Annotated in this window: 54 protein-coding genes and 1 pseudogene (2 of these 55 running past the window's edge); 23 read left to right on the top strand and 32 right to left on the bottom strand. The window is 68.1% G+C overall.

The window, feature by feature from the left end:
* Positions 1-790, bottom strand: partial view of a DUF368 domain-containing protein gene (locus tag P1L41_RS00590; RefSeq protein WP_276296944.1) — the 5' portion only. The gene continues 218 nt to the left of window position 1, outside the view; the window shows 790 of its 1,008 coding nt (coding positions 1-790); the start codon lies at positions 788-790; its stop codon lies off the left edge, out of view.
* A gap of 66 nt (positions 791-856) precedes the next feature.
* Positions 857-2,170, bottom strand: coding sequence for a phosphoribosylamine--glycine ligase (locus tag P1L41_RS00585; protein ID WP_276296943.1), 1,314 nt, complete (start codon positions 2,168-2,170; stop codon positions 857-859).
* A gap of 261 nt (positions 2,171-2,431) precedes the next feature.
* Between P1L41_RS00585 and P1L41_RS00580 the strand changes: the two genes are divergently transcribed.
* Entirely contained in the window at positions 2,432-2,704 is a 273-nt protein-coding gene (locus P1L41_RS00580) for a DUF7553 family protein (RefSeq protein ID WP_276296942.1), read from the top strand.
* Between the two features lie 125 nt (positions 2,705-2,829).
* Positions 2,830-4,389: a 2,3-bisphosphoglycerate-independent phosphoglycerate mutase gene (gene gpmI, locus P1L41_RS00575; protein WP_276296941.1), complete on the top strand. Its 1,560-nt coding sequence runs from the start codon at positions 2,830-2,832 to the stop codon at positions 4,387-4,389.
* 12 nt (positions 4,390-4,401) lie between these two features.
* On the opposite strand, the gene P1L41_RS00570 is transcribed toward gpmI, so the two are convergent.
* The gene (locus P1L41_RS00570) at positions 4,402-5,052 is read right to left on the bottom strand and encodes an RNA 2'-phosphotransferase (RefSeq protein ID WP_276296940.1); all 651 of its coding nucleotides are present in this window, start codon (positions 5,050-5,052) and stop codon (positions 4,402-4,404) included.
* 162 nt (positions 5,053-5,214) lie between these two features.
* Between P1L41_RS00570 and P1L41_RS00565 the strand changes: the two genes are divergently transcribed.
* The 3 genes from P1L41_RS00565 (at position 5,215) to P1L41_RS00555 (ending at position 8,215) form a co-directional block, all read left to right on the top strand.
* Positions 5,215-6,897 (top strand): alkaline phosphatase D family protein, encoded by a 1,683-nt coding sequence (locus P1L41_RS00565; protein ID WP_276296939.1) that lies wholly within the window; start codon positions 5,215-5,217, stop codon positions 6,895-6,897.
* Positions 6,898-7,017: 120 nt separating this feature from the next.
* Positions 7,018-7,431, top strand: coding sequence for a hypothetical protein (locus tag P1L41_RS00560; protein WP_276296938.1), 414 nt, complete (start codon positions 7,018-7,020; stop codon positions 7,429-7,431).
* Positions 7,432-7,540: 109 nt separating this feature from the next.
* Entirely contained in the window at positions 7,541-8,215 is a 675-nt protein-coding gene (locus P1L41_RS00555) for an MBL fold metallo-hydrolase (RefSeq protein WP_276296937.1), read from the top strand.
* Positions 8,216-8,225: 10 nt separating this feature from the next.
* Here the strand turns inward: P1L41_RS00555 and P1L41_RS00550 are convergent.
* The 5 genes and pseudogenes from P1L41_RS00550 to P1L41_RS00530 all read right to left on the bottom strand — a co-directional run.
* A pseudogene (locus P1L41_RS00550) lies at positions 8,226-8,534 on the bottom strand (DUF7126 family protein); the annotation flags it as partial.
* Positions 8,531-9,448: a glutamine-hydrolyzing GMP synthase gene (gene guaA / locus P1L41_RS00545; RefSeq protein WP_276296936.1), complete on the bottom strand. Its 918-nt coding sequence runs from the start codon at positions 9,446-9,448 to the stop codon at positions 8,531-8,533. The pseudogene P1L41_RS00550 and the gene guaA, both read right to left, overlap by 4 nt.
* Positions 9,448-11,112 (bottom strand): glutamine hydrolyzing CTP synthase, encoded by a 1,665-nt coding sequence (gene pyrG / locus P1L41_RS00540; protein WP_276296935.1) that lies wholly within the window; start codon positions 11,110-11,112, stop codon positions 9,448-9,450. The genes guaA and pyrG overlap by 1 nt, the downstream gene beginning before the upstream one ends.
* 123 nt (positions 11,113-11,235) lie before the next feature.
* Positions 11,236-11,433, bottom strand: a complete 198-nt coding sequence (locus tag P1L41_RS00535; protein ID WP_276296934.1) for a hypothetical protein — start codon at positions 11,431-11,433, stop codon at positions 11,236-11,238.
* 109 nt (positions 11,434-11,542) lie between these two features.
* Entirely contained in the window at positions 11,543-12,145 is a 603-nt protein-coding gene (locus P1L41_RS00530) for an alpha/beta hydrolase (protein ID WP_276296933.1), read from the bottom strand.
* Between the two features lie 60 nt (positions 12,146-12,205).
* Here P1L41_RS00530 and P1L41_RS00525 point away from each other — a divergent pair, with 60 nt between their 5' ends.
* A complete protein-coding gene (locus tag P1L41_RS00525) occupies positions 12,206-13,051 on the top strand; it encodes a PspA/IM30 family protein (RefSeq protein WP_276296932.1) in 846 nt (281 codons plus the stop codon).
* A 13-nt stretch (positions 13,052-13,064) separates the two neighbouring features.
* Here the strand turns inward: P1L41_RS00525 and P1L41_RS00520 are convergent, their stop codons facing one another.
* From P1L41_RS00520 to thrS, 6 genes are all read right to left on the bottom strand, one after another.
* On the bottom strand, positions 13,065-14,930 hold the full coding sequence (locus P1L41_RS00520; protein ID WP_276296931.1) for a COG1361 S-layer family protein: 1,866 nt from the start codon (positions 14,928-14,930) through the stop codon (positions 13,065-13,067).
* Between the two features lie 57 nt (positions 14,931-14,987).
* Positions 14,988-15,776, bottom strand: a complete 789-nt coding sequence (locus P1L41_RS00515; RefSeq protein WP_276296930.1) for an ABC transporter permease — start codon at positions 15,774-15,776, stop codon at positions 14,988-14,990.
* Positions 15,769-16,746 (bottom strand): ABC transporter ATP-binding protein, encoded by a 978-nt coding sequence (locus P1L41_RS00510; protein ID WP_276296929.1) that lies wholly within the window; start codon positions 16,744-16,746, stop codon positions 15,769-15,771. Before P1L41_RS00510 ends, P1L41_RS00515 begins: the two co-directional genes overlap by 8 nt.
* 44 nt (positions 16,747-16,790) lie before the next feature.
* Positions 16,791-18,716: an SLC13 family permease gene (locus P1L41_RS00505; RefSeq protein ID WP_276296928.1), complete on the bottom strand. Its 1,926-nt coding sequence runs from the start codon at positions 18,714-18,716 to the stop codon at positions 16,791-16,793.
* Positions 18,717-18,794: 78 nt separating this feature from the next.
* A complete protein-coding gene (locus P1L41_RS00500) occupies positions 18,795-19,838 on the bottom strand; it encodes a DUF7972 family membrane protein (RefSeq protein WP_276296927.1) in 1,044 nt (347 codons plus the stop codon).
* 56 nt (positions 19,839-19,894) lie between these two features.
* A complete protein-coding gene (thrS, locus tag P1L41_RS00495; protein WP_276296926.1) occupies positions 19,895-21,823 on the bottom strand; it encodes a threonine--tRNA ligase in 1,929 nt (642 codons plus the stop codon).
* Positions 21,824-22,192: 369 nt separating this feature from the next.
* Between thrS and P1L41_RS00490 the strand changes: the two genes are divergently transcribed.
* The 6 genes from P1L41_RS00490 to P1L41_RS00465 all read left to right on the top strand — a co-directional run bounded on the left by P1L41_RS00490 (position 22,193) and on the right by P1L41_RS00465 (position 27,871).
* Positions 22,193-22,624 (top strand): universal stress protein, encoded by a 432-nt coding sequence (locus P1L41_RS00490; RefSeq protein ID WP_276296925.1) that lies wholly within the window; start codon positions 22,193-22,195, stop codon positions 22,622-22,624.
* A gap of 65 nt (positions 22,625-22,689) precedes the next feature.
* A complete protein-coding gene (locus P1L41_RS00485) occupies positions 22,690-24,231 on the top strand; it encodes an ATPase domain-containing protein (protein ID WP_276296924.1) in 1,542 nt (513 codons plus the stop codon).
* On the top strand, positions 24,231-24,791 hold the full coding sequence (locus tag P1L41_RS00480) for a DUF7504 family protein (protein ID WP_276296923.1): 561 nt from the start codon (positions 24,231-24,233) through the stop codon (positions 24,789-24,791). Before P1L41_RS00485 ends, P1L41_RS00480 begins: the two co-directional genes overlap by 1 nt.
* A 41-nt stretch (positions 24,792-24,832) precedes the next feature.
* The gene (locus tag P1L41_RS00475; RefSeq protein ID WP_276296922.1) at positions 24,833-25,345 is read left to right on the top strand and encodes a gamma carbonic anhydrase family protein; all 513 of its coding nucleotides are present in this window, start codon (positions 24,833-24,835) and stop codon (positions 25,343-25,345) included.
* Between the two features lie 79 nt (positions 25,346-25,424).
* Positions 25,425-27,338 carry a glutamate-cysteine ligase family protein gene (locus P1L41_RS00470; protein WP_276296921.1) on the top strand — a complete coding sequence of 638 codons (1,914 nt, stop codon included), beginning with the start codon at positions 25,425-25,427 and terminating at the stop codon, positions 27,336-27,338.
* 59 nt (positions 27,339-27,397) lie between these two features.
* Positions 27,398-27,871: a redoxin domain-containing protein gene (locus P1L41_RS00465; protein WP_276296920.1), complete on the top strand. Its 474-nt coding sequence runs from the start codon at positions 27,398-27,400 to the stop codon at positions 27,869-27,871.
* Positions 27,872-27,954: 83 nt separating this feature from the next.
* Here P1L41_RS00465 and P1L41_RS00460 read toward each other — a convergent pair whose 3' ends face one another.
* The 4 genes from P1L41_RS00460 to P1L41_RS00445 all read right to left on the bottom strand — a co-directional run bounded on the left by P1L41_RS00460 (position 27,955) and on the right by P1L41_RS00445 (position 31,381).
* On the bottom strand, positions 27,955-28,995 hold the full coding sequence (locus P1L41_RS00460; protein ID WP_276296919.1) for a dipeptide epimerase: 1,041 nt from the start codon (positions 28,993-28,995) through the stop codon (positions 27,955-27,957).
* A complete protein-coding gene (locus P1L41_RS00455; RefSeq protein ID WP_276296918.1) occupies positions 28,992-30,002 on the bottom strand; it encodes an N-acetyltransferase DgcN family protein in 1,011 nt (336 codons plus the stop codon). The genes P1L41_RS00460 and P1L41_RS00455 overlap by 4 nt, the downstream gene beginning before the upstream one ends.
* 74 nt (positions 30,003-30,076) lie before the next feature.
* Positions 30,077-30,970, bottom strand: coding sequence for a Vms1/Ankzf1 family peptidyl-tRNA hydrolase (locus P1L41_RS00450; RefSeq protein WP_276296917.1), 894 nt, complete (start codon positions 30,968-30,970; stop codon positions 30,077-30,079).
* A gap of 45 nt (positions 30,971-31,015) precedes the next feature.
* The gene (locus tag P1L41_RS00445; protein WP_276296916.1) at positions 31,016-31,381 is read right to left on the bottom strand and encodes a DUF5802 family protein; all 366 of its coding nucleotides are present in this window, start codon (positions 31,379-31,381) and stop codon (positions 31,016-31,018) included.
* A gap of 141 nt (positions 31,382-31,522) precedes the next feature.
* On the opposite strand from P1L41_RS00445, the gene P1L41_RS00440 reads away from it, so the two are divergent.
* The 3 genes from P1L41_RS00440 (at position 31,523) to P1L41_RS00430 (ending at position 33,734) form a co-directional block, all read left to right on the top strand.
* Positions 31,523-32,161 carry a DUF1405 domain-containing protein gene (locus P1L41_RS00440; RefSeq protein WP_276296915.1) on the top strand — a complete coding sequence of 213 codons (639 nt, stop codon included), beginning with the start codon at positions 31,523-31,525 and terminating at the stop codon, positions 32,159-32,161.
* A 95-nt stretch (positions 32,162-32,256) separates the two neighbouring features.
* Positions 32,257-33,036 (top strand): hypothetical protein, encoded by a 780-nt coding sequence (locus tag P1L41_RS00435; RefSeq protein ID WP_276296914.1) that lies wholly within the window; start codon positions 32,257-32,259, stop codon positions 33,034-33,036.
* A gap of 50 nt (positions 33,037-33,086) precedes the next feature.
* Complete coding sequence (locus P1L41_RS00430; RefSeq protein WP_276296913.1) at positions 33,087-33,734, top strand: ArsR/SmtB family transcription factor; 648 nt, start codon at positions 33,087-33,089, stop codon at positions 33,732-33,734.
* Here the strand turns inward: P1L41_RS00430 and P1L41_RS00425 are convergent.
* Positions 33,729-34,238, bottom strand: a complete 510-nt coding sequence (locus P1L41_RS00425) for a YybS family protein (protein ID WP_276296912.1) — start codon at positions 34,236-34,238, stop codon at positions 33,729-33,731. The two genes, P1L41_RS00430 and P1L41_RS00425, sit on opposite strands and share 6 nt — an antisense overlap.
* A 119-nt stretch (positions 34,239-34,357) precedes the next feature.
* On the opposite strand from P1L41_RS00425, the gene gatD reads away from it, so the two are divergent.
* The 3 genes from gatD to P1L41_RS00410 all read left to right on the top strand — a co-directional run bounded on the left by gatD (position 34,358) and on the right by P1L41_RS00410 (position 37,257).
* The gene (gatD, locus tag P1L41_RS00420) at positions 34,358-35,605 is read left to right on the top strand and encodes a Glu-tRNA(Gln) amidotransferase subunit GatD (protein WP_276296911.1); all 1,248 of its coding nucleotides are present in this window, start codon (positions 34,358-34,360) and stop codon (positions 35,603-35,605) included.
* Between the two features lie 328 nt (positions 35,606-35,933).
* Positions 35,934-36,185, top strand: a complete 252-nt coding sequence (locus tag P1L41_RS00415; protein WP_276296910.1) for a hypothetical protein — start codon at positions 35,934-35,936, stop codon at positions 36,183-36,185.
* A gap of 172 nt (positions 36,186-36,357) precedes the next feature.
* Positions 36,358-37,257, top strand: a complete 900-nt coding sequence (locus P1L41_RS00410; RefSeq protein ID WP_276296909.1) for a GNAT family N-acetyltransferase — start codon at positions 36,358-36,360, stop codon at positions 37,255-37,257.
* A gap of 4 nt (positions 37,258-37,261) precedes the next feature.
* Here P1L41_RS00410 and P1L41_RS00405 read toward each other — a convergent pair whose 3' ends face one another.
* From P1L41_RS00405 to P1L41_RS00395, 3 genes are read right to left on the bottom strand one after another with little or no spacing between them, the layout of a single operon-like run.
* A complete protein-coding gene (locus P1L41_RS00405; RefSeq protein WP_276296908.1) occupies positions 37,262-37,540 on the bottom strand; it encodes a ubiquitin-like small modifier protein 1 in 279 nt (92 codons plus the stop codon).
* 42 nt (positions 37,541-37,582) lie between these two features.
* Complete coding sequence (locus P1L41_RS00400; protein ID WP_276296907.1) at positions 37,583-39,361, bottom strand: DUF8167 domain-containing protein; 1,779 nt, start codon at positions 39,359-39,361, stop codon at positions 37,583-37,585.
* The gene (locus P1L41_RS00395) at positions 39,358-40,578 is read right to left on the bottom strand and encodes a potassium channel family protein (protein ID WP_276296906.1); all 1,221 of its coding nucleotides are present in this window, start codon (positions 40,576-40,578) and stop codon (positions 39,358-39,360) included. Before P1L41_RS00395 ends, P1L41_RS00400 begins: the two co-directional genes overlap by 4 nt.
* Before the next feature lie 104 nt (positions 40,579-40,682).
* Here P1L41_RS00395 and P1L41_RS00390 point away from each other — a divergent pair, with 104 nt between their 5' ends.
* Positions 40,683-41,870: an NAD-binding protein gene (locus P1L41_RS00390; protein ID WP_276296905.1), complete on the top strand. Its 1,188-nt coding sequence runs from the start codon at positions 40,683-40,685 to the stop codon at positions 41,868-41,870.
* A gap of 9 nt (positions 41,871-41,879) precedes the next feature.
* Here P1L41_RS00390 and P1L41_RS00385 read toward each other — a convergent pair whose 3' ends face one another.
* The 4 genes from P1L41_RS00385 to P1L41_RS00370 form a co-directional block, all read right to left on the bottom strand.
* The gene (locus tag P1L41_RS00385) at positions 41,880-43,358 is read right to left on the bottom strand and encodes an HPP family protein (RefSeq protein WP_276296904.1); all 1,479 of its coding nucleotides are present in this window, start codon (positions 43,356-43,358) and stop codon (positions 41,880-41,882) included.
* Between the two features lie 67 nt (positions 43,359-43,425).
* Entirely contained in the window at positions 43,426-44,151 is a 726-nt protein-coding gene (locus tag P1L41_RS00380; protein ID WP_276296903.1) for a nucleoside phosphorylase, read from the bottom strand.
* 52 nt (positions 44,152-44,203) lie between these two features.
* Positions 44,204-44,686, bottom strand: a complete 483-nt coding sequence (locus P1L41_RS00375; RefSeq protein WP_276296902.1) for a hypothetical protein — start codon at positions 44,684-44,686, stop codon at positions 44,204-44,206.
* Between the two features lie 45 nt (positions 44,687-44,731).
* On the bottom strand, positions 44,732-45,568 hold the full coding sequence (locus P1L41_RS00370) for a DUF63 family protein (RefSeq protein ID WP_276296901.1): 837 nt from the start codon (positions 45,566-45,568) through the stop codon (positions 44,732-44,734).
* 91 nt (positions 45,569-45,659) lie between these two features.
* Here P1L41_RS00370 and deoC point away from each other — a divergent pair, with 91 nt between their 5' ends.
* Entirely contained in the window at positions 45,660-46,316 is a 657-nt protein-coding gene (gene deoC / locus P1L41_RS00365) for a deoxyribose-phosphate aldolase (protein ID WP_276296900.1), read from the top strand.
* 55 nt (positions 46,317-46,371) lie between these two features.
* On the opposite strand, the gene P1L41_RS00360 is transcribed toward deoC, so the two are convergent.
* On the bottom strand, positions 46,372-46,656 hold the full coding sequence (locus P1L41_RS00360; RefSeq protein ID WP_276296899.1) for a HalOD1 output domain-containing protein: 285 nt from the start codon (positions 46,654-46,656) through the stop codon (positions 46,372-46,374).
* Between the two features lie 183 nt (positions 46,657-46,839).
* Here P1L41_RS00360 and P1L41_RS00355 point away from each other — a divergent pair, with 183 nt between their 5' ends.
* Positions 46,840-48,123 (top strand): tRNA (N(6)-L-threonylcarbamoyladenosine(37)-C(2))-methylthiotransferase, encoded by a 1,284-nt coding sequence (locus P1L41_RS00355; protein ID WP_276296898.1) that lies wholly within the window; start codon positions 46,840-46,842, stop codon positions 48,121-48,123.
* A gap of 5 nt (positions 48,124-48,128) precedes the next feature.
* Here the strand turns inward: P1L41_RS00355 and P1L41_RS00350 are convergent, their stop codons facing one another.
* Positions 48,129-49,043 carry a cation diffusion facilitator family transporter gene (locus P1L41_RS00350; RefSeq protein WP_276296897.1) on the bottom strand — a complete coding sequence of 305 codons (915 nt, stop codon included), beginning with the start codon at positions 49,041-49,043 and terminating at the stop codon, positions 48,129-48,131.
* 24 nt (positions 49,044-49,067) lie between these two features.
* On the bottom strand, positions 49,068-49,625 hold the full coding sequence (locus P1L41_RS00345) for an HIT family protein (protein ID WP_276296896.1): 558 nt from the start codon (positions 49,623-49,625) through the stop codon (positions 49,068-49,070).
* Between the two features lie 238 nt (positions 49,626-49,863).
* Between P1L41_RS00345 and P1L41_RS00340 the strand changes: the two genes are divergently transcribed.
* Positions 49,864-50,067, top strand: a complete 204-nt coding sequence (locus P1L41_RS00340) for a DUF7835 family putative zinc beta-ribbon protein (protein ID WP_276296895.1) — start codon at positions 49,864-49,866, stop codon at positions 50,065-50,067.
* 12 nt (positions 50,068-50,079) lie between these two features.
* Here P1L41_RS00340 and map read toward each other — a convergent pair whose 3' ends face one another.
* Both map and P1L41_RS00330 read right to left on the bottom strand, forming a co-directional pair.
* Positions 50,080-50,976: a type II methionyl aminopeptidase gene (gene map / locus P1L41_RS00335; RefSeq protein ID WP_276296894.1), complete on the bottom strand. Its 897-nt coding sequence runs from the start codon at positions 50,974-50,976 to the stop codon at positions 50,080-50,082.
* 41 nt (positions 50,977-51,017) lie between these two features.
* On the bottom strand, positions 51,018-51,332 hold the full coding sequence (locus tag P1L41_RS00330) for a hypothetical protein (RefSeq protein ID WP_276296893.1): 315 nt from the start codon (positions 51,330-51,332) through the stop codon (positions 51,018-51,020).
* 247 nt (positions 51,333-51,579) lie between these two features.
* Here P1L41_RS00330 and P1L41_RS00325 point away from each other — a divergent pair, with 247 nt between their 5' ends.
* Positions 51,580-54,480: a G8 domain-containing protein gene (locus P1L41_RS00325; protein ID WP_276296892.1), complete on the top strand. Its 2,901-nt coding sequence runs from the start codon at positions 51,580-51,582 to the stop codon at positions 54,478-54,480.
* A 17-nt stretch (positions 54,481-54,497) separates the two neighbouring features.
* On the opposite strand, the gene P1L41_RS00320 is transcribed toward P1L41_RS00325, so the two are convergent.
* On the bottom strand, positions 54,498-54,928 hold the 3' portion of the coding sequence (locus tag P1L41_RS00320) for an isoaspartyl peptidase/L-asparaginase (RefSeq protein ID WP_276296891.1). It continues 418 nt past the right edge of the window; only the last 431 of its 849 coding nucleotides appear in the window; its start codon lies off the right edge, out of view; the stop codon is at positions 54,498-54,500.

Genomic DNA, 54,928 nt, shown 5'->3' with positions numbered 1-54,928 from the left:
CCCGCGATATAGTGAACAGCCCCACGAGACCGCCGAGGACGAACGTCACGACGACGGTTCCCGACTCGACGACCCGCGCGACCGACCCGCCGGTGGCCAGCCCGAGCAGGCTGTCGACGAACGTCGTGAGTGTCGTCGACATCCGGGTGTACTGCCCGAGGATGACCAGCAGGAGCGACCCGGAGATGCCCGGGAGAATCATGGCGCTGACGCCCACCGCACCGGCGAGGAAGACGACGAGGAGGCCACCGCCGTCGAGGAAGGAGATCGGCCCCGAGAGCAGGAAGGCGACGACGACGCCGACGACGCCCGCGAGCGCCTGCAGCCCGGTCCCGACGCTGAGCGCGCGCAGGAGAATAACTGCCGACGCGGCGATGAGGCCGAAGAAGAAGCCAAAGAGGAGCGCCGGCGTCTCCTGGTTCGCGACGTGGATGATGCGCGTGACGACCACGATGGCGCTGACGATGCCGCCAAGCAGCGCGACGATAAACCAGACGTCGAACTCCTCTAAGATGGCGAGCGCGCCGCGACCGGAGATACCGCCGTCCAGCGGCGTCAGCGAACGCAGCAGTTCGACGACGCGTTTGGGGGTCACCGCCGTCACCGCCGCGATGAGTCGTTCGTAGATGCCGGCGATGAGCGCGATGGTCCCGCCCGAGACGCCGGGAACGCCGTCGGCGGCACCCATACAGAGGCCGATGGCGAACGTCTTGGCCCACTCGCGAACCGGGGGTATCGACCCGCGGAGCGTCGGCAGCGACTCCGTCGCCCCGTCGGGAGTGGTAGTCATTGGAAGTCCCTTGTGCCATCGGCCCAATAGCCCTTGTGGAGTCACCAGGTGACTGCCGAGTCACAGTCAGTCTTCGGCCGGCCCGAGATACCCCCACACGAGCAGCCGGTCGCCGTCGCCGTCGGTCCAGCGCTCGCCGATGTCGTCGCGGTAGTAGAGGTTCGGGATGACGATATCGTCGATGCGACCGTAGGCCTGTTCGCGAGCGGCCTGCATCGTCTCACCCTTCCCGGTGACGACCAGCGGCATGCCGGACTCGCCGGCGGCGCGCCACTGCTGGTCGACTTTCTTTGCATCCTCGATGTGGATACCCGCCCGCGACTCGGTCTCGAACACGACGGCGGCGTTGCGCGAGCTCTCGTCGTACGTCTTCGGGTCGTCGAAGGGGAACGGCGGCAGGACGACGCGGACGCCGACCTGGTAGCCCCGGTGGACCTGCAGGTCGGGGTCGCGGCCGTGTGCCAGGTCGTCGAAGAAGTCACCCACTGGTGACTCGAAGGCCTCCGTCTGGAGGGTGATGGTCGGATAGCCAAAGCGCGGTGTGAACTCCAGCGGATAGATGCCCGACCCGTTCACGATACAGTTGAGGTCGATGCTCCCGACGTACCCTTCGTCGGCGAGCCACCCCTCCAGCTTGCCCAAGGTCCGGTCGAACAGCTCGTTCCGGCTCGACCAGAACATCGAGGTCCCCATCTCTCCGGTCGAGGGGCCGATGTTACCCGGGAAGAGCTTCTTGTGCTCGAAGTTGAAGTTGACCGGCTCGACGAACTCGCTCCCGTCGAAGAACCCGCAGATCGCGATCTCGACGCCCTCGACCCGTCGCTGGAGCTGGAACCCCTTCATCCGGTGGCCCCACGCCTTTTCGTAGGCCCGAAGCACGTCGACCACGTCGCTGCCGTCGTCCTCGCGGCCGACGTAGAGCAGTCGCTTGACGTTCTGGACCTCGCCCAGCGGCTTGATGACGTACGGGGCGGGGTTCTGCTCGACGTGCTCGATGCCGGCCTGGAAGTCGGTGAACTCCCGGTGGTCGAGCGTGGCGATACCGTGGTCCTGCAGCACCTCCATCGCGTATCCCCGGTCGGACTCCGTCCGGTCGGTGTTCGGCGTCCCGCCGACGACGGCCACGCCCTCGGCGCGCAGCTCCTGTGCAATCTTGCCGGTTCCCACGTCGTCGCCCACCCAGATGTCGTCGAGGACGACGACGTCGGCCCAGTCGACGTCCGCGCGCCAGTCGTCGGTCTTCGGTACGAACCCGTCGGCGATCTCCCGGTCGGACTTGGCCTCGACGTAGTACCGGACGTCGTGGCCCTCCTCGTGGACCTGTCGGGCGACGTCGCCGATGAGTGCGGCATCGAGCGAGCAAAAGAGGAACCGTGTCATACTGGTGGTGAGTCGGGACCGCCCCTAAAGATGTGGGACCGAAGTCCAACGTCTTGGTCAGCGGTTGCGCGGCGCTGCGCGCCGCGAAGTCGAGGCGGTGAAACCGTCTCGCAGTCCGCGAACCAAAGCCGATAGCACGGGCGCTTTCTGGCTGTTAGCACTCTTCTTTTCTCAATTATACACTACTGACCGGCGTCACCGATATCTGCAGGAATGCCCCCGAGGCGAACCGTTTTGTGCCCGTTGGGGGAACCGATAGCCATGACCCGCGACGAACTCGCGACGGCGAGCGACCTGCTCGAATCGGCTGCCGACGACACCGAAAACGACGACGCCCGCGAACGACTGGCGAGCCTGGCCGACCAGCTCGAACGGCTCGCGACGGCCGACCGGGGCCCCGACCACGGGCGACTCGCGCGCATCCAGTCGGCCCTCGCAGACCTGGAAGCCGGCGACGGTGCCGACGTCGCGGCGACGCTCGAAGACGCCGACGACCAGCTCAACGAGTACCGCTCGGACCTCGAAGGCGTCTGAGCCGCCGCTCGGTCGGCGGTTCCGGCTCTCTCTCCCGGTTTCGACGGTGGCTTCGTGGCGGACGACCGCCCGACAGCTGGTCACTGACCGACAGTAACTTACCCCGGTCACGACAGCTCTCGGGCATGGACGCAGGGCTCATCATTCTCGACGGCTGGGGGTTGAACCCCGACGCGGACGCCCGTGACGCGGTCGCGGCGGCCGAGACACCGAACTTCGACCGCTACTGGGCCGAAGGCGCCCACTCGACGCTGGAGACACACGGCCGGCGCGTCGGCCTCCCCGAGGGCCAGATGGGGAACTCCGAGGTCGGCCACCTCAACATCGGCGCCGGCCGCGTCGTCAAGCAGGACTCGGCGCGGGTCTCGGACAGCATCGCCCGCTCGCGCGGCGAGTCGCCGCCCGACGACGACGCCGAGGACCCGCCGTTCTTCGAGAACGACACCGTCCTGTCGGCGTTCGAGCACGCCGAGGACAACGACGGTCGGGTCCACTTCATGGGCCTGGTCTCGGACGGCGGCGTCCACTCCTACCAGGACCACCTCCACGCGCTCATCGAACTGGCCGGCGAGCGCGGGACCGATGCCGTCTCCCACGCGTTCACCGACGGACGCGACACCTCACCGACCGGCGGCGAGCAGTACCTCGCCGACCTCGAGGCTCACGCCGAGGCATACGGGACCGGGCACGTCGCCACCGTCTGCGGGCGCTACTACGCGATGGACCGCGACCAGAACTGGGAGCGAACCCAGCGGGCCTACGACGCCCTGGTCCACCGCGAGGCCGACCACCACGCCGACGACCCGGTGGCGGCCGTCACGGAGTCGTACGACCGCGACGTCACCGACGAGTTCGTCGAACCGACGACCGTCGGCGACCACGCCGGCATCGAGGACGGCGATGCCACGATATTCTTCAACTTCCGCTCGGACCGCGCCCGGCAGCTCACCCGCATGCTCGCCGACGTCCGCCCCGAAGACTGGGGGGCCGACACCGAACCCCCGGCCATCCGGCTGGTGACGATGACCCGGTACGACGAGACGTTCGACCTCCCCGTCGCTTTCCCGCCCAACCAGCCCGAGAACGTACTCGGTGAGGTGCTCTCCGAAGCCGGCAGGACCCAGCTGCGCCTCGCGGAGTCGGAGAAGTACCCTCACGTCACCTACTTCCTCAACGGCGGCCGCGAGGTGGCGTTCGACGGCGAACTGCGCGAGATAATCGAGAGTCCGGACGTGCCGACCTACGACCGCCAGCCCGAGATGAGCGCCCCCGAGGTGACGGACACCGCCATCTCGGTCATCGAGGCCGAGGACCCCGACGCCCTGGTGCTCAACTACGCGAACCCGGACATGGTGGGTCACACCGGCGAATTCGAGGCGGCCGTCGCGGCCGTGGAGGCCGTCGACGAGCAGCTGGGTCGCCTGGCCGAGGCCATCTCCGCGGCCGGCGGTCACGTCCTCGTCTGTGCCGACCACGGCAACGCCGACGACATGGGGACCGAAGACGACCCCCATACCGCCCATACGACGAACCCCGTTCCGTTCGTCTATCTCGACCCCGACCAGACCGGCGGTGACTATGCGGCCCGCGACGGCGGGACACTCGCCGACCTCGCGCCGACGATGCTCTCACTGATGGGTATCGACCAGCCCAGTGAGATGACCGGCGAGTCGCTCCTCGAGTAGCGCTCGACCACCTCAGTCGCGGTTCGTTCTGGAGAGATACGCCGGTGGCACCCGGTCCGTCGTGTAGGTTCCCGCGCCGCGTTTCGTCACGTCGTGACCGTCGGCCTGCATCGCGGCGGCGTCCACTTCGAGTACGACGGGATCGGCGGCGTGTCGTTCGCCGACCGCCCGGGCGTCCGCCACCGTCTCCGAGAGGTGGACCTGCTGGCGGTCCATGGGCTTCAGCCCCGCCTCGAATATCGCCTCGAGGTTCCGGGGTGCCGTCCCGTGGTACAGCACGTCGGGAACCGGCCCGTCGCCCGCCGCCAGGTCAACGTCGACAGAGTGGCCGTACGCGGCACGGACGCGGCGGCCCCCGTCCGTTTCGTCGACCTCGAACCGTCCTTTCGGGTCGGTGGCGACGACGCCCTCGACGTGGTCGTGGTGCGCCCAGTCGTACGTGCGTTCGACGGCCGCGACGAGCGCGTCGAACGGCGTCCAGCCCGCCTGGTCCAGCTCGACGCCCGCGTCGTCGGGGAAGTGTCTGAGCGCGCCGCTGACGAACTTCGAGAGGCGACGGCGACGTGCTCCGTTCAGCACGTCCTCGCTCTCGCTCCCGCACTCGGGGCAGGTGGTGCCCTCGTGGTAGCCGTGGGCTGAACAGCGCGCGATGGCGTCTGGCATCGCTCCGTCGTCGGTGACGGAGCGGTTTCAGTTCGTCGCCGGCACCGACCGGGGCTGCGCCGACGCAGTGCCCTGCGGGCCGTCCCGCGTAAGCTCCTGTTAGCGGGCTCTCCGGTTCGCTAAGATTCGGATTACAATCTATGTCCGGTGTGAGTGGTGGGTATGCCTGACGAGTCACCCATCGACGCGGGTCGCCGACGCGTCCTGGCGGCCATACTGGCCGCCGCGCTCCCGCTCGACCGAGTCGCACGCGCTCACAGCGTGACTGACCTCCCGACCGCGAGCGTCACCGACGCGACCGGCGGTCAGTCGGGACCGGTGTTCCCCCAGGGCGTCGCCAGCGGGGACCCGACGACGAGCGGGGTCGTGCTCTGGACGCGAGTCGCGCCTGACGCCGTCGACGACGGGACCGCGCTGCAGGTGACCGTGGCTCACGACGACGCCTTCGCGGACCCTGTCGGTTCCTGGTCGGTCCCGGCCGACCGCCTCGGCGACCACGACGGGACGGTGAAGGTCGACCTCGACGGCCGCCTCGACGCCGATTCCACGTACTGGTATCGGTTCGACTGCGACGGCGTGGCCAGTCCGACGGGTCGCTGTCGGACGCTCCCCGCCGCCGACGCCAGCCCCGACAGCGTCCGGCTCGCGCTCGCGACCTGTCAGAACTACCGCCGGGGGTACTACGGCGCGTTCCACCACCTCGCCAGCGAACCGGTCGATTTCCTGGTCCATCTCGGCGACTTCATCTACGAACGCGGCGGGGCCGGGTCGGTCTCCGGTCGCTCGCTGTCGCTACCCAGCGGGGAGTCCGTCGCGATGGGACTCGAGGACTACCGCTACCTCCACCGGACGTACCGTTCCGACGCGTTTCTCCAGGAAGCGCTTTCGGCCCACACGCTCGTCCAGACCTGGGACGACCACGAGATCGTCAACAACCGCTACTGGAACTACAGCGAGGAGCGGCCCTACGCGGGCGACGGCGACCACCCGAAGAACGACGACGCCGCGTTCATGACCCAGTTGTTCGCCGACGGCATCCGTGCGTGGTGGGAGTACACGCCGACCCGGGTCCCGTACGACCCCGACGCCGAGACGCTCTTGGACCAGCTGCGACTCTGGAAGTCGTTCCGGTTCGGCGACCTGGTCGAACTGCTCGTCACCGACGAGCGGCTCTTCCGGACCAGCCCCACCGACGGGTCCCAGCTCGCCGCGCGGCCCGACGACGGCGACGACAGCGAGAGCGAGGACCAGGGGAACGAGAGCGACCTGACCGAGACGATGCTCGGGTCGGCCCAGCGCGACTGGTTCACCGACCGCCTGGCCGAGTCGGACGCGGCGTGGACCGCCTGGGTAAACGAGGTGCTCGCGATGGAGTTCGACCTGGACCTCGGAGCCGTCGACGTCCTGAACGCCGATGCCTGGGACGCGTTCCCAGAGGAGCGCGAGCGCATCTTAGACAGCGCCGAAGAGGGCGACGCCGCCTTCGTCGCGCTCACCGGCGACATGCACAGCACCCTCACTGGCTACGTCGAACGGGACGGGGAACGCGTCGGCGTGGAGTTCATGACGCCGGCGGTGACGAGTCGGAACCTCAGCGACCTGCTCTCGCTGCCAGACGACCGCGAGGTCCGGAAACTGATCGCCGACTACGTGAAAGACGAGAATCCCCACGTCGAGTTCTTCGACAGTCACCGCTGGGGGTACGCCGTCGTCGAGTTCACGACGGACGCCTGTACGTTCTCGGCCTACGCCGTCGACCGGTCAGCGAACTCGGCAGACGCCAGCCGACGGCTCCTGACCCGGTATCGCTGCCCGGTCGACAGCTACGACCTCTCCCGAACGTGAGTCCGGGTCGGCCCACTTCTCCGCGCGTCGGGTCCCGATACATAATCGTATCGCCGTCTGACTTTAGGTATACACACGTAACCTAGTTATATATAGTAACCTATCGTCTGTCTGGCTGTAATGGCGACCGAGACCCCACAGACGATGCAGACGCACAGTCCTGAGACCATCCTCTCGACCATGAGCTCCATCAAGAAGATGCTCGTGGTCGGGGCCGCCTTCGCGGCGGTCGGCTACCTGCTGGTCGGGATGGCGCTCGTCCTCGAGTTCACCCAGTTCCACCCGCTGCTCGAACAGTTCTTCACCACGCAGACGGCCCACAGCGTGGCCGGCGGCGGCCCCGACCGCGCCGGTGCGGCCGCACTGAACGCCCAGCTGGCGACCATCCACATGTTCCCCTCGCTGCTGCTCTGGCTGAAGCTCGGCGGCATCGCCCACATCCTGGTCGGCATCTTCGTCGCGTTGGCGGCCATCGTCCGCACGCTGAGCCTGGTCCCCCACCGGCTCTCCTACGCGATGATAGAACAGCAGTAATCGAGCAGTTCCCGACCGAAGCCTTTCGCCGTCCGATGGCGAGTGTCGGGTCCCCTGTGACGACGTGACAGCCCGACAGTATTTGGTCCCGCTCGCCCAACGACTGGGTATGGCGATGGAACTCTCTGACGGCGTGTGGTGGTACGACTTGGGCGGGGTCAACGCCTATCTCGTCGACGACGGCGGCACGCTGACGCTCGTCGACGCGGGGATGCCCTGGCACGGGAACGCGCTCGTCTCGGGCATCAACCAGGCCGGCTACGATTTCAGCGACCTGGACCGAATTCTGCTGACCCACTACGACTTCGACCACGTGGGCGGACTGACGTCGTTCGACGGTATCGACCTGACAATCTACGCCGGCGTGGCCGACGCACCGCTCGTGACCGGCGAGCGAACGCCGTCGGTCGGGACGCTGAAGGGACTGGGCCACCGGTTCGCCGCACTCGTCGTCGACACCCCCTCGAACCAGGTCGAGACCATCGGTGACGGCCAGACCGTCGGTAGTTTCACCGCGTACCACACGCCCGGTCACACGCGCGGCCACATGGCCTACGTCAGCGAGGACCTGGACGTGGCGTTCCTCGGCGACTGCGTGCGGGAGGCCGGCGGGGAGTTCGCCCCGTCCCCGTGGTACCTCAGTGCGAACACCCGCGAGGTCCCGGTGAGCATCCGTCGGCTCTCTCATCGAGCCGGCGAGTTCGAGGTGGCCGCACCGGGCCACGGCGTGCCGTTCCGGGTGCGAGGGAGCGAGCGACTCGAAAACCTGGCAGCGACGCTCTAGAACAGGGCTGCAGCTCTTCGGCGACGGCGTCCGGACCCAGGAGGTTCGGGTCGACGACGAGGTCGGCCTGCCGACTGGCGAAGTCCGGCAGCGACCCCTCGGCGTAGACGACGACCCGCAGGTCCGGGTTCAGGTCCTTCGCGACCACGATAGAGGTGGCCTGTGTCATCTCGGTCAGCAGGTAGACGTCGGCGTCGTGGATGCCGGCCTCCTCCAGCCCGGGGCGGTTGCCGACGTCCGCGACGGTGACCGCGTGACCCTCGGCTTTCAGTGCCTCTGCCATCCGCTCGGGGTCGGTTCCGACCAGTGTGACGTTCATTCGTACTCGATGGTCGCGGGCGGTTTGTGCGTCACGTCGTAGACGACGCGAGCGACGTTCTCGTGGACCCCGGTGATGCGACTCTGTATGCGCTGGAGCGTCTCCCAGTCGACTTCCTGGGCGCGGGCGGTCATCCCGTCGCGGGATTCGACCGACCGTACCGCGACGACCCAGCCGTGGACGCGGTTGTCGCCTTTCACACCGGTGGCCTTGCCGATGACGGCGGCGAGCGCCTGCCACGGCTCGTACTCCTCGAGCTCCTCCTCGACGACGTGGTTGGCCTCGCGGGCCACCTCCAGTTTCTCCTCGGTGACCTCGCCGATGATTCGCACGGCGAGACCGGGACCGGGGAACGGCATCCGCTCGGAGATGATCTCCTCTAAGTCGAGCGCACGGGCGACCTCCCGGACCTCGTCCTTGTAGAGATTCCGCATGGGTTCGACGATGCCCTCGAAGTCGATGCGCTCGGGGAGGCCGCCGACGTTGTGATGGGATTTGATGGTCCCCTCGCTCTCGATGCGGTCGGGGTAGATGGTCCCCTGGACGAGGTAGTCGGCCTCGACCTCGCGGGCGACGGTCTCGAACTCCCTGATGAACTGCTCGCCGATGATGTGGCGCTTTGCCTCGGGGTCGGTCTCGCCTTCCAGCTCGTCGAGGAAGCGGTCCTGGGCCTCGATGATTCGCAGCGAGTCCATGTAGTCGAACGTCTCGCGAATCTCGTCGGTCTCACCCTTGCGCATCAGGCCGGTGTCGACGTAGACGGCCGTGAGCTGGTCGCCGATGGCCTCGTAGGCCAGCGCGGCGGCCGTCGACGAGTCGACGCCGCCCGACAATCCGATGACGGCGTGCTTGTCCCCGATGGCCTCGGCGATCTCGGCTTTCGCCTCCTCGATGAATTCCTCGACGTCGACCATCAGTGGCTCACCTCCTGTTCGGCGTCGGCCTCGTGTGGCTCGTCGCCCAGTACCGCTTCGAGCAGGCCGACGAACGGCGGGCTCGCCCGCGTCGGTCGCGACCGGAACTCGGGATGGAACTGCGTCCCGATGAAGTACGGGTGGTCCTCGGGGGCGAGTTCGAGAATCTCCATGCGGTTGTTGTCCCGACCGGAGAAGCGCAGGCCGCCCGCTTCCAGGTCGTCGATGTACTCCGGGTTGACCTCGTAGCGGTGGCGGTGGCGCTCAGTACAGGAGTCGGCCCCGTAGAGCGCGGCGGCGAGCGTGTCGGGTTCGATGTCCGTCTCCTGTGCGCCGAGGCGCATCGTCCCGCCCATGTCCTCGACCTCGTACTGCTCCGGGAGGATGTCGATGACGGGGTGGGGCGTATCAGCCTCGAGCTCCGTCGAGTCGGCCCCCTCCAGGCCGAGGACGTTCCGGGCGTACTCGATGACCGCCAGCTGGAAGCCGAGACAGAGCCCGAGATACGGGATTTCGTTCTCGCGGGCGTACCGGATGGCCTCGACCTTGCCGTCGGTCCCGCGGGAGCCGAAGCCGCCGGGGACGACGATGGCGTCGGCGCCCTCCATCCGTTCGGTGTGCCGGTCGGTCATCTTCTCGGAGTCGACCCAGGTGACGTTGACGTCGACGTTCTTCTCCAGGCCGGCGTGTTTCAGCGCCTCGTGGACCGACATGTAGGCGTCCTCCAGGTCGTACTTCCCCACGAGCGCGACGTCGACCTCGCCCTCGGTGTTCTGGGTGACCAGTTCCCGCCAGCGGTTCTCGCGCTCGCCCTCGGGCAGGGCCTCGTCGGCGATGTCGAGGCGCTCCATCACGTACTCGTCGAGCCCTTCTTCCTCGACCATCAGCGGCACGTGGTAGATGTCGTCGACGTCCGGGTTCGAGAAGACGGCCTCGGTGGGAACGTCACAGAACAGGGCGATCTTCTCTTTCGTGTCGATGTCGAGCTTGTCCGAACAGCGCCCGACGAGAATGTCCGGCTGGAGGCCGATGCTCCGGAGTTCCTTCACCGAGTGCTGGGTTGGCTTGGTCTTCTGTTCGCCGTTCTTCGAGTAGGGGACGAGCGTGACGTGCGTGAACAGAATATCCTCCTCGTCTTCCTCGTGGGCGAACTGGCGAAGCGCTTCGAGGTAGGGCATCCCCTCGATGTCCCCGACGGTGCCGCCGACCTCGATGATACAGACGTCGTTGCCCTCGGCGGCCTCGCGGATGCGCCGCTTGATGTCGTCGGTGATGTGCGGGATAATCTGGACGGTGCGACCGAGGTAGTCGCCGGCGCGCTCCTTCTCGATGACGTGCTGGTAGGTCTTGCCCGTCGTGACGTTGTGGTCGAACGTCATGTCGATGTCGAGGAACCGCTCGTAGTTCCCCAGGTCGAGGTCGACCTCGCCGCCGTCTTTCAGCACGTACACCTCGCCGTGCTGGAAGGGGTTCATCGTCCCGGCGTCGACGTTGAGATAGGGGTCTATCTTGACCGCTGTTACGTCGAACCCCGCGTTCTTGAGAAGACGGCCCGTGCTGGCGGCGGTGATGCCCTTGCCCAGGCCAGACATCACGCCGCCGGTGACGAAGATGAACTTCCGACCCAGTTCCGGGTCGTAGTCCGTTTCGGGTTCGGTCGGCATACTGACGGTGAATCGCGTGTCGTCAAAACGGTTTCGGAGCGCGCCATCTTCGCCACCGCGTCGCACTGTCAGCGCGACGAGCGTTGTGCTCGGGAGTCACCCAAGCCCCCAGTCACGTCGAGGTCACGTATGGCGATTGTGCGTGGCGACGAACCGGTGGACCGTCACCAGCACGGCCAGCGCCAGCGCGGAGAAGACGGCGTCGTCGAGGGCGGCACCGACCGCCAGAAAGAGAGCCAGTCCAGCGAGGAACCCTGCGACCAGCGATGCCGTCCCGTGTCGTGTCGTCTTTCTGACGTTCGGCCTGGCAAATATTGCCATAGTAGGTTATTTATCGTGACATATATTAAAAATACTGTCGCCGTGGGGCTCTTACCACCGTGCCGAACTGTCGGACCGGAGGCCGGACCGCCCGAGGGTCGCTCGCCGTTCACCACGTCGCCCGGAAGAAGGCAGCGACGAGTTCGCCCACGCTCCCAGCCTGTCCGATAAAGTGGTGGTTCGCGCGAAGCGATTCGACCTGGTAGCCGAGTCCTCGCGCTCGCTCGACGACCGGGTGCCAGTCCACCGTCTCGTCGCGCTCGCCGTAGACGACCTGGACCGGACATCGGATGTCGTCGAGCGCATCAGCCACTGACTCGCCGCCGCTCTCGGCAGGCGGGGCGAGCGCCGAGACGGCGGCCGGCGTGGCGTGGTCGCCCTCGTCGCTCGACGCTCCCGCCGCTCGAACCGCGACACCGGCGCCGAAACTGTAGCCGAACAGCCCCACGGTGTCGTACCGGTCGGCGGCCCACGCGACGGCCCGCCCGGCGTCGCTCCGTTCACCGCGGCCCTCGTCCCAGGGCCCGTAGTCGATGCGGAGGCAAGCCACGTCCGGCGCGAACGCGTCACTGACCGCCCGGAGCCGCTGGTCCGAGCGAGACCCGCCGTACTGGGGATGGGGCGGACAGGCGACGACCACGCTGTCCGCCGCCGGGCTGTCGAGCGTCGCCGCGACGTCGCGGCCGCCAGGGACGCGAACGTGTTCGCTCATCGTTCGTCTCTCGCGCCGTGCATGTAAGAAATTTAAGTCTACGGCCCCGAATCTGGTGGTATGGGAATCCTCTCGCGTGCGTCCTACGTCATCCGGTCGAAGCTCAACGCGGTCCTCAACCGCGCCGAGGACCCGAACGAGACGCTCGACTACTCCTACGAGCAGTTGCGCAACGAACTCCAGGACGTGAAGCAGGGCATCGCGGACCTCACCACGCAGAAGAAACGCCTCGAGATACAGAAGCGCCGCTTAGAGGAGAACGTCGAGAAGCACAACGACCAGGCCCGGCAGGCGGTCAAGCAGGACCGCGACGACCTCGCCCGCCAGGCCCTGGAGAAGAAGAAACAGAAGATGACCCAGATCGAGGAGCTGGACGGTCAGATTCAGGACCTCCAGAACCAGCAGGACCGGCTGGTCGAGCAGAAAGACGAGCTCCAGCGGCAGGTCGAGCAGTTCCGCACGAAGAAGGAGACGATGAAGGCGCGCCACGAGGCGGCACAGGCGTCGGCGCGGGTCAACGAGGCGATGACCGGGGCCGGCGACGAGATGGCCGACGTCAGCCGGGCCATCGAACGGGCCGAGGAACAGACCGAGGACATGGAGGCCCGCGCGCAAGCGATGGACGAGCTCCGGGAGGGCGGCGTCCTCGACGACCAGCTCTCGGATAAGGACCAGCTCGACCGCGAACTGGAAGAGCTCCAGCAGGACGGGGAGGTCGACGCCGAACTCGACACGCTGAAAGCCGAGCTGGGGAAGGCAGACGACTCAGCCGACGCCGAGGCCGAAGAGGACCTGGACCTAGAGGCAGAAATCGAGGGAGCCGACGAGGAGGCGAGCGAGACGCCGACCGTCGAGGACAGCGAGGTCGACGCCGAGCTCGAGGAACTGAAAGACGAGGAGCAGTAGCGAGCGAGCAGTCCTAGTGCCGGAGCCACCAGTAGCCGACGCCGAGGATGGCGGCGACGACGACGATACCGACCGCCAGGACGACCAGGCTCCCGGCGGCCCCCTCCTCGACGGCGATAGTGACGGCCACGTCGTGTGGGCCGTCACGGACCGTATCGCCGTCCGCGTCCGTCGCGACGACCGTCACGGGCAGCGAGTGCGCGCTCGGGACGGCGTCTTCCGCCACGCTCACCTGGAAGGTCACGACCGCCGACTCGCCCGGCGCGAGCGACTCGACGTACGTCTGTGGCGCCTCGCTCGTGAACGGCGGGGCCGGTCCGAACTGCGGTTTGACGTCGCGAAGCGGTTTGTCGCCCACGTTCTCGACGCGGACGCGAATCTGCGTCTCGGAATCCGGCGCGACGGTGGTGTTGACGCCCGTGACCGAGAACAGGTCGCGGTCGACGACGGTGACGGGGACGGTCAGCGGGCCGGTTCTGACGGCCCGGTTCGCCTCGGTCCGCGCGGTGACGTTCACCGGCAGGGCGTGAGTGTTCGAGACGGCGTCGGGCGATACCGAGAGGTCGAACGCGACGGTCGCCGACTCCCCGGGCCCGAGCGACTCGACGAAGGCCTGCGGGACCTCGCTGGCGAACGGCGGACTCGCTCCGAGGCGCGGTTCGACGTCGTGTAGCGGCCGGTCGCCAACGTTCTGGACCCGGACGCGCAGGTTCCCCTCCGTGCCCGGGGTGTAGGTGGCGTTGACCGCGGAGAGCGAGAGCAGGTCGTCGTCGGCGACCGGAACCGACAGCACCTGGACGTCCCGCTGCCGGCGCTGGTCGGCGGTGTCGGCGTCAAGTCGATACTCGACGCCGACGGTGACCGGGCGGGGACCGCCGTCGGCCGCCGCGGACACGGCGACCGGGAACGCGAACGAGCGCGTTTCGCCCGGTTCGAGGTCGCCGACCGGGACGCTGGGTTCGAGCAAACGAAGCGATGTCGACGGTGAGGAAAGCGTCACGACGACGTTCCGTGCCGTCCGGTTCCCCAGGTTGGTGAGCGTGCCGTTGACCGTGCTCTCGACGCCGGTGTGCAGGTCTGCCTCGACGTCACCGATGGCGAACTGCAGCTCGGGCTGGGGGGTCACGCCGACGGCGCCGAGGTCCCGGGTCACGTCGAACCCGTTCTGGTCGGTGTAGGCCGCCGTCGCCGTCAGCGCGTACTGCTCGCTCCGGGCGTCGTCGTCGGCCGAGAGCGTGTAGGTGACCGTCGCTCGGTCGTCCCGCGCCAGCCGGCCGAGGAACCGACTGGCCGTCTCCCGGCCGCTGAACGAGAGGTCGGTTCCCGCCGCCGAGAGTGCGAGCCGGGCGTCGCTGGCCGTCGCCGACCCGACGTTCTCGACGGTCACCGAGACGGTGCCGCGCTCGCCGACGGAGACGTCCGACTCGGTGTCGACGATGCGAAGCCGCGGCTGGTCGGCGACCCGGACCGTCGCACGGACGGTGTCGCTCTCCTCGTCGTTACCGTCGCCGAACACGTAGTCGACAGTCAGCGGGATTTCGTAGGTTCCCGGCTCGGTGTCGGCGGGGACGACGAGTCGAACGGGGACCGAGACGCGTTCGCTGTCCACCATCCTGTCGAGAAACCGGGGCCCGGACAAGATAGTGAACGGCGTCTCACCGGCCCTCGCTTCGACGGTCACCTGCCTGGCAGTGATCGCCTCGTTGTCGACGTTGTCCGGGTCGTTGACGAGCTCGATGACCACGGTCTGTTCACTCCCGGGAAACAGCGTCGGCTCCGGGACGCTGGCCCTGAAGTTCGGGTCACGCGTGGCGCCGGCGACTACCAGCGGCTGGACGACGAGGAGACAGACGACGAGGAGGAGGGCGAGGCGATTCATCGTGATTTGTTTGTTATCTTATAGGTACGCCCGTCGAGGTGAAAAGTGTTTGTCAGGTCAGAGGTCCGCCCGGAGAAATAGCGCCCGTGCGACGGCGAGCAGGAGGAAGGCGGCGAGTAGGAGGATGACAGCCCCGCCGATGTCGTAGGTCTGCTCGACCAGTATCTCGGTCGTGTCGTAGTACCGGGTGGGCGAGACGGCGCCGAGCGCCTCGAAGTCGGTCCCGGCGGTCACCGAGTCGAAGACGAACAGCAGGAAGATGGCGGCGATACCGCCCCGCTGGGCGAGGTCACCGCGCGGGAGGACGACCGAGAGGACGAGGCCGATGCTCGTACACGCCAGCAGATAGGGAATCGAGAACGCGTGGACCAGCAGCAGGTCGACGAACGATATCGACTCACCGATGAGGATGACCGCCCCGTAGACGAACAGCGGCATCAGGAGGTTGAGGACGACGATGGGCGTCAGTAGCGAGAGGTACTTCTCGACGACGACCCGGGAACGGGAGATGGGCGTCGCCAGCAGGAGGTCCAGGCGGCCGTTCTCGACGTTCCCGGCGATAGTGCCACCGGCCGTGTACGCCATATAGAGGCCGAAGAGGAGCACCCAGACGAACTGGTAGAACTCCGCGGCGAGGAAGCCCTCGATAGTCCCGAACGACCCGCCGCCGAAACTCTCCTGGAACGCGTCCGGCAGACTCTCGACGTACGCCTCGAAATCGACGCCGGAGGCCTCGACCGACGGGAAGATGCCGATGACGAGCAGGCCGAAGAGCCCGAGTCCGACCGCCAGCACGAGTGTGCTCCGGACGCGGCGGTTGGCCTCGTAGCGGGTCACCTCAAACATCGTCGGCCTCCGGACCGGCCACTGCGGGGTCCGTCTCGGTGGCCGGCCCGTCGGGGTCGGCCGGGTCGGTCGCCGTGGCCTCGCTCCCGACCGGGGCCTCGCCGTAGAAGTGCATGAAGACGTCCTCCAGCGGCGGCTCCTCGATTTCGAGGTCCACGATGTCGTACCCGGTGAGATGGGCAATCAGGTCGTCGTAGTCCCCGGTGAAGGTGAACTGAGCCTGCCGGCCGACGAACTCCGCGTCGAGGACGCCGGCGAACTGGAAGTCGACGGCGTCGACCGGGTCGGCTGTCACGACGCGGACGCGCTTGCCCCCGCGTGCGAGGAGGTCCGCGACGTCTTCGAGGGCTGCGAGGTGGCCCTCGCGAATGATGCCCACGCGGTCGCACACGCGGCGGACCTCGCCGAGAATGTGCGAGGAGAAGAAGACGGTGAGGCCCCGGTCGCGCTCCCGTCGGAGGAAGTCGTTGAAGTGCTCCTGTTTCAGCGGGTCCAGCCCAGACGTGGGCTCGTCCATGATGACCAGGTCCGGGTCGTGCATGAACGTCTGGACGATGGCGAGCATCTGTCTGTTCCCCGTCGAGTAGGCCCGTATCTTCCGGTCGAGCGGCGGGTCGAACAGGTCGAGCAGTTCCGCGCGGCGCTGGTCTCCTTTGAGCTCGGCCTGGTAGTCGAGGAACGTCCGTCCCGTCACGCTCCCGTCGAACCCGGGCGAGGCCGGCAGGTAGCCGATGTCGGCCTTCGCCTCGAGGAGCGCTCGCTCGTCCCGGATGTCGCTGCCGAGCACGCGCGCCGACCCCGACGTCGGTGACTGGAACCCCAGCAGCATCCTGATGAGCGTGCTCTTGCCGGCGCCGTTCGGTCCCAGGAACCCGAATATCTCGCCTTCGCGCACCGAGAACGAGAGGTCGTCGTTGGCCACCGTCTCCCCGTACACCTTGGTGAGTCCGTCGACCTCGATGGCGGCCATACGTGTCAGTAGGCGCGCACGACTCTTAAGCGTCGCCGTGGAGGTCAGAGCGGCCAGACGAACGCCACCGCGAGCGTGGTGACGACACAGAGGAGCAGCTGCAGGGGGACGCCGACGCGGGCGAAGTCGGTGAACCGGTAGCCGCCGGGGCCGTACACCATCAGGTTCGTCTGGTAGCCGATGGGGGTGATGAAGGCGTGGGCGACGGCGAAGGTGACCACGAGCAGGAAGGGGAACCCGGCGACGCCGATCTGTTGGGCGGTGGCGACGGCGATGGGGATCATCAGGACCACCGTGGCGACGGGCGTGATGACGGCGGCGACGAGGGCAGTCACGAGGTAGAACAGCGCCAGCACGAGCAGCGGCGGGAGCCCGCTGGCGACGCCGACGAGCAGCTCGCCGATGAACAGCGCGCCACCCGTCTCGCGCATCGCCAGGCCCAGCGGCAGGAGGCCGGCCAGCAGGAAGATGACGTTCCAGCTGACCGCGTCGTAGACGCGCGAGGCCCCTATGCGGTGCGTGGCGACCATCGTCACCACGCCACCGAGTGCGGCGATGAAGATGGGGACGAGGTCGAGCGCGGCCAGGACGATGGCCGACAGCAGAATCCCCACCGGCAGCAGTGCGCGGGCGTCGAGCGACGGCGGTTCCACGCCGTGGATGACGTCGAACAGTTCCGGTGGGCCCTCGGTGAGCGAGAGGTACCCCTCCTCGTCCAGGTGGAGAATCTCGTCGACCGGGGTCTGGACGAGCAGCGTGTCACCCGCCTCCAGAGTGACGGTGGCGAGTTCCTCTCGCATGATGGTGTCGCCACGGCGGATGGCCAGCGCCGTCACGTCGAACCGGGACCGCAACTGTACGTCGGCCAGCGTCCGTCCGCGAAGCCTGGACTCGCCGTGGACGACAGCCTCCGCGAGGATGCCGGCGTGGCCGCTCTCGGCCAGCAGCTCCTCGGTCACCGACTCCCTGGGGAGCTGGCGGAGGCCGAACGTCTCGCTGAAGCGGTTGACCGACTGGCGGCTGCCACGGACCGTCAGCACGTCGCCGGCTTCCAGCGGCCGGTCGGTCGTCGTCGCGAAGTAGGAGTCGCCGTCCTGGTCGACCTGGAGGACGTCGACGTCGACGAGGCTCCTGACGGCGGCGACGGCCTCGACGTCTGCGTCCGCCGGGAGGGGGTCACCGAGCGTCTCGGCCGCTTCCTCGCGGATGGCCTCGTCGATGCGCTGGTCGAGCGCCTCCGAGACCGTCAGCCCGACGAGCGGGGACGATTCACGGACTTGACACTGCGCGAGATAGCGGTCCATGTCGAACTCCTCGGTGAAGTCCGCTGCCGGATGGACCCGCTCGGGGACGAGCCACCGGCCGACGGTGAGCAGGTAGGCGACGCCGACGAGCAGGACGACGACCCCGACCGGCGTCAGCGTGAACATCGACAGCCGACGCCCGAGCAGTTCGGCGGCGAAGTCGCTCGCGAGCAGGTTCGTCGAGGTACCCACGAGCGTGAGCGTCCCGCCGAGCATCGCGGCGTACGACAGGGGCAACAGGAGCCGGGACGGGGAGAGCCCGTAGCGGTCCGAGAGTCCCGTCACCAGCGGGATGAAGACGGCGACGACCGGCGTGTTGTTGACGAAGCCTGCGCTGACGCCCGTCGTCCCGACGATGGCGGCCAGCAAGCGCCCCTCGTCGCCGCCGGTCGCAGTCGCCAGCTTCCCGCCGAGCCAGTCGACGATGCCGGCCTCCTCGACGCCCGCGCTCAGGATGTACATCGCGACGATGGTGACGACCGCCGGACTGGCGAACCCGAGGATGGCGTCCCGGGCGGTGACACCGGTGTAGGGCTCGAAGACGGCCAGCGCGACCAGCACGGCGATAGCGGTCATGTCCGGCGAGAGCCACTCGGTGACGAACAGGACCAGGGCGGCCCCGACCAGCGCGAACACGATGAGCGCGCCGGTCGACAGAGGTGCCATGCGTCAGCAGAACGACCGTTGGGTAGAAAAAACCGTAGGGCAGGCCGTTGCCGGGCGGTTCGTGGGTTCTCAGTCCGCTCAGTCCCAGTTCACGTCCACCGAGCGGTCCGTCTCGCGGAGGATGAACGGGCCGATAGAGAGGGTTCGCTTGGTGATGGTGACGATGCGGAGGATGTAGGCGAGCAGAACGGTGAACGGCGTCAGCGAGAGCGTCACCAGCAGCGCCATCAGCCACAGCGAGTCGACGACCCCCATCGACGCCTGCTGGAAGTCGCGCGGGTCGAAGAACAGTTCGCCACAGATGGCCACCCCGAGTGCGGGGACGGCGACGTACAGGAGGGTCCGCGAAAGGTTCGACAGCTCCCACTGGAAATAGAGCGTCTTGAAGTGCTCCCGTGCGGGTCCGAACAGTTCGAGGGTGTCGGTGAGCTGTTCTAGCTTCGACTCGGTCGCCTCGGAGAGCGCGTCGTCGTACTCCTCGCGGATGCGACGGCCGGCGTAGAGCTTCCAGGAGTAGTTGTAGTTCAGCGCCGCCTTGAGCACGTCGAACTCGCCGAAGTTCGCGCCCTCCAGTTCCCCGGTGACGGCGTCGGCGTTGCCGGTGACGGAGTCCAGATACCGGGTCACCAGCGTCCGCTGCTCCTCGTCCAGGTCGTTCTTTTCGACGGTCGAACGGACGTCCTCGGCCTGCTCGCCTGTCGCCCGGACCAGCGACCGCAGGAACGCCGACGGTTCGGCCGGGCTGACCTCGGTCCCGACCGCGTCGGCCACGTCGTCACGGAACTCCATCGCCCCTCGCATGCGGTCGCGTTGGTCGCCGACGGCCCCGAGTTCCTGTGAGAGGACGAGCTGGCTCAGCGTCAACACGAGCGTGACGCCGGTGATGGTCCCGCCGATGAGCGCCTGAAACAGTGTCTCGGTGGGGTCGCCCCGGCTCAACATCACGTGGGCCGGCGTCGGATGGAGGTAGCCGACGGCGATGACGATAGCGAACAGGAGCGCCGAGAACAGGCCGGTGACGAGCCGCCGGTCGGCGTCGAGCATCAGCCAGAGAACCCACGTGTTCTCCCCGGCCCGCTCTTTCATCGTGTCACTCGGCTGCCCCTCGTCGGCCGCTGCCATATGTTGGCGTCAGTCGCACGACATAAAAACACGCGGCTTGCAGCCAGCCGGCGGCCCTACCGACCCGCGAAGAACGTCACCGCGGTCCGCTTCTGGTCGATCTCGGTGTGGAGGTGGTCGCGGAACTCGCCGAGCTCGACGTCTTTCTCCTCGTTCTCCTTGCGGTCGCGGACGGAGATGGTGCCGTCGTCCTCCTCGTTGTCGCCGATGATGAGCATGTACGGCACCTTGTCGTCGTGGGCCTGCTGAATCTTCTTGCCGACGGTCCACGACCGGTCCTCGATCTCGACGCGGACGTCGCCCAGTTCCTCGGCGACCTCCTCGCAGTAGGGGATGTTGTCGTCGCTCACCGGGAGGATGCGGACCTGCTCGGGCGCCAGCCACGGCGGGAACTTCCCGTTGTAGTGTTCGGTCAACACCATGAAGAACCGCTCGTAAGACCCGAACAGGGCGCGGTGGATGATGACCGGGCGGTGGTCCTTGTTGTCCTCGCCCGTGTAGGTCAGGTCGAAGCGCTCGGGCATGTTGAAGTCCAGCTGAACGGTCGGGCCGTCCCAGTCGCGACCCAGCGCGTCCTCGAAGGCGAAGTCGATCTTCGGGCCGTAGAACGCGCCGTCGCCCTCCTCGACGACGTAGTCGATGTCCTGTCCTTCGAGAACGGCCTCCAGTTGCGATTCGGCCTTCTCCCAGATTTCGTCGCCACCGACGCTCTTCTCGGGGCGGGTGGCGAACTGCACCGTGTAGTCGAGGTTGAAGGTGTCCAGCGTGTCGAGGATGATGTCCATAATCGCGAGTACCTCCGCCTCTATCTGGTCCGGGCGGACGAACAGGTGGCCGTCGTCGATGGTAAAGGCCCACGTGCGCGAGAGGCCCGAGAGTTCGCCACGCTGTTCCTTGCGGTAGACCTTCCCGTCCTCGAAGTACCGCACGGGGAGGTCACGATAGGACCAGGACTTCTGGTCGAAGATGGTCGCGTGGCCCGGGCAGTTCATCGGCTTCAGGCCGTACTCCTCGTCGTTGACGTCCAGCAGGAACATGTCGTCGACGTAGTTCTCGTAGTGCCCGGACTTCTTCCACAGCTCCGTGCGGAAGACGTGGGGCGTCTCGACCTCGTCGTAGCCGGCGTCGCGGTTGAGGCTCGCGACGTAGTCGGACAGCTCGTTGAGAATCTTCTTCCCGTTGGGTTCGTACAGCGGGAGGCCCGGCCCGGTCGTGTCGTCGATGGAGAAGAGGTCCATCTCCTGGCCGATCTTCCGGTGGTCTCGCTCCTTGGCCTCCTGCCGGCGTTCGAGATACGTTTCGAGCTCGTCCTCGGTGGGGAAGGCGGTGCCGTAGACACGGGTCAGCGTCTCGTTGTCCTCGTCGGCGCGCCAGAAGGCGGCCGAGATTTCCAGCAGCGCGAAGCCGCCGATCTCGCCGGTCGACTCGACGTGGGGGCCCTGACAGAGGTCGTAGAACTCCCCTTGCTGGTAGAACGAGACGGGGTCCTCGCCGGCAGCCTCGGTCTCTAAGATGTCCTGCTTGAACGGGTTGTCCTCGTAGCGCTCGAAGGCTTCCTCGCGGTCGACCAGTTCGCGCTCAATGTCGTAGTCCTCGGCGATGATGGACTGGGCCTCCTCGCTGATGGTCTCTAAGTCGTCCTCGTCCAGGTCCACGCCGGTGATGTCGTAGTAGAAGCCGTCGTCGGTCCACGGTCCGATGGTCAGTGTCGCCTCGGGGAACTCACGCTGGAGCGCCTGTGCGAAGACGTGGGCGGCGGAGTGACGGAGCACGTCGAGGTACTCGTCGCTGCTCTCCGTGACGATCTCCAGTGTGACGTCAGACTCGATGGGGGTGTGTTTGTCGACCAGGTCGCCGTCCACCACACCGGCGACAGTGTCCTTCCCGAGTCCGGGCCCGATTTCGTAGGCGACGTCTTCGACCGTGCTGCCGTCGTCCATCTCGAGGGTGGACCCGTCCGGCAGCGTGACCGTGACCGTACTCATATACCTGCATACGATAGCGGCCGGGGATAAGTGTATTGAGATGGCGAGGGCCTGAGCGAAGCGAAGGGCCTCGAAGTGACGCGGTGAGCGAAGCGAACCGCGGAACAGATAGCGAGGGGCGCGAACGACCGCAGGGAGTGAGCGGCCCTCGAAACATGCGAGCGGCGACGCCGCGAGCAGAGCTAGCGAGAGACCGATCGAAGGAAGGATTCGCGAGCAGCGAGGGGCGCGACCGACGAGAGCAGCCTTGGATAAATGCGAGCGACGCGACCCGCAAGCAATCGAACTCAGTCGACCACCCACTCCCGCGATTCGAGAGTGACCACCGACAACTATGTGCTCCGGCGACACACTGCCAGGCGAGCAACCATGTACGACCACGTGCTCGTCGCGACCGACGGCAGTTCCGGCACTGTCGAGACGCTCTCGCACGCGATCTCCATCGCACGCGACAACGACGCGGTGTTACACGGTCTCTACGTCGTCGACAAGCGACTGTACCAGGCGGCCGAGAAAGACGCCAAGGAGGACGTGCGGCAGTCGCTCCAGGAGGAGGGCGAGGTGGCGCTCGACGACATCGTCGTCCGCGGGGAGGAGGCCGGCCTGGAGGTCAGGACGACGATGGCCGAGGGCATCCCACACAAGACCATCGTCGAGTACGCCGAGCAGGAGGCAATCGACCTGATAACCATCGGGACCCACGGCCGTACGGGGCGCGACCGGGTGGCGAACCTCGGGAGCGTCTCCGAACGGGTCATCGAGAACGCACCGGGGCCGGTGCTGGTCGTCCACATCGAGTAGTCGTCGCTCGGGCTCGTTAGGTATCGCCTCTTTTATTCAGGAGCGTTCCAAGCTAGTGTAACAGGATGGCTGTAGAAACAGGTAGCCCGACGCTCGACGAGATTCTCGATGGCGGCGTGCCGGAGAACCGGACCGTCCTGGTCACCGGCGGGCCGGGGACGGGGAAGTCGACGCTCGCGATGCAGTTCCTCCAGGCGGGACTGGACCGGGGGGAGGACTGCCTCTTTATCAGCACCGAACAGACCTTCGACGAGCTGTCGGACTCGTTCTCTGACTTCGCCTTCGACCTGGAGGACGACCAGCTCACCGTCACGTCGCTGCACGCGACACCGGGCCAGACCGTCGACGGGGAGGAGAAGCGCGAGCTGACCCTCGAGACGCTCGAAGGGGGGACGATGCTCGGCGGCCAGTACTCCGCCCCATTCGAGTCGAAGTACATCACGCAGTACCTAGAGCGGTTCGCGCCGGCCGACCGCGTGGTCCTCGACTCGGTGTCGGGGCTGTCGGCCATCGGGGACGACCGGGACGTCTTCCGGCGGACGCTGCTCGACTTCATCCGCCTGCTCAACGACGAGTTCGGCGCCACGGCGATGTTCACCGCCGAGGAGTCCGAGCCGACGCTCGCACAGTCCGACGTCAAGACGGTCGCCGCCAGCGACGCGGTCCAGTTCAACGCCCACGGGGTCCTGCGGCTCTGGCGCGAGAGCATCGGCGGCGACTACCACCGGTTCCTCAAGGTGGTCAAGATGCGTGGGGTCGACCACGACTCGCGCATCCACGAGGTGTCGTTCACGCCCGACGGGCTGCGCGTCTCGCCGCGTCTGCGCACCCATCCCGGGGAGTTCGTCCCGTCGGACCACATGGCGACTGGGATTCCGGGACTCGACTCGCTCATGGGCGGGGGCATCGTCTACGGCGGGACGCTGCTGTTGAAACACGACGGCCAGGCGAGTCCGCACTCCATCCTGACGAACCTCATGGCGGAGGCGGCCGACAACGGGATGGCCATCGCAATCGCGCCCCCGGTGGAACTGCCGCCCAAGCGCTTGCGGAGCATCATCGACGAGCGCATCGGCGACATGGACGAGATGCTGAACGACGACCAGCTGTTCCTCGTCGACTTCGCCGACATCTGGGAGAACACGCGCCGGAACGTGTTCAAACCCCACGCCCACGAGGACGAGAGCACGGCGGGGGTGTTCCGGACCATCGACGACCGGCGGGGTGACCAACCTATGTTCACCGTCCTCAACGTCGAGTCTCAACTGCCGGTCCTCGAGAACGACGAGCTCCGACAGGTCCGCTTCTGGGAGGAGCAGAACCTCTACCAGGAACAGGACACGACGATGTACCTGTTCAACCCCGCGACGCTGACCGACGAGCTCGCCGCGTTCTACGAGAACGGGGCCTGGCAGACGCTGGAGACGTGGGTCTCGGACGACGGGCTGCAGTACGTCGAACTGCAGAAGTCCCCCAGTGGATATATGGGTTCGACTCGCCTCGTGGAGTACGTGGAAGACGAACCATACATGCGGATTCAAAAGCCGCCGGGCGCGGGAGCGACGGTTCCCCGCCGTGAAACAGCGACCCCGCCGGAGGACCAGTGATGGCGGACTCGGACCCCGCACCGGGGACGAACACGCTGGTGAAGGCGCCGTCGCTGAGCCCCGAGAAGCGGGGGACCTGTCTCTCGATGCTCGACGTGGTTCCCCGCCAGCGACTGGACGTGTTGCGGATCTCCTACTCGTCGTCGCCCGAAGAACTGGTCGAGGAGTGGCGCGAGACGCACGGCGACCTCCCCGGTCGGATGGGCATCGTCGTCGTCGGCGACGGTGCCGGCCTCACCCGGGCAAGCGACGAGGACCTGCCCGACAGCGTGTTCGTCACGACGGCGAACCCCAACGACGTCACCGGACTGGGGATGCGCCTCAACAACTACCTGACCGACCTCGAACCGGAGACGCAGCTGGCCGTCTGCTTCGACTCGCTGACCGAACTCCTCCAGTTCACCGACATCCAGTCGGCGTTCAAGTTCCTCCACATGTTCGCCGGGCAGCTGCGCGAGGTGGACGCTGTCGGCCACTTCCACCTGGACCCCGACGCACACGAAGCGCAGACGATAAGCCGGCTGAAACCGGTCTTCGACGACGCGGTCACCTGTTCCTGAACGACCGGTATCTTTTCGGGCCGCGCACCCGCTGACCCTGTATGGACAGCCGTGAGTACGAGTTCGAGGGAGACTCGCCGGAGATACACGGATACGCACACGTCAGCCGCGAGTCGACGGTGGTCGGTGACGTGACGGTCGGCGCCAACGCGAACGTCTGGCCGGGGGCGGTCCTGCGGGGCGACGTCGGGCCGGTCGAGGTCGGTCGACAGACCGCCATCGGCGACGGGGCCATCCTCCACGCCTCGACGGTCGGCGAGAAGGTGATGGTGGGGCACGGGGCCGTCCTCAACGACGCCGAGGTCCGCGACGGCGCGCTCGTGGGCTTCAACTCCACCGTCAGCGAGGCGGTCATCGGGGAGCGCTCCATCGTCGCGATGGGCACCGTGGTCCCGCCGGGATACGAGGTGCCGGCGGAGTCCTTCGTCCGGGGGAGCCCGGCGACGGTCACCCCGCTCGACGAGACGAACATCGACCCCGACGAGGTGTTCGAGGCGTTCTCGTCGGGCGACTACGCCAACCTCGCCGCCCGGCACGGGGACCTCTTCGAGTGAGCCGCCTGGAGCCGTACTGACCAAACGGTGCGTTGACGACGAGGCACTTATGAGTGACGCGCGTACACACTGTTAATTAATGGACGACATCGTCGACCTGGTGACCAGTTCGCTCGCCGAGGAGACCGCAAGCGAGTTCGCCGCCCGGGTCGACAGGCAGGCCGCCACGCTCCGACGGGCCATCGAGGCCGGCGAGTTCGACAACGAGGGCTTCTCCGTCGGGCTGGAGGTCGAGCTGTACGCCATCAACGCGAAACCGGAACCACCGGACCCGGTCTCGGACGACGACGAGGCCGGCGACGACGATGAGCAGGTCGACGTCTCGGACCTGGACGACGACCTCTCGGGCGCCTCCGGAGAGGGTTCGGCCTGGGACGGCTCCCTCGAAGCGCCCGCCGAACCGGACAGCGGCAGCGCCTCGCTGGACCCCGAGGACGAGACAGCCTCGCCCGACCCTGAGGCCGACGATGCGAGTGCCGACGACGGCGAGGCGTTCGGCCCCGGCGAGGGACCGTCGCTCGACATCGACCCGGACAGCCCGCTGGCCGACGACGAACCCGAGGCGCCGACGGCCGAGGAGTCGGAACCGGCCGTCGAAGCCACCGAGGCACCGGCCGACGAGCCCTACATGGCTCCCGAAGACTGGGAGGGGCGGCTCACCCGTCTGCCCGACGTGGTCTTCGAGGGCGAGGCCAACAAGGAACTGGGCCTGCACAACGCCGAGGTCAACACCGCGCCAAACACCTTCGACCAGACGGGGATGGAGGTCCAGACCACCGCCGTCGAGATGCAGACCAAGCAGGCCCGCCAGCAAGCCAGCAACCAGCACTGTGAACTCGTGCTCGACGCGATGTGGACCATCCCGCCCGAGGAGGGCAGCTGGGAGTACCTTTCGGCTCACGAGGTCCGCGACGGCGTGACCGTCGCCGAGAACATGCGCCAGGCGCCGCGCTACGTCGCACTGGACAACGAGGCGCTGCGTCACGCCGCCGGCGCCATCGACTTCGACGTGCCGGGCTACTCGGGGTCCTTTCCCAGCATCCTCTTCGAGTCGCTGGCCACCTCCATCCAGCCCCACCTCGGGATTCCAGACGTCGAGGCGTTCCCGGCCTACTACAACGCCGCAATCCGGACGCTCGGGCCGTTGCTGGCCCTCTCGACGAACTCGCCGTTCCTGCCGGCGGACATGTACGACGACGTCGACGGCGAGTGGCTCTGTGCGAACACGCACCACGAACTGCGAATCGACGCCTTCGAGCAGTCGGTCAACACCAGCCGGAACCCGAAGGTCCGGGTCCCACGGGACATCGACGACACCACCGACGTCGTGGACCGCGTCGTCGCCGACGACCTCTTTGGCCCCTTCCTCCGGGAGTGGCTCGACGACAGCGAGCGCGAGAGCCTCGAGGACGACATCTGGGAGTTCGACCACAAGCGCGGGACCTACTGGCGGTGGCTCCGCTGTGTCGTCGGCGGGACGCCCGTCGACGGGGCCTGTGACGAGCGCTCGCTGCGCATCGAGTACCGCCCGCTCCCCACTCAGCCTCACGTCGACGACATGATCGGACTGCAGGCGCTCACCGTCGGGCTCATTCGCGGCCTGGTGGCCGCCGGGCACCCACTCGCGGAGCTCCCGTGGCAGGACGCGAAACAGAGCTTCTACAGCGCCGCCCGCGAAGGGCTGGACGCGGACCTCTCGTGGGTCACCGCCGACGGCCGGCGGACTACCGACCACGACGACATCTTCGAGGAGGTGTTCCGCTACGCCCGCCTCGGCCTCGCCGAACAGGACGTGCCCGAGGCCCGAATCGACGAGTACCTCGCTCCCATCGAAAACCGCTACGCGGCGGGCGAGACGCCCAGCTCCTGGAAGGTCGGTCGCGTCCGCGAGTACCTCGACGGCGGCGCGGACCTGTCGACGGCCATCACCGAGATGCAGCGCGACTACGTCGAGGCCTGCCACGAGCACCACTCCTTCGACGAGTGGCTGTAGGGCGCGTGGGAACCTGTCTCTGACCAGACTTATTCACCCGCAATCCCAAGCGTCGGGCGATGGTCTCAACTGGTGACGAAGCCCCGACGTTCTCCGCGACAGTAGCGAACGGCGAAGTCGAAGCGTTCGACCTCGACGACGAACTGGGCGACGGCCCGGTCGTCCTCGCGTTCTTCCCCGGCGCGTTCACGCCGCCGTGCTCGAACGAGATGGTCGCCCTGCAGGACCACCTGGAGGACTTCGAGGAGACCGGCGCGACGATCTACGGTATCAGCGCCGACTCGGCGTTCTCACAGAACGCCTTCCGCGACGAGCACGACCTCGAGTTCAGCCTCGTCAGCGACATGGACCGCGACGCCATCGAGGCCTACGACCAGCGCATCGACATCGACGAGCTCGGCCTGCTGGGCGTCGCGAACCGCTCGGTGTTCGTCGTCGACGACGACGGCGAGGTACGTTACAGCTGGGTCGCCGACGACCCGACGAACGAACCCGACTACGCGGAACTGGTCGAGGCCGCCGCGAGCGCCTGAGGACGACCACCCGCTGTTCGCTCGACTCCCTCGTCGTCAGCGACAGGTATCGTCGGCGCGGGTCAGTTCGCTGGTTCGCCCGGCTACTCGGTTCCGTCGGCCCGCCGTGCGCCGGTCCCCGCCTCGACGGAGTGGAGGTCGAACACCTCGCCGTCGAGCGCGACGCCCTCGTAGGGGTCCTCGGCCAGCAACAGCGCGCCGTCCAGGTCGACGTAGTCGACCAGCGACGCGAGGTGGACGGCGGCCGCGATAGAGGCGTTCGACTCGACCATGCAGCCGAGCATCGTCGAGAGGTCGTGGGCGTCGGCCGCGTGGAAGAGCCGCCTCGCGGCCCGGACGCCGCCGCACTTGACAAGTTTCGCGTTCACGACGTCGCAGGCGTCGGCCACCCGCGGGACGTCGCTCGGGGTGACACACGACTCGTCGGCCGCCACTGGAATGGAGGTGGCCTCTGTCACGGCCCGGAGTCCGTCCAGGTCGTCGGCTGCGACCGGCTGTTCGAGCATCGTCACGCCCGCGGCTTCCAGCCAGTCGAGGGCGTCGACGGCGTCGTCGGGAGTCCAGGCCGCGTTCGCGTCGACCCTGAGTTCGGCGTCGGGGGCTGCCTGTCGAACAGCGTTGAGGCGTCCCTCGTCGTCCTCGGTCCCGAGTTTCACCTTCAGATGCGAAAAGCCCGCCTCGACGGCCGATTCGGCTTTCCGGGCCATCTCCTCGGGGGTATCGATGCCGACGGTGTAGGTCGTCGGCGGGACCGCGTCGGGGTCCAGCCCCCACTGCTGGTAGAGAGGCACGCCGAGCGTGCGGGCCGACAGGTCGGCCAGCGCGATGGAGACGGCGCTGCGGGCCGCCGGCTGGTCGGGCGCGTGAGCGCGGAGTCGCCGCTCGATGCGCTGCCCAGCGTGTGGGTCGCCAATCGACTCGACGATATCGAGCAGGCCGGGGAGCGTCGTCGCGACGCTGTCGGCCGTCTCGTCGTAGTACGCCGAGGGCGTGACGGCGCCGACGCCGGTCGTTCCCTCGTGGGCGAGCTCGACGACCACTGACTCGCTGGTCCGGGTGGTCCCACGGGCGATGCCAAAGGGGTCGGCGATAGGGAGGTCGACCCGCTCTGCGGTCCCGTTCATAGGATAGCGTCCAGCACGTCGTCGGGGACGCCGAAGCGGACGGGGTCGGTCGCCGGCACGTCGATGGCGTCGGCGTAGGTCGCGACGGCGTCCTCGGCGGCCGCCTCGTCGAAATGGCGCGTGTTCAGCATCCCGGCGACCACGGACGCCTCGGCGACCGGTTCGGCGAGGCGTTCGTAGAGCTCGACGCACTCGTCCAGCGGCGGGATAGCGAACGACTCGTAGCCGTTGATGACTCGGTGGTCCTGCTCGTGACACAGGACCAGGGCGTCGGGGGCCGACCCGTGGAGGATGCTGGTCGTCACACCGGAGTACGCCGGGTGCGTGAGCGCACCCTGCCCCTCGACGATGAGCAGGTCGGCGTCGTCGGGCGTCTGGACGAGGCGCTCGACGGCCCCGGCCGCGTAGTCGGCGATGACGCGGTCGACGACGATACCCCACCCCTCGATGGCGACGCCGGTCTGGCCCGTTGGGACCACTTCGGCGTCGACGCCCCGCTCGCGGGCGGCGTCGCGGAGTTCGTAGGAGGCGGTCATCTTCCCCGTCGAGCAATCGGTCCCGACGGTGGTCACGACCCGCGCGTCGACGTCGCCGGCGGTGCCCTCGGCGACGCCGAGGTCCTCGGGGGGTTTCCGGAGGTCGACCAGGTCGGCGTCGTGTTCCGCGGCGAGTTCGGCGAACTTCTCGTCGTCTTCTAGGAAGTAGTGCAGGCCCGAGAGGACGTCACAGCCGCGCTCGAGCGCCTCGCGGACGTCGGCCCGCCAGGACTCGTCGAACCCGCCGCCGATGGGCGAGATACCGACCAGCAGGGCGTCGACGGCCGGCGCGTCGGCCATCGACGCGACGATAGGGGCGTCCTGGACGTCGGGCAGGTAGTCGTGGACGCGGTCGCCGGCGAGGTCGCGGTCGAGGACGGCACGGACGTCGTGGTCACCGTAGCGGAGCAGCCCGACGGCGGTCTTCGCGCCGTCGGGGAACTTCTCGTGGGCGAGGACTGCGAGTTCCATGCCTGAATCGACGCCACGCCGCGCCTAAAGTGATAGGATGCACGGGCGCACCGCCACGGCTTCAGGCGGGAGCCTCAGGGCACGCGCAGGCGGACCGTCCAGAGCGACCGGACCGCGTCGTCGAGCGCCGGTTCGGGGTCCCCGGTCGCGTCGACCGCGCGCGTCTGTGTCGCGAGGTCGGTGAACTCGTGGATGACCGAGCGCTCCCCGACGACGTACAGCGTCTCGGGGGCCACCGTCTCGATGGCGGCGCGACACCGCTCGAGGTGGGTGTCTATCTGCTGGTCGCGGAGCCGCTCGAAGCGGGCCTGGGAGAACCCGCCTTTCGAGTGCTGGCTCTTCAGGTCGGAGTCGAAGCCGTGGAACGCGGTCCGCTCGCGGCCCCGGTACTCCCCGAGGGCAAAGAGGTCCGAGCGCACCAGCGCGACGGTGTGTTCCCCGGTCGGTTCGAATCGCGAGCGGTCCAGTCGCACTGTGTCGGCCCACGTGGCGTAGGGGTCGGGGGCGACAGGGACCGAGAGACACGCGGACAGCAGCCCGGTGTCGTCGGTGACCGCCAGACACGGCGCGGCGCTGGCGACGAGTTCTGCCCGGTCGCCGAAGGCGTCGCGAACCGAATCCGGCAGGTCGCTCTCGGCGGCGACGTACGCGGTGAACACCCCCTCCGGCCCCGTCTCGAACGATTCGAGGCGGTCGAGCACCGCGCGGAGGCGCTCGCCGCGGAGCTGCTCCTCGGCGCGGAACGTCCGGTCGCCCTCCCGCGCGTCGAGTCGTGCCACGCGGTCCTCCAGCTCCTCGACCCGGTCTTCGAGTCGGTTGACCTCGCGCTCTGCCTCCTGGCGCTTCGTCGTTGCGTCGGCCCGGCGCTCTTTCTCGGCGTCGAGTTGCCGTTCGAGGTGGTGGTTCTCGTCTTCCAGGCTCTCGACGCGCTCTTTCAGCGCCGCCCGTCCGAGCAACCGGTCCAGCATCGACTGGAAGGCGTCGGGGGACGGGCTTAAATCCTGCCGACCGCGTTACTCGGCCCGCTCGGGGGACGTCGGTGCCCCCTCGGTGACCGAGAGCAACTGGGCGGCGTGGTCGGCCTTCGCGAGGAACACCTCGCGGAGGCTCGGCGGGTTCCGGACGCCCATCTCCTCGAGGGCATCCCGCGGAATCGCCAGCGTGTCCGCCGGGACCGCTTGATTCCCGCGGACAGCGAAGTGTCGCGGGCCGAGCTTCATCACCAGCGGGAGGTCTGTGCGCTCGACGCCCTCGCCGGTCGCGTACAGTTGCTGGTTGACTCGCTGGTGTTGTTCGCGGCACATCGTGGCCGCCGTTCCGTCGGTCGGTTCGACGTACAACCGACCGAGGTAGTATCCACGGGAGAACTGTTCGAACATCGGGTCGTGTGAACATACAACACGGTCACATATAGTAATTGGCCGACATCGTTATATGGACGTACAATGACACCGCCGTAGTGTGGCGGTTCTGCGCCGGACTCCGACAGGGCTTTGCCCCGAGGCCACGCGTTGGGGGATATGGAGCCCGAACGGGGGCCGCTCCCGCGCCGGTACGCCCGGTACTACCTGGAGAACACGCCGAGCCTGCTGTGGCTGGTCCTCGTCAACGTCGTCGCGATGCTGGTCGGGATGCGGTACTACGTCGACACCATGCCGGACGTCTCGACGTTCCTCTGGCCGCTGTACGCCGACTCGCCGGCTGCGCTGTTCCTGATGACGCTCTCGCTGGTGACGCTGATTCCGTTCCTCGGCCGGTCGCTGGACGAGGTGCCGGCGTCGCTCCCGCTCGCGTACCTGCACACCATCGCGCTCGTGTGGCTGGTGAAGATGGGGGTGTGGACGTTCGTCGCGCTCAACCTGGGGTTCGACGCCTACTTCCCGGCCCCCTGGGCGTACTTCGGTATCATCGTCACCCACCTCGGGTTCGTCGCGGAGGGACTGTTAGTGCCGCACTACGCCCGGACGACCAGGGGAGCGCTGGTGACCGCCCTCGTCCTCGCGCTCGCGAACGACGTGGTCGACTACGGCTTCGGCTACTTCCCGCCGCTCCGCTACGAACCGGGGGCTGCCCTCGTCGTCGCCTCCGTCTCGCTGTCCGTCGGGGCCGTCGTGCTGGCCTGGTATCTCCTGCCGAGACTCGACCAGACGACTCGATAAACGCTATTGGACTGTCTGTGGGGTCCGACGGGACCGGTGAACGAAGTGAACGGAGATGGCGATTTTTAGGGGTGGTCGGTCATAGTGAGAATACGATGAAACAACTGCAGGTCGGTCTCCTCGTGCTGATTGCGGTCCTCGCGGTCGTCGCAGTGCCGGCCGTCTCGGCTCAGACTGCCACCGGGACGGCGACGGAAACGCCGACGGCGAACGAGAGCGACGCCGACAGCCCGGCGCTCGGGACGCAGTTGACTGCGTTCCTGCAGTCCAACTCCGCAGCGGCCAACGACTCGGTCGAGAACGGGATGTGGAAGGCGAACTTCGAACGGGCCGAAGCCAGCCAGCGTGAACGGCTCGTCGACCGCCGAGCAGGGACGCTCGAACGCCGGCTCGAACGGCTGGAGGCCCGGAACGAGACCCTCCGGCAGCGCTACGAGGACGGCTCGCTGTCCCGGCAGGCCTACGTCGCCCAGCAGACTCGGCTGTCGGCCCGCATCGACGGGCTGCAGACCGCCGTCGACGACGCCGATACGGCGGCGACCCGGTCCGGCGTCGACAACGACCGGCTCGCTCGCCTCCGGCAGAGCGCGAGCGAGCTGACCGGTCCGGAGGTCGCCGAGATCGCCCGCGGACTGGGCGGTGGTCCGCCGGCCGACCGACCCGGACAGGCCGGTCCACCCGAGTCCGACGAGCCGACGACCAGCGGGAACGAGACCGCCGAGAACACCACTGAGAGCGGCGAGGGCTCCAGTGCATCGGGTCGTCCCGGACAGGGACAGGGGCAGGGTGCGGGGCTGACCGACCCCGGTGCCAGTGCCACTGACGACGTCGTTCGACGGACCATCGGCGCCCTGCTCGCGTCCGGGTTCGCCTGAGCCGGTCGCGAGGGGCACGCTTTTCAGTCCAGACCGCTAACCTAAGGTGAATGGACTCTGCTGCGTTACTCGACCTCCTGGGAAACGCCAACCGGCGACGGATACTGCGGCTCCTGGCACACAAACCCTGCTACGTGACGGAGATAAGCGAGTACCTCAGCGTCAGTCCGAAGGCGGTCATCGACCATCTCAAGAAACTCGAGGACGCGGGCCTCGTCGAGTCCCGGACCGACGACCAGCGTCGCAAGTACTTCTCTATCGCCCGGAACCTCCGGCTGGAGGTGCGGGTCTCGCCCTACGAGTTCGGGACGAAGAGCGCGTATCCGGCCAGTCCGAGCTTCGACATGTCGACGTGCAGACACCTCACCATCGACGTCGGCGGCTCGGACGACGGCTCACTGAAGGACCTCACGCGGGAACTGCAGCGCCTCGAACAACTGGCCAACGAGCTGTCGCTGGCCCAGCGATGGGTCCAGGGCCGCGTGACCGACGTCCGTGACCGTATCGACGAGAACGTCGAGAACGGCGACGGCCGACTGTACGCCGAAATCGTCAGCGCGCTTGCCAACGGCCACCGGTCGGCCGAGGCCGTCGCGCGGGAGATCGAGGCGCCGCCGGAGATGGTCGAGGAGGCTCTCCAGCGGCTCGAGCGCCAGGACATCGTCGAACGGAACGACGACCGCTGGGAATTGTCATAGGTCCCTGGTGAGGCCGTCCCGGAGGTCGCGGCCGAAGTAGTGACCGATTACGGCGAGTACGAGGCCGATACCGGCGGCGATGGCGAACAGCCGGGTCCCGTTGAACCCCTCGAAGACCACCGCCCGGGGGAGGAACTGGAGGAAGATGGCGAGCCCGGCGAGCGTCCCGCCGGCGAGTGCCATCTCGATGTAGCGGCCGCGCTTCGCGAGCAGGCCGTAGACGAACCCACCGAGCGCGATGCCCAGGACGCTGGTGAACGGAAGCAGCGGAATCACGCCACCAACGCCCATTCCCAGCGCGACGGCGACGAACGACCCGACGAGCGCCCGGAGCGAGAAGAACCGCCCGAGGCCGTCCTCGCGTCCTGAGGCCGCCTCGCTCGTCGCGGTGTCGGCCGTCGTCTGCCCCAGGCTGTCGATGTCGACACCCAGTCCGTCGTCGGCGTCGGCCGAATCGACCGACGACTCGCGGTCGCGGGTCCGCTCCTCCGTTCGCTCGGACATGCCTCACAATGGGGGGAGCGCACGTATGGACTTTTCGGGCGCGTGTCAGGTCCCTGGAGCGTGGTCCGGTCCGCGTCGAAACGAGTGGGTTCAAGTCACGCGGGCAGGAAGGGGCGCGCATGAACGCAGGCGACCGGGTCCGCGTCGACCGCGCGGGCCAGACCTACGAGGGCGTCTTGCTCCCCTCCAGTACGCCCGACCACCTCGTCGTCAAGCTCGACGGCGGGTACAACGTCGGCATCGACCGGACTGACGCCGACGTCGACGTGCTGGAGTCCGACGTCTACGACGTCGAGAGCGCACAGGACGAGCAGAGCCAGTCCGAGATTGCATTCGACGACGACCTCCCGACGGTGTCGCTCATCTCGACCGGCGGGACCATCGCCTCGACCGTCGACTACCGAACCGGTGCCGTCACCGCCCAGTTCGACGCCGAAGACGTCCTGCGAGCGGTGCCGGACCTCGCTGGGATGGCCAACTACCGCGGTCGCGTCGTCGCCAACATCCTCTCGGAGAACATGACACCCGCCGTCTGGCAGGACCTCGCTCAGGCTATCTACGAGGAGATCGAGGCCGGCGCGGACGGCGTCGTCGTCATGCACGGCACCGACACGATGCAGTTCACCGCGGCGGCGATAGCCTTCATGCTCGATACGCCGGTCCCCATCGTCTTCACCGGCTCCCAGCGCTCCGCGGACCGTCCGTCCTCCGATAACGTAATGAACGCCGTGAGTTCCGTCGAGGCGGCTACCAGCGACTGCGCCGAGGTGCTGGTCTGCATGCACGCAGACGAGTCCGACGACCGCTGTGCGCTGCATCGGGGCACCCGCGTCCGCAAGAACCACACCTCCCGCCGGGACGCCTTCGAGACGGTCGGCGCCAAGCCGCTGGGCGAGGTCGACTACGACGTCGACGGCGAGAACGCGGTCTCCTTCCGCCGCGAATACACCGAACGCGGCGCGAACGACCTCGCGCTCGCTTCGGACCTGGCGACCGACGTGGAACTCGTGAAGTTCACGCCGGGGATGGACACGACGCTGCTCGAAGCGGCCGCCGAGGGAAGCGACGGACTCGTCATCGAGGGCACTGGCCTGGGCCACGTCAACACCGACTGGATTTCGGTCATCGAGGACCTCGAGATTCCCGTCGTGATGACCAGCCAGTGTCTCGAGGGCCGCGTCTGTGACCGCGTCTACGACACCGGCCGTGACCTGCTTGATGCTGGTGTCGTCGAGGGTGAGGACATGCTCCCCGGGACCGCGAAGGTGAAACTGATGTGGGCGCTCGAGAACAGCAGCGACGTCGAAGATACGATGGCCGAGTCGCTCGCCGGCGAGATTCAGGACCGTTCGACGCCCTGGCTCTGAGGAAAGGCGTTTGGGTAGGGGTTTCGGAACGTCGCCCGTATTCCAGTCGTCATCCAGTGCCCTGCTTTCGGAGTCGTGCTGAATACGGCGCGGACATCTCGCACTACCTACTGCTGATCAGTGCGAGACCATTCAGCCACGAAATCGACCACGTACTATCCGGGATGGCTCCATCGACAATAGTACGTTCCCGCTCGGGCGATTCTCCGACCGCATTTCGGAAGGTGTCGACTCATACAGACAACAGTACGCCGTGACGTGCGACAGCGTGAGACATAACCGCAGGTGTCAGGTGCGGCTTAAGCCCGTCCAGTTCCGAGTTGTACCCATGACAACGACACAGGACCAGTTCCTCGGACTCGCGTTACTCGCGCTCCTCGTCACGCTCGGCGGCGAGCTACTTGCGGTGACGCTGCTCGTCACGATCGGCGTAACCAGTTTCTTCCTCGCCGTGGTGGGGCTGTTCGCGCTCATGACTGCCGCACTGATAGTCGGCGTCAGTCAGCGGTCCGGGCCGGACATGTACGATCCGGTCCTCATCGACAGGAGTCACACAGCAACACTGCCCGACGACCGCTGACACTGTCCATCGATAGCGCTGGACGTGTCGAACTGGAACGCTCTGGGCAGTCACGCTCTCGCGACGCACTACGCACACCCCCACCCCCGTGAGTACGTTCCCTGCAGAGCTCGGCGGTATCACCTCACGGAGTCGCCGTAGGTTTTTGACCGATGGCGACCCACGCTCTGGTATGTCCGTCCGGGTTCGCCAGGCACGCCACGACGACGCCGCCGACGTCGCCGCCTTCACCGCCGACGTCTGGCCGGACCGCGAGATGGTCGACTACATCCCCGACGTGTTCGACCGGTGGGTCGACAGTGACGGCCCGGCACAGCGGACGGTCGTCGCCGAGGCGGCCGACGGGTCGGTCGTCGGCCTTTGCCAGGGCATCCTGCTCTCGGACCACGAGGCGTGGCTCCAGGGGATGCGGATGGACCCCGACCACCGCGGCGGCGGCCACGGCCTGGCGATGGTCGAGGACCTCTTCGACTGGGCGCGAGACAATGGCGCGACGGTGGCCCGGAACATGGTGTTCTCGTGGAACGACGCCGGCCTCGGGCAATCGGTCGCAGCGGGGTTCGAGCCGACCTGCGAGTTCCGGTGGGCCCATCCCGAGCCCCGAGACGCCGACCCGTCGATGACCGTCGAGTCGGACCCGGCCGCGGCCTGGTCGTACTGGACCCGGAGCGACGCCCGAACGGCGCTGTCGGGCCTGGCGCTCGACGCCGAGCGGAGTTGGGCGCTCTCGGAGCTGACGCCCGCGTCGCTCGACCGGCTGGCCGACGAGCGGGCCGTCTTCGCCGTCAAAGGAAACGGGACGCGCGGGATGGCCTGCCGGGTCCGGACGACACAGGACTCGACGAGCGACGAACCGTTAGCCGAGTACGCCGTCGGCGCGTGGGCGGACGCCGACGCTGCCGCGGCGCTGTTCGACGCGATTCGGACCGACGCTGCGGCGATCGGCGTCGGGGCGACACGGGTCTTGATTCCGGAGACGCCGCGGCACGTCGCCGAGGCGGCGTTCGTCCGCGCGGGTATCAGCGAGTGGCCGGACTTCGTCCTGACGGCGGACCTCACCGGCGTCGAGTGACTCGCTAGCCGCCGCTGACCGGCGGGAACAGCGCGAGGTCCGTCTCCGGACCGACGGCCGTCCGGAGGCCGTCACCGTCGGCGAACGGATCTTCGCCGTCGACGAGGACGTGGATGTGCGGGGCCAGGTCGCCGTCGTCGTCGAGCACCTCCTCGGCCAGTTCCGGCCGAGTGGCGAGGAGCGCCTCCAGCGCCGTCTCGACCGTGGCGTCGTCCCCGACGTCGACGCTGACCGTCGCTCCGCCGGCGACCTCTCGCAGGTGGGCGAACAGCTGCCACTCCATAGTCGACCAGGGGACAGCGCGCCTAAAGAGGGTTCCGTCGGCTCAGCGGTCGTCGGCTTCGTCGCGGTCCGCCCCGTCGTCGGCCGAGTCTGCGTCCTGCTCGTCGTCGACCAGCCGGTCGTCCGGGTCCCAGACCTCCACGTCGTCCGAGGACGTGAGGAAGTCGTCGACGTCGACTTCTGCCTCGCTCTCGTCGCCCGCCAGCGAGCCGAAGACGTCGTCGCCGTCGGCCTGGGCTTCGAAGTCGTCGTCACTGGCCTCGCCGTCGAGTACGTCGGTGGTGTCCTCGCCCGCAGGGTCACCGTTGTCTGTCGGCTCCGGGGCCGTGTCGTCGTCCGAGCCGTCCGCCGAGCCGGACGCCTCGGTGCTCCCCGTCTCCGGTCCGTCGGCGTGCTCGGCTGGCCCCCGCCCGTCGTCACCGGCTGCCGGTTCTGCCTCGCCAGTGTCGTCTGTCGGCTCCTCGCTGGGTGCGTCGTCGCCGGCTCCGGCGGTGGTCTGCGCGACCGTCGCCGAACCGGTCTGTGGCGCTCCACCACTGCCCGTCTCGGCTGCGTCGTCGGTCGGTGTCTCGCCGTCGCTCGACTCACCGGGGTCGCCGGTCGGCACGCCCCCGGGGGCGTCTGGGTCAGTCTGTGACGCGGCCGCCGTGTCCGGCTCGCTGGCCCCGTCGGCCCCGTCCGACGTGCCGGCGGCGGCCGACTCGATACGCCGGAGCTCGGTCGGTTTCGCGATGAGATAGAGGACGTCACCGGCCGACAGCGACGCCGCCGAGGCGGGAATCGTCGTCGGTGCCGCGTCCTCGCGGGTTATCGCGACCACCGTCGCCTCGACGCTGCCGACCGTCGCGCCGTCGAGGGTGCTCCCGGGGCCGACGGTGACGGTGCCCATCGTCTCGTCGGCGGCCCGCAGGAGCGACGCGAACTCGCGGTCGGGACGGTCCTCGACGGGGAGGGTGACGAGGCGATAGCGCTCTCGCTGGTCCAGTTTGGGCGTCTCGGCGGCGTCGATGGCGACCGTGACTGTCTCGCCGGCGATACCCCTGAGCTCGCCCGTCAGGACCCGCTGTGGGGGGTCGGTCTCCCAGACCTGCACGAGGTCGCCGGCGCTGGCGGCGTTCGCCGGGTCGGCCCTGATGGCGACGGCGTTCGTCGAGGGTGGGAGCGTCGGCCCGATACCCGCCGCGCGAGACCCGACGGCGAGGTAGGTCACCGAGCCGTCGTCGGCGAGGTCGAGGTCGACGTGGCCGACGCCGTAGTCGGTCTTCAGCCGCGAGACGAGTCTGCTTCGGAGTTCGTCCCTGGTCAGCCGGCGGGGGAAGAGGAACCGCCGGTTCGCGAGGTCGTCCTTAATCGCCTCAGGCATCGGGTCGTAGCCGACGATGTCGTCGATCTCCTCGGGGAGTTTGACCGAGGTGACCCGGCCGACGGTCTGGACGATTTCGCTGACGTCCGCGTCGATGTCACGTCCGCCGGTCGTCACGAAGAGGTCCGTCCCGAGCCGGTCCCCGACTCCGAGCCCGACGTACGACGCGACGCCGCCGACGGCGAACGCGGCGAGGTTCGGCAGGACGGCCCGGAGCTCGAGGACGTCCTCTTGGCCGCCGATGACTTGGCCGAGCGCCGTCGTCGTCCCGAGGTACAGCGCGACGACGGTCAGCCCGAAGAGTACGGCCAGTCCGTTCGGGACGTGCTCGCGGACGTACCACCGGTACAGGAGGGCGACGAGCCCCGAGACGGTCGCGACGGCGATGGCGAGCCCGAGCAGTTCGCTGCCCTCCTGCAGCAGCATCGCGGTGTCGGCGCTCTGGAGGGCGAGCGTCATGCGACGGCCTCCGCGAACGTCTCGAGTTCGTCGCGTTTCCCGACGGCGTACAGTTCGTCACCGGCCTGGACGTCGGTGTCGCCCCGCGGCCCGACCTGCCAGCCGCCCTGTTTCCGGATGGCCAGGACACCCACGCCGTAGGTCCCACGAACGCCCGCTTCGCCGAGCGTCGCTCCGTCGAGCGCGCCGTCCGGGCGGACACTGAGTTTGCGGAACCGGCTGCCGGCCCGCCGAAGGAGCGAGACGAGCTCGTACTCCCGGCGGATGCCACGCGGCTCGACGACCACCTTCGCGTGGGCCGCCCGCAACAGCGGCTGGACGTCCGTCCGGGTGACGGCGACCGTCAGTCGCCCCTCACCACCCGTCGTCGTCGGTGCCTGGACCGGCGTGGGCGGTTTCTCGGCGTCGTCCAGCTCGGGCTCGTCGGGCGTCTCCGGCTCCGGGGTGGCGTCCCCGGACCGGGCACTGACGACGGTGCCGCGGATTTGTGCGTCCGGCGTCAACACGGTCACCTCGTCGTTCCGTGCCAGCCCGGTCGGCAGCAGCGCGTCGACCGAGACGGCGTGGCGACTGTCGCCGATACGTTTCGAGAGCCCCGAGAACGGTGGGGCGGCGACGATGGTCGCCCGGCCCTGCTCGTCGACCGTCACCGAGACGTCGCCGAGGTCGAACTCGGTCTGCAGCCGGTCTTCCAGCCGCGCCTCGAGTTCGCCGATTCTGAGGTCCGCCGGGAAGGTCCACTCCTCGCCGCGAATCTCCGCCCGGAGCGGTTCCGAGAGCGGCGGGTACCCCTCCATGTCGGCCACCTCGCCGACGACCTGGATGCGGACCTCGTCGCGCCCGCCCATCAGTTCGACCACGTCGGACGAGATGCGGCGGTCGCGCAACTTCTCGAACGAGAGGCGTTTGGGGAACTTCGCTCCCATCTGGTCGCCCTTACTGTGTGCGTACAGCGACACCATCCCGACGAGGAGAATCGCCGTGAGAATCCGCTCGGCGTTCGGTGCCTGGGTAATCGACTCGTCGGCCAGCGCCAGCAGGCCGCCGCTGACGCCCGCCAGCGCGATAGAGAGGACCACTACCCCGAAGCCGGGAACCGTCACCCCCGTGAAGTACTTGAACCCGAACCCGAGCGCCCACGAGACCAGGGCCGGGATGACGCCTACGAGGAGCCCCAGATAGATGCCCATGAGAATTTCGAGCGGAAGGGAAGCCATGTCTCCACCGTGAGTGCCGATTACTAAATGGGTTCCGGCGGCCCGAGGGCGTCTGCTATTGGAATGACAGCATATATAGGTAATCGAGCGGGTATCGGAGAGATATGGACTGGTCGCGCGACTGGTTGGGTGCGCGGGCGACGATACTCCTGCCGACGCTCGTCGCCGTCCTGTCGTTCGCGACGGGCGTCATCAACATCAGCGACGTCACCGTCTCGGGGCCGCTGGCGTTGTACATCCCGGAGACGATACAGCGGACCGCCGGGTTCACCGGCGCGCTTACCGGGTTCTCCCTGTTGTTGAGCGTGGTCGGGCTGCGCCGGCGACTGCGCATCGCGTGGTACGCCACCGTCGTCTTGCTCCCCATCTCGGCGGTGCAGGGACTCGTCCAGACGTCGGCGTTCTCGTTCCCGCTGGTCGCGCTGTCGCTGGTCTCGCTGCCGACGATGCTGCTGAACCGCCACCGGTTCACGCGGGCCATCGACCTGACGACGGCGCAACTGGCCGCCGGTGCGGCCCTCATCGGGGCGCAGGTGTACGGGACCGTCGGTACCTACGCGCTGCGCGACGAGTTCGGCAGCGTCTCGACGCTCACCGACGCCTTCTACTACTCCATCGTCACCGCGAGCACCGTCGGCTACGGCGACCTCACGCCACAGACCCAGCAGGCGAAGCTGTTCGCCATGTCGGTGGTCGTCCTCGGGACCGCCAGTTTCGCCATCGCGCTGGGGTCGCTGCTCGGCCCGGCTATCGAACAACGCCTCTCGGAGGCACTCGGAAAAATGACAGACGCACAACTCGACCTGCTCGAGGACCACGTGCTGGTCCTCGGGTACGGCGACATGACCGAACCGGTTCTCGAAGAGTTCGCGGACATCATCGACTACATCGTCATCACGGAGGACAAGGACGTCGCCTCGCGCCTCAAGCAGCGGGACATCCCGGTGCTGACCGCCGACCCAAGCGACGAGGACCCGCTGATACGGGCCGGTATCGCCGACGCGCGGGCGGTGGTGGTCGCGACCAGCGACGACGCCCAGGACGCCCTGGCCATCCTGACCGCGAACAACCTCAACCCCGACGTCAACATCGTGGCGGCCGCTGCCGAGCGCGAGAACATCGAGAAGCTCCGGCGGGCTGGGGCCGATACGGTCATCAGCCCCATGGTCATCGGCGGCCACCTGCTCGTCCAGTCGGCGCTGGGACAGAAGGGGATGGAGAGCCTCGCCGACCACATCACGAAGGTCGACGACGAGGAGACGGCCGCGAAGATGGCCGGCGACGAGGAGTAAGCCGCCCGGTCAGTCGCTGTCGACGATAGCGACGTCCGTCTCGACGGCTTCCAGCCGCTCGAAGGTCGGCGGCGAGATGAACCGGGAGGCGGCGCTGCGGTCCTGACTGGCGCCGATGACGACCAGGTCGTACTGCGCCCCGGTGGCCGCGAGGAAGTCGGTGATGTCGGACCGACTGACCCGCGTCTCGACGTCGCCCTCGAACGGGTCGACGAGACTCGCCAGCATCTCCTCTGCGCGGCGCCGGTCGTCCCGGTCGCCGATGCAGGTCCCGACGGCGACCTGTCCGCTCTTGCCGGCCAACCGTAACGCGAAGTCCACCATGTGGTTGGCGACGTCGCTGGCCCGCCGGACCGGAACCAGTACCTCCTTCCAGCGGGTCCGCTCGCCACGCGAGCGGTGGACGACGACGTCGATGTCGGCCCGGAACAGGCGCCGCAGGAACGTCGAGAGCGCGCCGTGTTCGCTCTCGTACGGAGCGACGACGAGGTCACAATTCGTCTCGGCGGCCGTCTGTATCGCCGTCGCGGCCGGCGTGCCCGTGTCGACGGCGACGGCGACCTGACAGGGGACGCCGACCTGCGTCTCGATTCGGGCGGCGTGGGTCTCCAGCCAGTCGACCTGCGCCGTGAGGTTGTCCGCGCCCGTGAGGCTGCCCGGCGTGTCGCCCCCACTGGGGTCCAACGCACGTCCGCCGTCGGCCCTGCCCGTCCCGTCCTGGTCTTCGAGTAGCGACCGTTCGGCCTCGGCAGCCTCGGCGTCGGCGACAACGTCGAGCAGAACGACCTTCCCCGCCTCGTGGGCGGCTGCGAGGCGCGCCCCCAGCATCGCCGTCTTCCCGGCGTGCTCGCCGCGCATCGGCACCAGCACCCGGTCGTCGCCCTGGGTCGACTCGTAGATGAACGTCGCCCGGCGCTCGTAGAACTGGTCGCGCCAGACGAGGAAGACGACGGCGACGATGGCACTCGCGAGGAAGATTCCCCCGAGGAAGGGGAGCCGCTGGTCGGGCTGGACCAGCAGCGTCAGCAGCGCCGTCGCGTACGCCGACGGCTCCTCGATGTCGAGCGGCCACGTGACGGCGCCCGTCAGGAACACCGAGAGCGCAGCGGCCACCGCGTTCACCTCGAAGACGGCCGTCGGCGCGTTTAGCACCGTGTTCGACACCCACAGCGCAGCCAGGCCACAGGCCGCGCCGATGGTCAAGCCGGCGACGAACCGACCCGGCTCGGAGTACTTCCCGTGCGGGTCGACAAAGAGTGTGTAGCTGCCCGCCGCGAGCGGGGGAAAGAGGAGGAAACTGAGCGACGGCACCGTGTTCGACAGCGTGGTGACCAGCCAGATGAGCAGCGGGACGAACACGAGCACCGACAGGTGGACCAGTCGGTCAGTCTGGGCCAGCCACCGGCGCAGCTCGTGGAGCTCGCGCCGCTCGAGTCGCCGCGCTCGCGCCGTCCCGGCACGGAGCAACTCGGTGAGGCGGTCGAGCATACCCGGTGGAAGGGACGAGCGTCGGTTAAACACACCGACGCCGTCGCCCCCGCGTGTCGGCAGGCGGTTACAGCGACGCCGCGGCGGTCAGGCCGAGTTCGATGGCCCGCTCGACGTTGTTCCGCGCCTTCTCGGGCAGCTCCTCGGCCTCTGTCTCGCCCTTCTGGGTCCCCTCGACGAGGTTGCCGTCGACGGTGCAGATCGCGCCGGCGCGCAGCCCCTTCCGGCGGGCCAGCGAGAACAGCGCGGCAGCCTCCATCTCCACTGCGAGCAGTCCGGCGGCCTCCCAGTCGGCGACGTGTGCCTCGGTCTCGGCGTAGAACGCGTCGTCCGTCGCGACGGGGCCGACGTGGACGGCCTCGTCGTTCGCCTCGGCGGCGTCGACCAGCGCCGAGAGCACCGCGTAGTCAGGTACGGCCGGGACCGTCGCTGACTCGTAGCGTTTCGTGGTCCCCTCGTCCTTCGCGGCCCCGGTGGCGACGACCATGTCGCCGATTTCGATGCCGGACTGGAGCGCGCCGGTGGTCCCCACGCGGATGAACGTCTCGACGCCGACGGCCGCCAGCTCCTCGACGGCGATTGCGGCCGACGGCGAGCCGATGCCGGTCGAACAGATGGTCAGGTCTCGCCCCTCGTAGGTGGCGTTGACGAGCTTGTACTCGCGGTTCTGGGCGACCGTCTCGCTGTCCTCGCAGTGGCCGGCGATACGGTCGACACGGCCGGGGTCGCCCGGGACGAGCGCGATGTCGTTCAGGTCGCCCGGTTCGACGAGCAGATGGGGCTGTTTCGCCATGCCCCGTCGTTCGGGTGGACCCCCCAAAACCGCCGGGGATTCGCGCCGCCGACTACCACGCGAACAGGTCGACCAGCACGGGAACGAGCAGCGCCACCGCCACGCCGTAGATGAACGACGACAGCGCCCACTGCCGGACGATTCGGTCCCGGTCGTCCTGCAGGCGGCCGCCGGCCCGCGGCATCGCGATCCGGTCGAAAAACAGGAAGATGAACAGCACGAGCCCGGTCACGCCGACCAGGTGGGGAATCGCCGGCACGCCGTTGAGCGACACCACTGTCGGGAGGACAAGCGAGAGGACGAACACGATACCCCCGTACAGCAGGGTCGCGACCGTACCGGTGACCTGGTGGACGGCGACGGCGAGCACCTGGCTGACCTCCGTCGGGTCGGTGTCGGTCAGGCCGCCGGCGGCGACGTACGCCGGCAGGTAGCCCTCAGGCTGGACGCCCATCGGGATGTTCATCAGCGTCGCTGCGACGAACCCCGAGAGCAGACAGACCACGACCCACTGGCCCAGCGAGAGGGTGAGCATACCTACGGCGTCGGCAGGGGGGACAAAGAGCGTTTTGAACCCACCTTATTGGGGGAGAAAGAGGAACAGCACCACGTTGTTCGTCGCCGGCCCGAGGCCGACGGCGGCCACGAAGGAGACGAGCAGGCTCGCTTCGGCCGGTTCGTCCTCCAGGTACTGGTGCATCAGGACGACGACGCCGACGGCGACGACGAGTTTGACGAGGATGAACAGCCAGCCCGTCCCCAGAACGGGGGCCGTCGGGAGCGACCCCGCGAACTCCATTATCTCCCGGGGGAGCGGCGACCGTTCGCCGATGCCCAGGACGTCGGTCCCGACGGCCGTCGACACCCCGTCGAGCGCGTGCGAGAAGACGACGACCGGGGCGGCGTAACGGGTCCGGACGAAGACCGGCGTCCGCCAGAACGCGATGACGGCGACGGTGACGAGCGCGACGCCGGCGGCGACGACCACAGAGACCGTCGGCCAGATGACGCTCAGGAGGTTCGACCGGACGGCCATCACCACGGCGACGACGAACAGGACCGTCAGGACGCCGGTTCCCACGAGGCCGAGGTTCCGGGAGATGTTCTCCGCCGACCCTCGCTGCACGCCGACGAACGAGAGGACGACCCAGGTCGCGCCGACGGTGATGAACGTCGTCAGGTACACCGCCGGCGTACCGAACAGCGGCTGAAAGACGGCATCGTAGGCACTGATCGGCTCTTGGTTGAACGCGTGGAGGGCGCCGCCGATGGCCATCCACGGCATGAGTGCGACGACGGTGCCCTGGTCGATGGGCGGTTCCAGCGCCCACAGGAGCGACCCGAACAGGACCACCCCGCCGACAAGCACGAGGAGATACAGTAATGGCGGCAGTCCGAATCCCGTCGGCAGTATCATTGTCCCTCACGCGGACCCCGAGGCGGGAAAACTTTCCGGAGACCGGCGCGGCCGCCGGGACGTTTACGTGGCGGCCCGGAGTCTGACCCCCATGGACGACGTTCCAGAGCGCGTAGAGCACACCGTTCTCGGACCGACGACGACCCCCGACGACGTGCGGGTCTGTCTGGACGCGGCGATTCAGCACGGGATGCGCGCGTGCATCCCGCCGTGTTACCTGCCGCTCGCGACCGACTACGCGAACGTCCCGCTCGTGACCGTCATCGACTTCCCGCACGGCCAGGGCGGCGTCAGTACCGCCTGTCGGGCCGCCCAGCGAGCGTGGGACGACGGCGCCGACGAACTCGACATGGTCTGTAACGTCGGCCTGCTGAAAGCCGGCGAGGACGACGCGGTCCGCGACCACGTCTCCGAGGTGGTGGCGTCCGTCCCCGTCCCCGTGAAGGTCATCGTCGAGGCGCCGCTGCTCACCGACGAGGAACTCCACCGCATCGGTTCGCTGGTCGCCGAGGCCGACGCCGCCTTCCTCAAGACCGCGACGGGGTTCAGCGAGGGCGGCGCGACCGTCCACGACGTCGAGATACTGAGTCAGTACCGCCCGGTGAAAGCCAGCGGCGGCGTCGGGTCGTGGGCCGAGGCCGAGGCGATGTTCGAGGCGGGGGCCGACCGCATCGGGGCCTCCAGCGGCGACGTCATCGTCGAGGAGTGGCGCGAACAGCACGACGGCGCCGCCCCGGCGGAGACGTGAGTCAGGGCACGACCGAACCGGATGCGGTCGGTGTGGGTCCGCGTCCGCGTGCTGGTCACGCCTCGTCGCCCAGTTCGTCGGCCGCGGACACGGACTCGTCGGTCACTTCGACACACACGCCCGTCCGGTGCAGTTCGACCGAGTACTTCCCGGTGGCGGTGAGCAACTGTACGAGCGCGTCCGGGTCGACCACGTCGAGCAGCGGGGTCCGGAGTTCCGAGACCGGCCTGCTGGTCGCCTCGGCGACCGCGACGACGATCGCCTCGACGAGGTCTTCAGTTGCGTCTCCGGCTCCGCCGGACTGTCCCACCGCCTGTCGATAGCTGAGGTGCGTTGGCATTACACGTCCGTCCGAACGGGACCTGCATAGCGGTAGTGGCTATACTGAACTGGGGCCGTACACGCACGTATTATCTGTATAGCAATCCACCCGACCGCTGTCTTCTCCACCCGGGTGGGCGGTCGCCCCCGCCCCGACCGAATCCGTCGCGCTTTTGCCCGCCAAGCCCCGTTACCAGGACGAATGGCTCGCTACCACATCGAGACGTACGGGTGCACCTCCAACAGAGGTGAGACCCAGCAGATCGCGCAGGCGCTCCGCGAAGGCGGCCACCACCCCGCCGACGGGCCCGAGTCGGCGGACGTGGCCATCCTCAACACCTGCACGGTGCTCGAGAAGACGGAGCGCAACATGCTGGCGCGAGCCAAGGAACTCGACGCAGAGACGCCTGCGGACCTCGTGATAACGGGGTGTATGGCGCTCGCCCAGGGCGAGGACTTCCACGAGGCCGGTATCGACGCCGAGGTGCTCCACTGGGACGACGTGCCCCAGCACGTGCTCAACGGCGAGTGTCCGACCGTGACGCCCGACACCGAGACGGTACTGAACGGGGTGGTCGGCATCCTCCCCATCGCCCGCGGGTGCATGTCAGATTGCTCGTACTGCATCACCAAGCAGGCCACCGGCCGCATCGACTCGCCCAGCGTCGAGGCGAACGTCGAGAAGGCCCGCGCGCTGGTCCACGCCGGCGCGAAGGAACTGCGCATCACCGGCCAGGACACCGGGGTCTACGGTTGGGACACCAACCAGGGGACGAGTCTCCTCCCGGAGCTCCTCGACCGCATCTGTACCGAAATCGACGGCGAGTTCCGTGTCCGCGTCGGGATGGCCAACCCGAAGGGCCTGCACGGCGTCCGCGAAGAACTCGCGGCGGTGTTCGCCGAACACGACGAGCTGTACAACTTCATCCACGCGCCCGTGCAGTCGGGCAGCGACGACGTGCTCGCGGACATGCGCCGCCAGCACGACGTCGGCGAGTACCTGGAAGTCGTCGAGGCGTTCAACGAGGCGCTGGACTACTGGACGCTCTCGACGGACTTCATCGTCGGCTTCCCGACCGAGGAACCCGAGGACCACGAGCAGTCGATGGCACTGCTGCGCGAGACACGGCCGGAGAAAATCAACGTCACGCGCTTCTCGAAGCGGCCCGGCACCGACGCCGCCGACATGAAGGGGCTGGGCGGCCAGACGAAGAAGGACCGCTCGAAGGCGATGAGCGAGCTGAAGATGGAACTCACCGGACAGGCGTACGAGGAGATGGTGGGCCGAACGTCGTCTGTCCTCCTGGTCGAGGACGGCACCGACGAGTCCCTGGTCGGGTACGACGAGGCTTACCGGCAGGTGGTCGTCGCCGACGCCGAGACCCGCGGGCTCGAAGTCGGGGACGTGGTCGACGTCGAGGTAACGAGCCACAACACCGTCTACGCCTTCGGCGAACCGCTCGAACGGGCGCGGCTGGCGGACTGACGCGCTCAGTCCCAGTCGGCCAGTCGGTCGACCTCGTCGTCGTTCTTCCACTCGCCCAGCTCCCTCGGGTCGACGTGGACGAACACGTCGTCCACTTCTGGGAGGTCCCGCACCGCCTGGATGACGGCCGTCTCGATGTCGTGGGCTTCGTTCAGCGTCCGCTCGCCCTCCACCTCGATGTGGAGACTCACGTCGATTTCGGGGCCGACGTAGTGGGCGATGACGTCGTGGGCCCCCTCGACGTCGGGGTGGGCCAGCGCGCGGTTCAGAATCTCTCTGCGCAGTTCCTCCGGCGGTGCGCCGCCGACGAGGTAGGTGACGTTGTCCCGGACCACCTCGACGCCGGTGTAGAGGATGCCGACGGCGACGACCATGGCGGCGAGGGGGTCAGCGAGGGGGAAGCCGAGCAGCGCCCCGACGACGCCGACGAGCGCGGCGCCCGCGGTGAGGATGTCGTTGCGGTTGTCCTTGGCCGTCGCGATCAGTGCCGGGGAGCGACGCTCCTCGCCGGCCGCCAGGCAGTAGCGGTAGAGGCCGTACTTCGCGGCCGCCGAGAAGAGCAACACGCCGATGGCGGCGGGCCCGCTCGTGACGCTGACGTCCCCGGTCAACAGGGCGGTGCCGGACTGCCAGATGACGACGCCGCCGGCGAAGAAGATTCCGGCCGCCACGAACAGCGAGACGAACGGCTCGATGCGCTCGTGGCCGTGGGGGTGTTCGAAGTCGGGCGGCTGCGTCGTCAGGTAGAGGCCGGCGACGATGACCAGCGAGTAGACGGCGTCGGCCGCGCTGTTGACCGCTTCCGACTGGACGGCGAGGCTCCCCGACAGCCACCAGACGGCGCCCTTCAGCCCGACGAGCGTCAGGTTGACTGCGAGCACGAGGAGGCCGACCCGCCGGAGGGTGCTACGGCGCGACATCTACCGGAGGTAGCGAGGGGGTGCTCAAAGACCCTTTGGGGGTGACTCGACGCGGACCGCCGCGTCGGGACCGGGGGCTGTGGCCCCGTCCTGCCCGGCGAACGCCTCGTGGAGCCGGTCGTACGTGTCCTCCACGGCCTCGACGATGACCTTCGTGTCGGCGACGACGGGCATGAAGTTGGTGTCGCCCTGCCAGCGCGGGACGACGTGGGTGTGGAGGTGGTCGCCGATGGAACCGCCGGCCGCCGGGCCGCCGAGATTCAGCCCGGCGTTGAACCCGTTCGGGTCGAGCGCGCTCTCGAGCGCCGCGAACGTTCGCTGCTTTAGGTGCGCGTGGTCGAGCAGCGTCTCGCCGTCCAGGTCGCCGTACGCGCCCGTGTGCTCGTGGGGGATGACCATCGCGTGGCCCGGGTTGTACGGGTAGTTGTTCAGCAGGACGAACGCGTGGTCGCTCCGCGCGACGACGTTGTGTGCCCGGTCGGCGTCGTCGTCGCGGAACGCACAGAACACGCAGTCGACGTCGGGGTTCTTGTCGTCGCGTTCGACCCACTCGATGCGCCACGGCGCGAACACCTGGTCCATGTAGCGACAGTCCGGGCCGGCCGTCTAAACCACTTTGCCGAGCGGCAGACGACAGTATATATATCTGTCGGCAGTTCACGCCGGTGAACCGTTCTCACGGTTCGAATCGGAGCCGTGTGGCTCCGCTGGGTTCGTTACGGTTCCCGTTCAATGCGGTGTTGCGCGGCGCTGAAACGTGTTGAACGGTACAGAACCGAATGGGGTCTTTATGCGCATCTCCGTCCGATACGGAGGTACGATGGCAACTACGAAGCAAGACGTCGACCACGAAGAGGGGTGTACGGCTTGCGAGTCGGAGACGCCGCACGCGGTGAGCGTCGAGATACTGACCGAGAGTCCGGACGTCGAGTCGGAGACCGCGGCGTTCTCCCGCGAGCCCTACCGGGTCAGCACGTGTCTGGTCTGTGGGACCACGACCACGACGCGGATGAACAACGCGTGAGCGGTCCCCCGCTCACCGCGATCGCGTCGTCACTTCCACGCCGTCGTCGGTGACGATGACGGTGTGCTCCTTCTGACTGACGAACTTCCCGTCCTCCTCCTTGAGCACGGGGTAGCCGTGGACGATGTCGGCCTGCTTGAGCCGACGCAGTGCCATGTTCGCCCGCGGCGAGTCGAGCCACCGGGCGGCGAAGGGCAGGGTCTTGTACTCCTCGACGACCTGCTCTAAGACCTGCCGGGCCTGCCGGTTCCGAACGGAGCCCTGCTGTTCGAGGGCGAAAATCTCCTCGTCGGACCCTTCCTGGACCTTCCCGCGGCCGTCCGTGGCGAACGGTTCGATGGCGACGACCATCCCCGGTTCCAGGGTCGCGCCCTGCGAGACCTCTCGGTTCGGGATGTTCGGCGTCGTGTGCTGTTCCCAGTGGCCGAGGCCGTGGCCGGTGAGGTTGACGACGGGATTGAACCCGTATCCGTCGATGACCTCCTCGACGGCGGCCCCTATCTCACCGACGTCGACGCCCGGCCCGGCGACCTCCAGGGCCGCATCCAGCGCCTCGGCCGAGGCGGCAGTCAGGTCGTCCTGCCCCGAGAGGTCCACCGTCACCGCGGTGTCGGCAAGCCAGCCGTCGACGTGGACGCCGATGTCGAGGTTGACCATCTCCTCGCCGAACGTGCTGTCGTCGTCCCGTTCGGGCGTCGCGTGGGCGGCCTCCTCGTCGATGGAGATGTTGACGGGGAAGGCTGGTTCGCCCCCGAGTTCGCGAATCTTCCCCTCGGCCCACTCGGCGATTTCGAGGTGGCTGACGCCCACCTCGACGCGTTCGGCGGCCTCGTCGCGGACCTGGGCCAGAATCTCGCCGGCCTCGCGACACTTCTCGTACTGCTCGGAGTCGAAGTCCACATCGCTCATGGCTCCGGGTTAGCGGGTGTGACTGAAAGCGTTTGTCGTTGTCAGGTCGGCAGGCGTGTCCGAGTCAGGAGTCCGTAGGCCGCGAGGACGGCTATCGTGAACGCCGCGGCGACGCCACCGAACAGGACCAGCAGTTCTCGAGGTGAAAGCGCGCTCTCGGTCCGACCCGTCATCGTCGCGTAGCGTACTGCCAGCGGATCGGTGTACAGGAGGACGACGCTACAGCCGAACAGGACGACACAGCCGACATCGATTCCGGCCTGGAGCCAGGCCCCGTCACGCCGGGCGGCGTCGGTGCCGGCCACGGCGGCGACGAGGGCGAAGGCACCGGCGAGCGCGAGGTGGGCGAGGCTCATGACGCGCCGTTCGCCAGTGGGCGGACTAAGTATTCAGTCCGGCACGCTGGTGTCGCAAAACCGGTCGCTCGGTAGCCAAAACGGCACGTTGACTGTCCGATTTCAACGATTGATACTCGGAGGGAGGCGAACCCGTTCGCTTCAACAGCGTCCTGAACGGTCGCAACAGTTCCCTGAAGGCGCGCGTGGCCTGGAACGGTCACCGCGTTTTATATCGTGAAGTCGACTGGGTAGGCTCGAACGCGATATGGTACGAGACGACGAGCGAGACACGGCGAGGACGGAGAATTCGACCGCGGACGCTGCTTCCGCGAGTTCGCGGTTCCGGCCGAGCCGGCGGACAGTGCTGTCTGCCCTGGGAGCGGGCCTCGCCGGGGCAGCCGTCACCAACCCCGACATCGTCGCGGGGCTGCTCCGCGGGCTGCCAGCGCTCGACGACGAGCACGACTCGCCGCTCGCCCTCGTTCCCAAGAAGCAGATGACGCACACGGCCGCCGAGAGCGGGGCGTGGAGCGACCCGGCTGTCTGGGACGGTGACTCGCCACCCGACGAGGGGGCCTGGGTCCACGTCCCCGCCGACGTGACGGTGACGCTCGCGAGCGAGACGGCCCGACTGAAGGCCCTTAGGGTCGACGGCACACTCGCGGTCGACCCGGCGACGGACACCCACCTCACGGTCGAGACGGTCGTCACCACGCCGGGGAGCACGCTCACCATCGGGACGGCCGACGACCCCGTTCGGCCCGACGCGACGGCGACGGTCACGTTCGCCGACTTCGGCTCCATCGACGAGGACTGGGACCCAGAGCGGGTGAGCCGTGGCCTCGTCGCGATGGGTGACCTCTCGATACACGGGACCGAGAAGACCGCATGGACCGAACTCGCCTCGCATCCGACGGCCGGGGACCGAACGCTCGAACTCCCCACTCCACCGATGAACTGGGCGCCCGGCGACGAACTCGTCGTCCCCGGTGTCTCCTTCTTCGCCGACGAGGACGAGCGTGTGACCGTCACGAGCGTCGACGGGGCGACGGTCACCCTCGACCGCCCGCTGCAGTTCGACCACGTTCCCCCCAGAGAGTCGTTCGACGCCTACGTCCTCTCGGTGTCCCGGAACGTCCGACTCGCCTCCGAGAACACAGCCGTCCCGCGCCGGGGCCACGTGATGGTCCACGGCACCGAGAGTGCGGTTCGGTACGCTGCCTTCGAGGGACTGGGGCGGACCGACAAGTCCTACCCCTTCACCAACGGAAACCACGGGACGCCACCCAAAGACGTCCCGCCGAACCCGAAGGCCCGCTACGCCCTGCACTACCACAAAACGGGCATCGGCGAATCGCCTCACGTCGTCGAGGGTGCGGTGGTCGACGGCAGTCCCGGGTGGGGCGTCGTCAACCACCACAGCCACGCCGAGGTCCGCGACTCCATCACCCTCGACGTCTTCGGTTCGGGGTTCGTCGCCGAGGCGGGCAACGAGCGCGGGGTCTTCGAGCGGAACTTCGCTCTGCGCTCGGAGGGCAGCGGCGAGACAATGAAGAGTCGTGAGTTCCAGGACAACGGCGAACCGGGTCACGTCGACGACTTCGGCCACGGCGGCCACGGCTTCTGGCTCCAGGGCTCGCAGGTCGCGCTCAGGGAGAACGTCGCTGCCGGCCACCGCCACCACGGCTTCGCCTTCTGGAACCGCTCGCTGGTCGACCGCCCCCTCGAAGCCGACGAGTCCATCGGCGACCGGGCCGACGACATCGAGAACTACCCGGTCGAGTTCGTCGAGGGGGCGGACCGCCTGAAGGCGTCCGACGAGGTCGTCGACGGGCTGGCGCCCGCGAGCCACCTGCCGCTGGTCGCCTTCGAGGACAACACGGCCTTCGCCTCCGGCGGCGGCCTCGCGCTCACCCGCCACCAGTTCCGGTGGGAACACGAGCGGTACGCCGACTACGGGACCGTCGACGGCTTCACCGCCTACGAGCTCGGCCCGCTCAAGGACGACGACGGGGACCTCGTCGGACCGGCGTGGGACGACGACCACGGCGGCAACCAGGGCATCCTCTTCCGGTACAGTCGCAACGTTCGGATCCGAGACGCCCACCTCGTCGGGCGCGGCCCCGGCAGCGGTATCAACCGGAACGAACCGTACACCCGCAAGGTCGTCGTCGAGGACTCCACCATCGAGGGCTGGGAGGTCGGCGTCCGCGCGTCCGAGGAACTGACGATACTCCGGCGGAATCGCTTCGACAACCAGGTCGACCTCAACGTCGGGAAGGAGGGTGTCCCCGAACTGCTGGTCCACGACAACGAGTTCGGCCCCAAGCGGACCGCGAACGTGCGCTTCGAGAACGTCGAGCGGGACCACGTTCGCCTCCAGGACTTCCTCTGGCACGACTGGGACGACGGCATCCTGCTGGACGGTCGCCCGGCGTACTACGGCCAGCAGGCGCCCGAACACGTCCCGATACCGAACTCGCAGGCCCTCCAGAAGCTGGCGAACCCCGGCGACAGCGAGTGGAACGAGGTCGCGAACCGGCTCGGCGCCGACCCCACCGTGCTGGTGGGCAAGACGAACCGTGAGCTCGAATCGGAGTTCGGCGTCGCGGCCTACGGCGAGTCGTTCCCGGACGACGCGCGCCGGGCCCACCTCGTCAACGGCGGCCGCGTCGCGCCGGATTCCCCGGGTCGACCGCAATCCGTCTGGCTCGACGCCGCAGCGGGGTCGCTCGGCGACCTCTTTCGGGTAGGTTCTGACCCCAGCGCCGGCAACGAGCGGTACATCTCGGTTCGCGGGGCCGAGAGCCGGAGCGACCCGCCGACCGGGAGCGGCGTCGCGTCGTACACCGTCGACGTGGAACCGGGCTCCTACGCGGTCTTCGGCCGCGTCTGGGCGATGGACGGCAACTCCTTCTGGCTCCGCGTCGACGGCGGCGACTGGTTCGAGTGGAACGGCCTGCGCTCGTATCGCGGCTGGGAGTGGCACGCCGTCGAGCGCGCGGCGAAGGACGACCACCGGCCGCGACGGTTCGACCTTACGGCCGGGGAGCATACGCTCGACGTGGGCTACCGCGAGAACCGTGTCCGCCTCGACTCGCTACTGGTTGCGGCCGATGGGACGACGCCGCTGGGGCCGGGCCTGGCACCGGCGCCCGAGAACTGACAGCGTCGCACGTCGCTTCAGTCAGACGCCCGCGCAGTTTGCATGGCCTCGGTGTTGTACTCGGTACCGACGTGCCCGGACGTGTCCACGGCGACGACGCCGGCCTTGCCCCCGGTCGCCGACTCGAACGCGGCAAGCGTCTCCTTGGCGGCCTGTCGCGGGCCGAGCGTCCCGAGACGGTCGACGACGCGCCGGGCCAGCCCGAACCGTGCGATGGCCTCGCCCTCGCCGGTCACGCTCGCCCCGCCCCGTTCGTCGGCGTAGAACCCGGCGCCCAGCTGAGGCACGTCGCCGACTCGTCCCGCGAGTGCGAACCACCGGCCTCCCGTCGAAGTGGCCACGGCGAGTGACTCGCCGTCGGTCGCCACTGCCCCCACGGTGTCGGTCCCCTCGAAATGGTCGCGCACCCACGCGAGGTGGTCGCGGCGGTCGTTGCCGGGCGGGTCGG

This window comes from Haloarcula ordinaria, assembly GCF_029338275.1.
Classification (GTDB): domain Archaea; phylum Halobacteriota; class Halobacteria; order Halobacteriales; family Haloarculaceae; genus Haloarcula; species Haloarcula ordinaria.
This window is presented reverse-complemented; position numbering and strand designations above follow the sequence as displayed.

Bases quoted from the DNA above. Each gene is read 5' to 3' on its own strand.
- P1L41_RS00360 (WP_276296899.1), bottom strand. From the start codon at position 46,656: ATGCCAACGCACCTCAGCTATCGACAGGCGGTGGGACAGTCCGGCGGA.
- P1L41_RS00350 (WP_276296897.1), bottom strand. From the start codon at position 49,043: ATGTCGCGCCGTAGCACCCTCCGGCGGGTCGGCCTCCTCGTGCTCGCA.
- P1L41_RS00535 (WP_276296934.1), bottom strand. From the start codon at position 11,433: ATGGCAATATTTGCCAGGCCGAACGTCAGAAAGACGACACGACACGGG.
- map (WP_276296894.1), bottom strand. From the start codon at position 50,976: ATGAGCGATGTGGACTTCGACTCCGAGCAGTACGAGAAGTGTCGCGAG.
- P1L41_RS00390 (WP_276296905.1), top strand. From the start codon at position 40,683: ATGGACTGGTCGCGCGACTGGTTGGGTGCGCGGGCGACGATACTCCTG.
- P1L41_RS00415 (WP_276296910.1), top strand. From the start codon at position 35,934: ATGACAACGACACAGGACCAGTTCCTCGGACTCGCGTTACTCGCGCTC.
- P1L41_RS00330 (WP_276296893.1), bottom strand. From the start codon at position 51,332: ATGAGCCTCGCCCACCTCGCGCTCGCCGGTGCCTTCGCCCTCGTCGCC.
- P1L41_RS00515 (WP_276296930.1), bottom strand. From the start codon at position 15,776: ATGTTTGAGGTGACCCGCTACGAGGCCAACCGCCGCGTCCGGAGCACA.
- P1L41_RS00525 (WP_276296932.1), top strand. From the start codon at position 12,206: ATGGGAATCCTCTCGCGTGCGTCCTACGTCATCCGGTCGAAGCTCAAC.
- P1L41_RS00400 (WP_276296907.1), bottom strand. From the start codon at position 39,361: ATGACGCTCGCCCTCCAGAGCGCCGACACCGCGATGCTGCTGCAGGAG.
- P1L41_RS00355 (WP_276296898.1), top strand. From the start codon at position 46,840: ATGGCTCGCTACCACATCGAGACGTACGGGTGCACCTCCAACAGAGGT.
- P1L41_RS00555 (WP_276296937.1), top strand. From the start codon at position 7,541: ATGGCGATGGAACTCTCTGACGGCGTGTGGTGGTACGACTTGGGCGGG.
- P1L41_RS00380 (WP_276296903.1), bottom strand. From the start codon at position 44,151: ATGGCGAAACAGCCCCATCTGCTCGTCGAACCGGGCGACCTGAACGAC.
- P1L41_RS00325 (WP_276296892.1), top strand. From the start codon at position 51,580: ATGGTACGAGACGACGAGCGAGACACGGCGAGGACGGAGAATTCGACC.
- P1L41_RS00435 (WP_276296914.1), top strand. From the start codon at position 32,257: ATGAAACAACTGCAGGTCGGTCTCCTCGTGCTGATTGCGGTCCTCGCG.
- deoC (WP_276296900.1), top strand. From the start codon at position 45,660: ATGGACGACGTTCCAGAGCGCGTAGAGCACACCGTTCTCGGACCGACG.
- P1L41_RS00530 (WP_276296933.1), bottom strand. From the start codon at position 12,145: ATGAGCGAACACGTTCGCGTCCCTGGCGGCCGCGACGTCGCGGCGACG.
- P1L41_RS00510 (WP_276296929.1), bottom strand. From the start codon at position 16,746: ATGGCCGCCATCGAGGTCGACGGACTCACCAAGGTGTACGGGGAGACG.
- P1L41_RS00480 (WP_276296923.1), top strand. From the start codon at position 24,231: ATGGCGGACTCGGACCCCGCACCGGGGACGAACACGCTGGTGAAGGCG.
- P1L41_RS00340 (WP_276296895.1), top strand. From the start codon at position 49,864: ATGGCAACTACGAAGCAAGACGTCGACCACGAAGAGGGGTGTACGGCT.
- P1L41_RS00405 (WP_276296908.1), bottom strand. From the start codon at position 37,540: ATGGAGTGGCAGCTGTTCGCCCACCTGCGAGAGGTCGCCGGCGGAGCG.
- P1L41_RS00440 (WP_276296915.1), top strand. From the start codon at position 31,523: ATGGAGCCCGAACGGGGGCCGCTCCCGCGCCGGTACGCCCGGTACTAC.
- P1L41_RS00410 (WP_276296909.1), top strand. From the start codon at position 36,358: ATGTCCGTCCGGGTTCGCCAGGCACGCCACGACGACGCCGCCGACGTC.
- P1L41_RS00565 (WP_276296939.1), top strand. From the start codon at position 5,215: ATGCCTGACGAGTCACCCATCGACGCGGGTCGCCGACGCGTCCTGGCG.
- P1L41_RS00345 (WP_276296896.1), bottom strand. From the start codon at position 49,625: ATGGACCAGGTGTTCGCGCCGTGGCGCATCGAGTGGGTCGAACGCGAC.
- P1L41_RS00520 (WP_276296931.1), bottom strand. From the start codon at position 14,930: ATGAATCGCCTCGCCCTCCTCCTCGTCGTCTGTCTCCTCGTCGTCCAG.
- P1L41_RS00395 (WP_276296906.1), bottom strand. From the start codon at position 40,578: ATGGCTTCCCTTCCGCTCGAAATTCTCATGGGCATCTATCTGGGGCTC.
- P1L41_RS00445 (WP_276296916.1), bottom strand. From the start codon at position 31,381: ATGTTCGAACAGTTCTCCCGTGGATACTACCTCGGTCGGTTGTACGTC.
- gpmI (WP_276296941.1), top strand. From the start codon at position 2,830: ATGGACGCAGGGCTCATCATTCTCGACGGCTGGGGGTTGAACCCCGAC.
- P1L41_RS00560 (WP_276296938.1), top strand. From the start codon at position 7,018: ATGGCGACCGAGACCCCACAGACGATGCAGACGCACAGTCCTGAGACC.
- pyrG (WP_276296935.1), bottom strand. From the start codon at position 11,112: ATGCCGACCGAACCCGAAACGGACTACGACCCGGAACTGGGTCGGAAG.
- P1L41_RS00375 (WP_276296902.1), bottom strand. From the start codon at position 44,686: ATGCTCACCCTCTCGCTGGGCCAGTGGGTCGTGGTCTGTCTGCTCTCG.
- P1L41_RS00505 (WP_276296928.1), bottom strand. From the start codon at position 18,716: ATGGCACCTCTGTCGACCGGCGCGCTCATCGTGTTCGCGCTGGTCGGG.
- P1L41_RS00385 (WP_276296904.1), bottom strand. From the start codon at position 43,358: ATGCTCGACCGCCTCACCGAGTTGCTCCGTGCCGGGACGGCGCGAGCG.
- P1L41_RS00455 (WP_276296918.1), bottom strand. From the start codon at position 30,002: ATGGAACTCGCAGTCCTCGCCCACGAGAAGTTCCCCGACGGCGCGAAG.
- P1L41_RS00475 (WP_276296922.1), top strand. From the start codon at position 24,833: ATGGACAGCCGTGAGTACGAGTTCGAGGGAGACTCGCCGGAGATACAC.
- P1L41_RS00500 (WP_276296927.1), bottom strand. From the start codon at position 19,838: ATGGCAGCGGCCGACGAGGGGCAGCCGAGTGACACGATGAAAGAGCGG.
- guaA (WP_276296936.1), bottom strand. From the start codon at position 9,448: ATGGTCGACGTCGAGGAATTCATCGAGGAGGCGAAAGCCGAGATCGCC.
- P1L41_RS00370 (WP_276296901.1), bottom strand. From the start codon at position 45,568: ATGATACTGCCGACGGGATTCGGACTGCCGCCATTACTGTATCTCCTC.
- P1L41_RS00460 (WP_276296919.1), bottom strand. From the start codon at position 28,995: ATGAACGGGACCGCAGAGCGGGTCGACCTCCCTATCGCCGACCCCTTT.
- P1L41_RS00470 (WP_276296921.1), top strand. From the start codon at position 25,425: ATGGACGACATCGTCGACCTGGTGACCAGTTCGCTCGCCGAGGAGACC.
- thrS (WP_276296926.1), bottom strand. From the start codon at position 21,823: ATGAGTACGGTCACGGTCACGCTGCCGGACGGGTCCACCCTCGAGATG.
- P1L41_RS00585 (WP_276296943.1), bottom strand. From the start codon at position 2,170: ATGACACGGTTCCTCTTTTGCTCGCTCGATGCCGCACTCATCGGCGAC.
- gatD (WP_276296911.1), top strand. From the start codon at position 34,358: ATGAACGCAGGCGACCGGGTCCGCGTCGACCGCGCGGGCCAGACCTAC.
- P1L41_RS00430 (WP_276296913.1), top strand. From the start codon at position 33,087: ATGGACTCTGCTGCGTTACTCGACCTCCTGGGAAACGCCAACCGGCGA.
- P1L41_RS00425 (WP_276296912.1), bottom strand. From the start codon at position 34,238: ATGTCCGAGCGAACGGAGGAGCGGACCCGCGACCGCGAGTCGTCGGTC.
- P1L41_RS00580 (WP_276296942.1), top strand. From the start codon at position 2,432: ATGACCCGCGACGAACTCGCGACGGCGAGCGACCTGCTCGAATCGGCT.
- P1L41_RS00465 (WP_276296920.1), top strand. From the start codon at position 27,398: ATGGTCTCAACTGGTGACGAAGCCCCGACGTTCTCCGCGACAGTAGCG.
- P1L41_RS00485 (WP_276296924.1), top strand. From the start codon at position 22,690: ATGGCTGTAGAAACAGGTAGCCCGACGCTCGACGAGATTCTCGATGGC.
- P1L41_RS00570 (WP_276296940.1), bottom strand. From the start codon at position 5,052: ATGCCAGACGCCATCGCGCGCTGTTCAGCCCACGGCTACCACGAGGGC.
- P1L41_RS00450 (WP_276296917.1), bottom strand. From the start codon at position 30,970: ATGCTGGACCGGTTGCTCGGACGGGCGGCGCTGAAAGAGCGCGTCGAG.
- P1L41_RS00490 (WP_276296925.1), top strand. From the start codon at position 22,193: ATGTACGACCACGTGCTCGTCGCGACCGACGGCAGTTCCGGCACTGTC.